We start from the raw sequence: 50063 nt of genomic DNA on the forward strand, positions 1-50063 counted from the left end.
ACCAAACCAAAAGGCTCGGCCAGTCCGGGGTATAAATCAATTTGGCACTGGCTTATCAAGCACCCTGTTGAGTTCTCAAAGAACAACCACACACCATTCAGGCGTCCCACATCGTGGGAGCCCGCTTGGGGCAACTCCTCTACCCTACTCGGCTCACCTCGCGTTGTCAACCTCGTATTCGAGATGATCAACGTTCGGTGCTCCAGATCCACGATGACGCACGCCATATCATGGCGGTCGTTTCTGTCGTGGGAGCCGCAGACCGGCCGGTCGCCGCTCTGCGGCTATCCGCCCGGCTCCTGCCGGCTTCAGCACTCTACCCGGTCGGTCTCGCGATCGCAACCCCGTGTCGGAGTGTCTTCGCACCGCCCGTTCCTCAGTCTCGCTCGGCGTCTCCGCCACGAGCCTGGTGCCCGTTGTCAGCCGGTTTGCCCGGCCTCCCGCGTGCAGAGAGAAAGTTACGCGGACTGCCCCGGGAAGGCAAATCAGCGTCCGTCACTGCGCGGCTGTCGCCGGCGGAGGTGGTCCCGCATTCGTGATGGCGGCACAGGGTCCGCACGGGGCTCCGCCGTGCCAGAGTGTTCGTCATGGACGACCTCACCCGCCCCCGGCCGGCGGTGCTCGCCGAGGACGCGCTGCTCGGGCTGCTGCTGCCGTTCTGGCAGCTGGTCATCGGCGCCTTCGTGCTCTTCGTCCTCGTGGTGTCGGTGGCACGGCTGGCCCGACGGGGGCGGTCCCGGATGACGACGGCCCTCCTCGTCACGGCTGCGGCGATCGCCGGTTTCGCCGTGGTGGGCGTGCTGCTGCAGGGCTGAGGGCCTACAGGCGCCGATTCGCCAGGCTCGGCAACTCGGCACGGATGGTCCGCAGCCGGTCGAGATCGAGGTCGGCGACGGCGACACCCGGGCCGTCGGGCAACTGGGTGAGCACCGTGCCCCACGGGTCGACCACCATGCTGCGCCCGAAGCAGGTCCGGCCCGGGTCGTGGTCGCCGGTCTGCCCCGCCGCGGCGACGAAGCACTGGTTCTCGATCGCCCGCGCGCGCAGCAGCACCTCCCAGTGGTCCCGCCCGGTGTGCAGCATGAAAGCCGCCGGCACCACCAGCAACTGGGCGCCGCCGTCCGTGGCGAGCTGCCGGTACAGCTCCGGGAAGCGGAGGTCGTAGCAGATCGACAGTCCGACACGGAGCCCCTCGACCTCGACCACCACCGGCTGGTCGCCGGGGGCGACGGTGGCGGACTCCAGGTAGGAGACCCGGCCGGGGATCTCCACGTCGTACAAATGGATCTTGCGATAGGTGGCCGCGAGCGCTCCGGAGCGGTCGAGGACCAGGGTGGTGTTCCAGGTGCGGGCCGGGTCCGGCCCGCGCTCGTGGATCGACCCGGCGATCACCCAGATGCCCAGCCGGCGCGCGACGCCGGCGAAGAACTGCCCCACCTCGCCGTCCACCGGCTCCGGCTCGGGCAGGCCGGCGGCGGGGCCGAGGTAGTCGACGTACTCCGGCAGGAGGGCGACGTCCGCGCCGGCCGCGGCGGCGCGCTCCAGCAGGGCCTCGGCGGCCGCCAGGTTGGCCTCACGGTCGTCCCGGGCGTTGAGCTGGCAGACGGCGACGCGCATGGGGATCAGCGTACGACCGGACCGGGCCACGGCGCGACAGCGGCAACCGTCGAACACTCCGCCCCGGTCTCGCCTCACCGGCTGCCGACAATCACCGCCCCCTGGAAACGCCGACCGCGCCCGACCTCGACGGACGGGCGCGGTGGCGGTGGTTCAGGCCGACTTCTCCTCGCGGTCCCGCCGGGCGCGGCGGCCGGTGAACTCGCGGGGCACGATCGTCGGGTTCACGTTCTCCAGGACCACCTCGCGGGTGATCAGCACCCGCGCGGCGTCGGGGTTGCTCGGCACCTCGTACATCACGGAGAGCAGGACCTCTTCCATGATCGCGCGCAGGCCGCGGGCGCCGGTGCCGCGCAGCATCGCCTGGTCGGCGATCGCCTCCAGCGCCGGCTCCTCGAACTCCAGCTCGACGCCGTCGAGCTCGAAGAGGCGCTGGTACTGCCGGACGAGGGCGTTGCGCGGCTCGGTGAGGATGCGCACCAGCGCGGTGCGGTCCAGGCTGCGCACGTTGGTGATCACCGGGAGCCGGCCGATGAACTCGGGGATCAGCCCGAACTTCAGCATGTCCTCCGGCATGACCTGGCTGAAGATGTCGTCGGTCGACCGCTCGCTGACCGACCGGAGCCGGGCGCCGAAGCCCGTGCCGCCGTGGCCCGTGCGGGCCTCGATGATCTGGTCGAGCCCGGCGAAGGCGCCGCCGCAGATGAACAGCACGTTGGTGGTGTCGATCTGGATGAACTCCTGGTGCGGGTGCTTGCGCCCGCCCTGCGGCGGCACGTTGGCCACCGTGCCTTCCAGCATCTTGAGCAGCGCCTGCTGGACACCCTCGCCGGAGACGTCCCGCGTGATCGACGGATTCTCCGACTTGCGGGCGATCTTGTCGACCTCGTCGATGTAGATGATGCCGGTCTCGGCGCGCTTGATGTCGTAGTCCGCCGCCTGGATCAGCTTGAGGAGGATGTTCTCCACGTCCTCGCCCACGTAGCCGGCCTCGGTGAGCGCGGTGGCGTCGGCGATGGCGAACGGCACGTTCAGCATCCGCGCCAGCGTCTGCGCCAGGTGGGTCTTACCGCACCCCGTCGGGCCGAGCAGCAGGATGTTGGACTTGGCCAGCTCGACGGCGTCGCTGCCGGAACCCGGCGCGCCGGCCGCATCGGCCTGGATCCGCTTGTAGTGGTTGTAGACCGCGACGGCGAGCGCCTTCTTGGCCTGGTCCTGCCCGACCACGTAGTTGTCGAGGAACTGGCAGATCTCCATCGGCTTGGGAAGCTCTTCCCACTTCACCTCGCCGGACTCGGCCAACTCCTCCTCGATGATCTCGTTGCAGAGATCGATGCACTCGTCGCAGATGTAGACCCCTGGGCCCGCGATGAGCTTCTTGACCTGCTTCTGCGACTTGCCGCAGAAGGAGCATTTCAGTAGGTCGCCGCCGTCACCGATCCGTGCCACCTACGTTCTCCCTGCACTCATCGGCCGGAGACCCGGCCCTGACCTGCGGACGGTGCGCCGCCCGCCTCGTTCACCCAGCCGGAGGACCGGCGGAGCGGTACAGACCCGACGTTACCCGCTGGCGGAGTTTTCTCCGACCCCCAAAACGGGTGTGTCAGACGGTCGGCCGGGAGCGGACTCCCGGCCGACCTCGACGTGGAACTGCTCAGCTGGCGGCGTTGGCCGCCAGCAGGCCCTTCTTGCGGCTGGTGAGGATGGTGTCCACCAGCCCGTACTCCCGGGACTCCTCGGCCGTCATGATCTTGTCACGGTCGATGTCCTTGCGGACCTTCTCCATCGGCTGGTTGCAGTGCCGGGAGAGCATCTCCTCGAGCTGGGTCCGCATCCGCAGGATCTCCCGGGCCTGGATCTCGATGTCCGAGCCCTGCCCGTAGCCGCCCTCGGTGGCCGGCTGGTGGATGATGATCCGCGAGTTCGGCAGCGCCATGCGCTTGCCCGGGGTGCCGGCGGCCAGCAGCACGGCCGCGGCGCTCGCGGCCTGGCCGAGGCAGACCGTCTGGATGTCCGGCCGGACGTACTGCATGGTGTCGTAGATCGCCGTCATGGCGGTGAACGAACCACCCGGCGAGTTGATGTACATGATGATGTCGCGGTCCGGGTCGGTGCCCTCGAGCGTCAGCAGCTGCGCCATCACGTCGTTGGCCGACGCGTCGTCGACCTGGACGCCGAGGAAGATGATCCGGTCCTCGAAGAGCTTGTTGTACGGGTTCGACTCCTTCACCCCGTACGACGTGCGCTCGACGAACGACGGCAGGACGTAGCGGTTGTGCACGGCCGCGAACTGCGGCGGCAGGCTCAGGTCGGTCATCGTCAGCTCCTCAGCTCAGGGTCCCGGCGCCTTCCGGAACCTGCGTGGCTCCGGTGATCACCTTGTCGATGAAGCCGTAGTCCGTGGCCTCCTGGGCGGTGAACCAGCGGTCGCGGTCGGAATCCGCCTCGATCTGCGCCTGGCTCTGCCCGGTGTGGAAGGCGACCCGCTCCTGGAACATCCGCTTGGTGTAGAGCATCTGCTCCGCCTGGATGGCGATGTCCGACGCCGTGCCGCCCATGCCGCCGGACGGCTGGTGCATCATGATCCGCGCGTGCGGCAGGGCGTAACGCTTGCCCTTGGTGCCGGCGCAGAGCAGCAGCTGGCCCATCGAGGCCGCCATGCCCATCGCCACGGTCGACACGTCGTTGTCGATGAACTGCATGGTGTCGTAGATCGCCATGCCCGAGTAGACCGAGCCACCCGGCGAGTTGATCCAAAGGTTGATGTCGCGGTCCGGGTCCTCCGCGGCGAGCAGCAGGAGCTGCGCGCAGATGCGGTTGGCGACCTGGTCGGTCACCTCGCTGCCCAGGAAGATGATCCGCTCCTTGAGCAACCGGTTGTAGACCGAGTCATCGAGGTTGCCAATGTTGTCGCCACCGCGGGCCTCGATAGCCCGGAGCGGCATCGCTTGCATGTGCATGTCGGTCATGGCAGCCCTTCGCTCTCCGTACCGTCCTACCCGACACTAACCGCTCAGCCGGGTGGCAGAGTCCCGGTCCGGGCAGTGTTCGCTAACAGCGCAGCCCTCGAGACGTACCCCGGAAAAGGGATCGGGCCGCCGCCCACCGCAAGCGGCGGACGGCGGCCTCACCCGACGATCAGTGCTCGTGGTTGTGCTCGGCCTCGCTCTCGGCGCGGAGGGCGTCGAGCGTCACCTCGTTGCCGGCCGAGTCCTTGATCTTGATGCGCTCCATGACCGAGGCCAGGGCCTTGCCACGCCGCACGTCCCCGAAGACGGCGCCGGCCGCGCCGGAGCGGACCAGCTGGTCGTAGTACTGCTGCGGGGCCATCCCGGCGCGCTGGGCCCGGTGCACGATCTCGTGGCCGAACTCGTCGTCGCTGACCTGGACCTCCTCGGCGTCGGCGAGGGTGTCCAGCAGCAGCTGGATCTTGACGCCCTCGGTCGCCGCCTCGGTCAGCTCGGCGTCGATCTGCTCCTCGGTCTTCTCCTCGGCCGCCAGGTATTCCTCCAGGGAGGCCCCGATGCGCTCGAGCTGGTCGACCATCGCCTGCTTGCGGCTCTCGACCTCCTCGCGGACGACCCCCTCCGGCGCCGGCACCTCGGCGGCGGCGACGAGCTGCTCCAGGGCCTTGTCGCGGGCGGCGTAGATCTGCTCGACCCGCTTGCCCCGGGTGACCCGCTCGCGCACGTCCCCGCGCAGCTCCTCGATGCTGTCGAACTCGCTCGCCATCTGGGCGAACTCGTCGTTGAGCTCCGGCAGCTCCTTCTCCTTGACCGTGCGGACGGTCACCGCCACCTCGGCGTCACGGCCGGCGAAGTCGCCGCCGACGAGCTGGGTGGTGAAGGAGGTGCTCTCGCCGGCGGACAGGCCGACGACGGCCTCGTCCAGGCCCGGGAGGAGCTGCTTGCTGCCGACCTCGTGGGAGATGTTGCTCGCCTGGCCGCCCGGCACGTCCTCGCCGTCGACGGTCGCGTTCAGGTCGATCTGGACGTAGTCGCCCTCCTGGGCGGCCCGCTCGACGGTCTTCAGGGTGGCGAAGCGCTCGCGCAGGTTCTTCACCTGCTCGTCGATCTCGCTCTCGTCGATCTGCAGCTCGTCGACGGTCACCTCGATGGTGGCCGGGTCCGGCAGGGTGATCTCCGGGCGGACGTCGACCTCGGCGGTGAAGTTCAGCGAGTCACCGTCGTTGAACTCGGTGATTTCGACCTCGGGGCGGCCGAGCGTCTTCAGGTCGTGCTCGCGGACGGCGGCGAGGATGTTCTGCGGGATGGCCTCCTGGACCGCCTCGTTGAGGACGGTGCCCCGGCCGACCCGCTGGTCGATCACGGCCGCCGGAACCTTGCCCTTGCGGAAGCCGGGAACCTGGACCTGCTGCCCGATCTCCCGGTACGCCTTCTTGAGGCTCGGCTCGAGCTCGACGAACGGCACCTCGATGGCGAGCCGCACGCGCGTCGGGCTCAGAGTCTCGACGGTGCTCTTCACAGGCGTACTCCTTGACGGATCTCGGTTTTAGTCTGGGCGTGATAAGCCCATCGAGTGTAGGCGAGCCGGCCGGGCGCACCGGCAGCGGCCGGGACCGCGCGGAGGGCGACCCCGGCGACCGGCCGCGGACGACAGTCGGGGTGGCGGGATTTGAACCCACGGCCCCTCGCTCCCAAAGCGAGTGCGCTACCAAGCTGCGCCACACCCCGTGGCGACGAGCAGTCTATGCGGTCGCGGCCCGCGCGACGTGCCGGGGCGTCACCCAACGCGCCGAACGGGGACCAACCGGACACCAGGAGCGCCGGCCACCCCTGCACCGGACGACGGCACGCGCCGCGCCGGGATACGGCTGAGCGGACGGGGTGGACCATTGGGTACGCTGTCGGCGCGCCCCGCAGCGTCGGGGCGTACGCGGGCGTAGCTCAATGGCAGAGCTTCAGTCTTCCAAACTGACGGTGCGGGTTCGATTCCCGTCGCCCGCTCCACACCCTCCGGCCCAGGTCAGAGGCAATCTGCCCCGATTCTGGGCCGGTCGACTACCCCTGATTTGATCTTGCGGGCCATCCGCGGGCCACTACTCGCCGAGCAGGATCCGCCTCGACCTTGATTGCGCCGCCACTGCTTACGCTCAGGTCACAACGGTGACGGGTCGCCCCTCAGGCGGCTGTACAGGTAACCGTTGCACCACCGGCCGTCCCTCCCCCCAGCAGCCCCTGCACCTGCCCGCTCCCCACGACCCCCGGTTGGTGGCGCTGTGCGCGGCCCTCCACGCGGATCCGGCCGACAACCGCACCCTCGCCGCATTCGGCAAGCAGGTCGGTGCGAGCGATCGCACCCTGTCCCGGCTCTTCACCGCCGACCTCGGCATGAGCTTCCCGCAGTGGCGTACGCAACTGCGCCTGCACCACGCCCTGCTCCTGCTGGCCGACGACATGCCGGTGACCACGGTGGCGCACCGGTGCGGGTGGTCGTCGGCCAGCGCGTTCATCGACGCGTTCCGCCGCACCTTCGGGCACACCCCGGGGGCGCACCGGGGGTGAGCCGGGCAGTCAGCTCGGACCGACCATCGGGGTGTGACCAGGCGCGCCCCGGCTGCCGGCGCCAGGTTCGGCAACTCCTCGCCGGCCGGGCCGCACTCGGCACGCGCCTCGGTCCGCTCCGCCAGGGGCCTCGGGGCGAGATCGGCGCCGGTGCGGCTGCTGCGTACCATGCGGGGCCGGGCATCCCCTCGTCCCGCGGAGGTATCGGCAGATGGCAGGCCAGCACGAGGGGTACGCCCTCGGCGTCGACCTCGGCACGTCGCACACCGTCGCCGTGCTGCGCCGGCCGGACGGGCACACCCGCCCGCTGCTGGTGGACGGCCAGCCGATCATCCCCTCCGGCGTGTACGCGGACGCGGACGGGCTGCTGCACGCCGGCCGGGACGCCCAGCGGCTGGCCCGCACCGATCCGGGCCGGTACGAGCCCAACCCGAAGCGGCGCATCGACGAGCCGGCGGTGTCGCTGGGCGACCGCCGGTATCCGCCGGCCGAACTGCTGGCCGCGACGCTGCACGCGGTGGCCCGGGCGGCCGTCGAGGCGGTCGGCTTCCTGCCCCCGGCGGTGCTCACCTGCCCGGCGACCTGGGACGCGGCCCGGCGGCAGGTGCTCGCCGACGCCCTGGCCGTGGCCGGGTGGCCGTCCGCGGCCGAGCACACCCTCTCCGGCCCCACCCCACCGGGCACCCGGGTGCTACGGGAGCCGGTCGCCGCCGCCCGCTACTACACCCAGGTGCTGCGCCGGCCGGTGCCGGTCGGCGGGGCGATCGCCGTGTTCGACTTCGGCGCCGGCACCCTGGACGTCGCCGTGCTCCGCAACGAGGGCGCCGACCCGTGGGGCGACTCGGGGTTCAGCGTGGTCGCCGCGGGCGGCGCCGACGACCTCGGCGGCCTCGACGTCGACGCGGCCCTGCTGGGCCGGCTCGGCGAGCTGGTCGCGGGCGACCATCCGGCGAAGTGGCAGCGGCTGGTCCACCCGCAGTCGGCGACGCAGCGGCGGGAGCAGCACGAACTCTGGGAGAACGCCCGGGGCGCGAAGGAGATGCTGTCCCGCGCGACGGCCGCGCCGGTGGCCGTGCCGGGGGTGGAGGCGGTCGTCACCCTCACCCGCGCCGACCTGGAGCGGGTGGCCGCGCCGCTGCTGGGCCGGGCGGTGGCGGTGACCCGGGAGGTGATCGGCGCGGCCGGCCTCGACCCGCAGCAGCTCGCCGGCCTGTTCCTGGTCGGCGGCGCCACCCGGATGCCGATGGTGGCCCGGCTCCTGCACGCCGAGCTGGGCATCGCCCCGACCGTGCTGGAGCAGCCGGAGCTGCCGGTCGCCGAGGGGGCGCTCACCGACCTGCCCCTGCCCCGACGCCCCCGCGGTGCCGCCGCCTTCGCCGCGCCCGCGCAGGCCGGATCCGCCGCGCCGCCGCAGCCAGGACCAGCGCCGGCGCAGCAGCCAGGACCGGTCGCGCCGACGCCGGCCGGGCCGACCGCACCGCCGCAGGACGCAGCCGCCGCGCCGGCGTCGGCCGGGCCCACGGGACCGACGCATGCCGGGTCCGGCGTACCGGCGCAGCAGGCCGCCGTCCCGGCGCTGCCCCAGCCCGCCGGGCCCGTGGGTCCCACGCCGACCGTTGTCGCCGGGCCGGAAGGCGTCACGCCGGCTCTCCCCGCCGGACTGGCGCCCACCCTGGTCGCGGGTGCGTCGACCACGCCGACCGTGTCCGCCGCACCGGCCCCGACCACGCCGTACGGACCGCCGGGCGCCGCCCCGCCCGGGAGCCCGGTGCCGGGCGCGCCGCCGGCCGCCGCACCCGCCGGTCACGGCCAGCACGGCGGCCACGACGCACACGGCCAGCACGGCGGTCATGGCGGTCACGGTCAGCACGGCGGTCATGGCGGTCAGCCGTTGGGCGTGCCCGGGCCACCTCAGGCGGGCGGATGGGCGCCCGGCGTACCCCCGGCGAGCCCGTCCGCCGGGTCGGGCGCGTCGCCGGCGGCGTGGCCGGGCGTACCCGTCTCCGGCACGCCGGTGTCGCCGCCGCCCGGCGCCGGCCCGACCGCGCCCGCGTTCCCCCGCCGCCGAGCGCTGTGGATCACGGTCGGGGCCGTCGTCGCCCTCGCCGGCGTGGTGACCGCGGCGGTGCTCTACCTGGCCCGGGACCACTACCCCGCCCTGGAGTTCCGGTCCCCCGTCGAGAGGGTGGCGCGGGTGGCCGCCGGGGCCGAGCGGCCGTCGGCGATGTTCACCGCGGTGCTCGGCGACCGGGCGTATCTCGCGTACCCCCTCGACGACGGGCGGCTGGAGGTGGTGGCGGTCGACGCCGACACCGGCGGAGAGAAGTGGCGAAAGCCGACCGAGGCGTCCGCCGAGCAGTGGGAGCGGATCGTCGCGCTGCCCGGCGCGGTGGTGGCCTTCGCCGACGCGATCGGCGACGACACCCCCCGGGACCTGGTGCTGCTCGACGGCACCTCCGGCGACCAGCGGTGGAGCCGGCCGATCCTGGGCGACGACGAGGTCTTCTTCGGCGAGGGCGTCGCGGTGCTGGTCGACCGGACCGGTAAGCAGCTGGTCGGGCTGCGCCTGAGCGACGGCGGGGAGACGTGGGTGCAACCCAGCCCGCAGGACGAGTACGGCGGTGCCCGCACCAGCGTCCACCCGGTCACCACGGACAAGGCGCTGGGCGGCCCGGCCTTCGTCGACGGCTCGCCGCGCGACCCCTGGCGCGGCGAGGTCCGCCGGCTCGTGCAGGTGGGCGCGGACCGTTCCGTCCGGGTGGTCGACATGGGCAGCGGCCGCATCGTCCACAGCCGCGCCAACGTGGCCGACCAGGACGACCTGGTGGTGGCGCACGAGGGCCGCCTCTACGTCGCCCGCGACGAGGCCGGCTACCAGTTGCTCGCGTACGACCTGACGACCGGCGCCCAGCCGAAGGTGCTGCACACCGCCCCGGACGAGGGCAAGCGGCCGGAGGCGCTGGTGCCCTGCGGCGAGCACCGGGCCTGCCTGCTGGAGACCACGGGCGGTGAGGACGAGAGCACCGAGGTGGTGGCGGCGACCGAGGAGAAGGTGGCCCACTGGCCGGCGCCGGAGGCGACCCGGCTGGTGCCGCTCGGCGAGCATCTGCTGGTCCGGCGGACCTCCTCGGAGTCGGTCAGCACCCTGTTCGACCCGGACGGTCGCGCGGTGCTGCGGGACCGGCCGGGGGTGGCGGTCCGGCTCGACGCGGGCAACCTGCTGGTCTTCGCCGACCCGCCGAGCTCCGTCGAGGACGACCGCAGCGTCGCCGGGGTGGCGGCCGGCTCGGGCGAGGTGACCGAGATGGGCCAGTTGAAGGACGTACGCAGCGAGACGTGCTCGTGGAACACCAGCGTGATCGTCTGCGGCGCCAAGGAGGACTTCGTGATCTACCGGTTCGCCGACCGTTAGCCGAATCCCGACAATCATTCAGATCGATCTATATAACCGATAGCCTCCTCTCAACGGCCAGGCCGCCCCGCGTCCGGCCACGAGCCGGCGCGGGGCCGACAGGAGGAGGACCGGCATGACACTTCCCCGTACCCGGCGGTGGCGGGCCCGCTCGGTGGGCGTACTCGCCCTCGCCGCCGCGCTCGTCGCCACCGTGGGCACCCCCGCCACCGCGGCCTCCGGCGGCGAGATCCGGCACGCCGACGACGCGAACGCCGTGACCGACGGCTACGTCGTGGTGCTCCGGGACGACAGCGTCGGCCGGCACGGCGGCGACCGGCAGGTTGCGGTCAGGAACGTCGCGGACCGGCTGGCCGACCGCTACGGCGCCGCCCTCGGCCACGTCTACGGCCACGCGCTCACCGGCTTCGAGGCGCGTCTGCCGGAGCGCGCGGCCCGTCGGCTCGCCGCCGACCCGGCCGTGGCGTACGTGGAGCGGGACCGGGTGGTCACCCTCGTCGGGCCGGGCGTCCAGCTCGACCCGCCGTCCTGGGGCCTGGACCGGATCGACCAGCGCAGCCTCCCGCTCGACGGCCGGTACGCCTACCCGAACACCGCGCACAACGTGCACGCGTACGTCATCGACACGGGCCTGCGGCGCACCCACACCGACTTCGGCGGGCGGGCCGGCGTGGGGGTGGACCTCGTCGACGGCGGTCCGGCGGACGACTGCAACGGCCACGGCACGCACCTGGCCGGCACCGTGGGCGGCACGCGGCACGGGGTGGCGAAGGAGATCCAGCTGCGCCCGGTGCGGGTGCTGAACTGCGCCGGCAGCGGCACCTTCTCCCAGGTCATCGCCGGGGTGGACTGGGTCACCGCGAACGCGGTCCGGCCGGCGGTGGCGCTGCTGGCGCTCGGCGGCGGGGCCAGTACGGCCCTCGACTCGGCCGTGAACCGGTCGATCTCGTCCGGCGTCACCTACGTCGTCACGGCCGGCAGCTCGAACGCCAACGCCTGCAACTACTCTCCCGCCCGGGTGCCGGCGGCGCTCACCGTGGCCGGCACCACCATCACCGACGGCCGGATGCCGAGCGGCAACTACGGCAGTTGCCTCGACCTGTACGCCCCCGGCGCCAACATCACCTCCACCTGGCACAGCACCGACACGGCGGTGGCCACCCTCAGCGGCGGGTCGATGGCCGCCGCACACGTCGCCGGGTGCGCCGCGCTCGCCCTCTCGGCCAATCCCACCTGGACTCCCGCCCAGGTGGCGGCCTACCTGACCGGCAGGGCGACCACCGGGGTCGTCAGCGGCGTGGTCGCCGGCACGCCGAACCGCCTGCTCTACTGCGGCGCCTGACCCGGGAAAGACGAGGCCACCGGCACCGGCGCCGGGCGGGCGCCGGGCATCCCGGCGCCCGCCCGCGCGGCCCGCCGATCCGGCGGGCCCGCGCGGGCGGATCGTCCGCCCCGAACGGTCGACACAGGCGGTCGGGCCGGGGTCGATGCGGTGCCGGCACGAGGACGTCGCACCTCCGGCATGGCGGCGGGCCGTCCGCCGGGCACCGGGTACGCCTCGCCGGCGGCGCGGCGACGGCCACGCAATATCGATGCTTGTCGCTGGAGGCGTCTGCGACTACCGTCGATTCCAGTGACGATCGACTATGTGGTCATCGGCGCGGGCATCGCGGGCGCCAGCGCCGGACACCACCTCGCCGCGTACGGCAGCGTGCTGCTGGCCGAGATGGAACACGTCCCCGGCCAGCACTCCACCGGCCGCTCGGCGGCCCTGTTCTCCGAGTACTACGGCGGGCCGGTGGTGCGCGGGCTGACCCGGGCCAGCCGAGGCTTCCTCACCGCCCCGCCGCCGGGGTTCGCCGACCATCCGCTGCTCACCCCGCGCGGCGTGCTCAGCCTCTGCCCGCCGGGCGCCGAGGACGAGTTCGACGCGGCGCTGCGCGACGGGGCCGACGTGGACCCGCCGGCCCGCGAGATCGACCCGGCCGAGGTGACCGCGTACTGCCCGGTGGTGCGGCCGGGGTGGTGCCGGCGGGCGATGGTGAAGCCGGCCGCCCGGGACCTCGACGTCGCCGCGCTGCACCAGGGATACCTGCGGGGCATCCGCGCGGCCGGCGGCCGGGTGGTGTGCGGCGCCCGGGTCCGCCGGCTGCGGCGGGCGGACGGGGCGTGGCGGGTCACCACCGACGCCGGCGAGTTCACCGCGCGGGTCGTCGTCAACGCGGCGGGCGCCTGGGCCGACGAGGTCGCCGCGGCGGCCGGCGTACGACCGGTGGGGCTGACCCCGCTGCGACGTACCGCCTTCCTCGTGGACGCGCCGGCCGGCGTCCCGGCGACGGACTGGCCGATGGTCAACGACGTGACCGGCACCTTCTACTTCAAGCCGGAGTCGGGGCGCCTGCTCGTCTCCCCGTCCGACGCCACCCCGGTGACGCCTGGGGACGCCCGCCCCGACGACCTCGACGTGGCGATCGGCGCCGAGCGGGTGCAGGAGGCCACCACGCTGAGCTTCCGCCGGGTCCACCGGGCCTGGGCCGGTCTGCGGACCGCCGCCCCGGACGACGTGCCGGTGATCGGCCCGGCACCCGAGGCGCCGGACTTCCTCTGGCTGGCGGGGCTGAGCGGCTACGGCGTCCAGACGGCGCCCGCGGCGGGCGCACTGCTCGCCGCGCTGGCGGCCGGCGCCCCACCACCCGTCGACCCGGCCCCGCTCTCACCCGCCCGCTTCCCCTGACCCCGAGGGCCCGGGGTGGGTGGGTCAGTGGGGGCGTTGGCCCACCAGCGAGCGACGGGGCAGCATCGTCCACGCCGAGATGCCCGCCGACACCAGTGCCGCCAGCAGCATCACCTGGAAGACCGCCGGATAGCCGGCCGCGCTGGCGACCAGGCCGGCCAGCGGCGCCCCGGCCACCAGGCCCAGGTCCCAGAACGACGTGAACGCGCCGAGCGCCGCCCCCTGGTGCGCCGGGTCGGTCCGGTTGATCACGAGCAGGGCCAGCGCCGGGAAGAGCAGCGAGAGCCCGGCGCCGATCACCAGCCCACCGACGACCGCGACCACGAGATTCGGCGCAACCGCGACCAGGAGCAGCCCCACCGCCTCCACCAGCGCCGACGCGACCGCCACCCGGCCGGCGCCGAGCCGGTCGGGCAGCCCGCCCACGAACAGCCGGACCCCGACATAGGTGAAGCCGAACGCGTTGAACGCGGCGATCCCGTTCTCGATGCCCCGGTCGGCCAGGTGCAGGGCGACGAACGCGGCCAGTGCGGCGTACCCGAACCCGGCCAGGGAGAGCGCGACGCCCGGGGCGACCGCGCTGCGCGGCAGGATGCCGGCCGGGCCCTTCGGTTCCGGCTGCCGCGGCCGGGGGCGGACGGCCACGAGCGCGGCCCCGGCCAGCGCCGCCAGGATCGCGAACAGCCACACGGCGGGATAGCCGCCCGAGGTGCGCAGCAGCACCGCGCCGAGCAGCGCGCCGAGCGTGATGCCCAGCCACATGTGGATGCCGTACAGGCCGACGACGCGGCCCCGCCGCTCGGCCGGCGCGAGCGCCACCAGCCAGGCGGCGCCGGCAGTGTAGACGGCCGCCTCCCCCACGCCGTGCAGGACCCGGACGCCGACCAGCACGCCGACGTTGCCGGCCACCAGGTAGGCCGCGGCGGCGGCCGCGCACACGGCCGCCCCGGCCAGCATCACCGTCCGGTACCCGTGCCGGTCGCCGAGCCGGCCGGCGATGGGCCGGGCGATCACGGCGGAGACCGCGATCGCGGCGATCACCACGCCCACCTCGACCCGGTTGCCGTCGAGTTCGTCGAGGACGTAGAAGGGCAGCACGGCCAGCGACGCGCCGACGCCGAGCAGGCAGAGAAAGATGGCGCCGAACAGCGGCACGATGGGCCGGTAGAACGCAAGTTTCCCGCCGGTCGTGGTCATGCGGTGACGCTCCTAGGCCGGTACGACGTGGAAGAAGTGGGTCGGCAGGTGCACGGCCAGGCCCTCGTGGATCTCGGCGCAGACGGCCGGGCCGTCGGTGGCGAAGGTGCCCGGCGGCGGGGTCGCCACGCGGATCGCGGAGCGCCCGGCGTCGAGCAGGCGCGCCGCCATCGCGAAGTCGCCCACCACCGCCTCGCCCGGCGCCACCATCCGGGTACGGCTGATCAGGACGCCGTTGCGGTGCAGGTCCGCCAGCAGCGCGTCGCGCCCGAGCAGGTGGGTGTAGTAGTCCCTCGGGTTGACGATCATCGCGTGCGGGGTGGCGCCGGTCTGCTCGATCTCGTCGCAGGCGGCGAGCAGGCCCGTCAGCCAGTCGTGCCGGTACGGCAGCCGCCCGATCTCGGGATGCCGCAGCAGGCCGTGCTCGCCGATGGTCAGCGCCTGGTTCTCCGCCGTGGCGAGGCGGACCAGCAGCCGGTAGTCGACGAAGACGGCCAGCCCCTCCGGGTCGTCGGCGAGTTCCTCGGGGATGCGTACCCAGGCGCGGATCGGGTGCACGGCGGCCTCGGCGGCGCCGAACCGGAAGGCCGCCTCGCGGCGCAGGCCGGACTCGTGCACCGCGGCGGCCTCCCCGACGTCGGGCCGGCCCTCGCACCAGAACCGCACCGGGTCCATCCCCACCGACCGCTTGCGGAACAGGTTGCGGACGGTCACCCGGGGGCGTTCCTTGGTCGGCTGGAAGGCGTCCGTGATGGTGTAGTCGAAACGCACCTCGGCACCAACCGGATCGGCGGCGTACGCGCGGGCGAACACCTCGCCGGGCGACAGGGTCGACGACGCGGTCACGGGCGGCGCGGCGGTGGTGGTCATGAATCCTCCCCGATGGCGATGGCGTGCCGGATCAGCCGCTGGTAGAAGGGCTGGTGGTGGTCGTGGTACGAGCGCAGGGTGTCGTCGTTGTCGACGGTCACCGCGAAGGACTTGGCGACCGGCGAGAAGCCGGAGGTGCGCTCGACGTCGAGGTGCCACTTGCGGGTGCGCCGCCACTCGGCGCGCTCCCCCGGCGCCCAGTTCAGCGCCTCCGGCCGGAACGGCAGCCCCACGGCGGCGCACCAGGCCGCCACCGTGTCCGCGGGCCGGCGCAGCAGGTCCTCGGCCCGGATCACCACCGGCGGCCGGCGCGCGGTCCGGCGGACCAGGTCGAACAGCTCCCACTGGTGCTCGAAGCCGATCTCCGGGCAGGTCACCGTCGGCTTGATGGCGTAGTGCGAGCTGATCGTGCGGGCCGGTTCCCGGACGATGAAGGTGTGCGTGACGTCGGCGATCGCCTCGGGATCGTCGAACAGGTGCCGGTACCGGTACTCGAGGGTGTCCTTGACGAAGACCGTCCGGTCCCGGCCCAGCCCGGTCAGGTGCGCGACGACGTCGGCCGGGTCGGTCACGGTGACGGTGCCACCGTCGGCGGTGGGCAGGTCGACGTGCCCCTCGTCGACGAGGGTGACCAGCGGCTCGTGCACGACCGTCACGTCGCCGCGGGCGATCATCATGCGCAGGAACGCGGTGGAGAGCGCCCGCGGATGCGCCCACATGGCGATCACCGGCATGCCGGCCCCCCGTACCGCGTGGCCCGCCGGACCGGCGCGCCGCCGGGGTGGTGGACGGGCCTCACTGGGACCACCAGGTCGGTTTGCGGTCCCAGCGGTGGTCGCGCAGCCGGTCCAGCTGCCCGGCGTCCAGTGGCGCGCCGTCGCTGACGGCCAGGTTGGCGCGGACGTGCTCGACCCGGCGCATGCCGGGGATCACCGTGCTCACCGCCGGGTGGTGCAGGATGAACCGCAGCGCCAGCTCCGGCATGGTCGTCCCCGGCGGCACGTCGGCGGCCAGCCGCTCGGCGCGCTCCACGCTGGGCAGCAGGTTCTCCGGGCCGAAGTACGTGCTGCGCCAGTCCTCCTCCGGCCACGTGCTGTCGGCGGTCAGCGTGCCGGTCAGCGTCCCCTCGTCGAACGGCACCCGGGCGATGATCCCGATGTCGTCGCGCTGCGCGCGGGGGAACAGCTCGTCCTCGGGCGCCTGGTCGAAGATGTTGTAGATGACCTGGACGACGTCGATCAGCCCGGTGTCGAGGGCGGCGTGGCAGTTCGTCGGTTCCCACCGGTTGACGCTGATCCCGACGCCGTCGACCAGGCCCTCGCGCTTGAGGTCCGCGACGGTCTCCTGCCAGCGGCCGTCGGCCGCCCAGCGGTCCTCCCAGACGTGGAACTGGAGCAGGTCGATCCGGTCCACCCCGAGGTTGTCCAGGCTGTGCCGGGTGTACTCGCGGATGTGGTCGGCCGGGAAGACGTCGTCCAGGGTGTCCTGCGGGCCGGGCGGCCACTCCCGGTTCTTCGGCGGGATCTTGGTGGCCAGGTAGAGCCGGCGGTCCGGGTGTCGGCGCACGAGGGCGCCGAGCAGCCGTTCGCTGACCCCCCGCCCGTAGACCCAGGCGGTGTCGAAGAAGTTGCAGCCCCGTTCCACCGCCTCGTCCAGGCAGGCCGGCGCGGTGTCGTAGTCCCAGCCGGTGAAGCCGCCCGGTCCCCCGCCGATGCCCCACATCCCGTACCCGACCTCGCTGACCTGCCAGCCGAGCCGACCCATCCTGCGGTATCGCATCCCACTCCCTCGTCCGTGCCGATCGCCGCGCCGCGCGCGGCTGGTCACCCTGGTCCGGCCGGCAGCAGCAGCCGGTCGGTCGCCCGTCGCTCGTGCTCGCCCAGCCACGCCCGGTAGGCGCCGACGGACGGCCCGAGCCGGTGGTCGGTGAAGCCCCGGCGCCGTTCCAGCTCGGCGCAGCCGTCGCGGCGGAACAGCCGGGGGTTGTCGGTGAGCAGCGTCGCGAAGACCGCCCGCAGCCGCTCCTCGTCGGCGCCGGCCCCGGCCGGGAACAGCGCGAGCAGCACGGCGGCGGCCCGGTCGCCGTCGGTCGCCGCCTCGCGCAGCGCCGCCACGAAGCGCACGCAGCTCACCCGGGGCAGGGCGTCCGCGCCGGCCAGCGGCAGGTCGGTGAAGTCGACGCTCACCGGGTGCAGGACGTGCATCGTGCCGCCCCACAGCCGCGGGTCGACGACGGTGGCGACGATCCGCCGGGCGGCCCAGTCCACCGGCGTCCAGTCGGAGCGGACCGGCGCGTCGGGGCGCATCCGCAGCCGGTGGCAGGCGGCCAGCAGCAGGTGGGTCAGCGCCCGGGGGTTGGGCTGCCCGTCGTCGGCGGCGGGCATCACCTCCCCGAGACGCAGCACGGTGACGGTCGCGCCGCGCCGCCGGGCCTCGGCGAGATACCGCTCCGCCACCCACTTCGACCGGCTGTAGCCACTGGTGGGCGGGACGACGAGGGCCGGGTCGCACCCTTCCGGCAACGGGTCGGGGCGGCGGGCGGCCTCGGTGTCGAGGACGCCGAGGGTGGAGACGTGGTGCAGCGGCTTCGGCCGGCCGGTCAGCGCCAGCCGGAGCAGCTCGGCGGTGCCGAGGACGTTCGCCTGGCGGTGGGCCCGGTAGTCGAACAGGAAGTTGACCAGCGCCCCGGCGTGCAGCACGAGGTCGCAGTCGTGGGCCAGCCGGCCCCAGGTCTCCGGGTCCAGGCCGAGGGCGGGGCGGGCCAGGTCCGCGGCGTACCCGTGCAGGCGCAGGCCGTGGCCGGGCCGCCACAGGCCCCGCTCGGCCAACGCCCGCACGACGCGGGCGGTGGCCTCGGCGTCGTCGGCGGCCCGCGCGAGGCACAGCACCCGGACGTCGGTGGTGGCGAGCAGTTCGTGGACCAGCCGCGCGCCGACGAACCCGGTGGCGCCCGTGACCAGGACGGTGCGCGGCGACCGGCGCCGGGCGACGGGGCGCACCGGCAGGTCGGCCGGTACGGCCGCGTCGCGTTCCACCAGCTCGGCCTCGGTCTCGGCGGGGTCGGCCGCGCGCAGGCGCGCCGCGACCACCCGGGCGAGCCGGGCGGCGGTGGGGTGGGCGAAGAGGTCCTGGACGCCGACCCGGACGTGGTGGTCGGCGCCGAGCGCGGTCACCACGTCGAGCGCCTGGAGCGAGTCGCCGCCGGCGTCGAGGAAGTCGGTGTCCGGGTCGAGGTCCGGCCGGCCGAGAACGGTCCGGAACACGGCCAGCACCCGGTCCGGCAGCGTACGCGCCTCGGCGCGCGCGGCGGCCGCCCGCGCCCGCTCGGCGAGCGTGCGGTCGAGCCAGGTCTCCAGGGCCCGCCGGTCGACCTTGCCGTTGCCGGTCAGCGGCAGCGCGTCCCGCACCACGACGTGCCGGGGCACGTGGGGCCGGGGCAGCAGCCGGCGCAGGTGCGCCCGCAGCGCCGGCTCGGTCACCTCCGGGTCGGCGGCGACGAAGAGGGCCAGCGACTTCCCCCGGCCCTCCCGGGCGAGGAGGACCTTCGCCTGCCGCACCCCGGTGTGCCGGGTGGCGGCGGTCTCGATCTCGCCGGCCTCGATCCGGACGCCGTTCACCTTGAGCTGGAAGTCGCGCCGGCCGACGAAGTGCAGTCGGCCGTCGGCGGCGAGACGGCCCAGGTCCCCGGTGCGGTAGAGCCGGGTGCCGGGGATGCCGGGCAGCGGGTTGGGGACGAACACCTCGGCGGTGCGGGCCGGGTCGCCGAGGTATCCCTCGCCGAGGCAGACCCCGCCGATGACGATCTCGCCGGTCGCGCCGGGCGGCAGGGGGCGCAGCTCGGCGTCCACCACCGCCGCGTAGCAGTTGTCGATGGGCCGGCCGATGGGGATGACGTCGCCGTCGGAGCGGGTGACGGTGTGGAAGACCATGCCGATGGAGGCCTCGGTCGGGCCGTACCCGTTGGTGGCCGACACTCCCGGCACCAGGTCGGCCAGGCGGTGCACCGTCCACGGGTCGATCTCCTCGCCGCCGACGATCACGTGCCGCAGCGTGGCGACGGCACGGCGGGCCGCCGGGTCCCGGTCCAGGACCGACACCAGCGCGCCGAGCACGCTCGGCACGAAGTCGGTCATCGTGACGGCCTCGTCGGCGATGGTGCGGACGGTCCGTTCGACGTCGAGGAAGCCGCCCTCGACGGGCACCACCACCCGGCCGCCGGTGGTCAGCGGCCAGAACATCTGCCACACCGACGAGTCGAAGGTGTGCCGGCTGTTCTGCAGCACCACCTCCGCGCCGGTCGCCGCGAAGTAGCGGGTCATGAAGCGGAACCGGTTGGCGATGCCGTCGTGCCGGTTGACCGCGCACTTCGGGGCGCCGGTGGTGCCGGAGGTGAAGATGCCGTAGATCAGGTCGCCCGGGCCGACGGGCACCCCGGGCCGGCGGCGGGTCGGGGTGATGTCGTCGAGGCCCACCGGCAGGCAGGGAACGTCCCCGGTGCCGGGACGCGGGTCGCCGCGCCGGACCACCACGAGCCGGGGCCGGATCACCGCCAGGGACGCGCGCAGCCGGTCCGCCGGCCAGCCAGGGTCGACGGGCACGAAGGCCGCGCCGAGCTTCATCAGGGCCAGGTCGACGACGGGGAGTTCGAGGCCGTCGGCGAGGAGCACGGGCACCACGTCGCCCCGCCCGATCCCCCGGGCCGCGAGGACGGCGGCGACGCCGTTGGCCAGGTCGTCCAGTTCGCGGTAGGTCAGCGAGCGCCCCCGGAACGACACCGCCCGGCGCTGCGGATGCAGGTCGACGCGGTGTTCGATCATGCGCGGCACCGCCACGAAGGGCCCGTCGTCGTGCCGGCGGCCGGCCCGCTCCACCAGCGCCCGGAAGGCGGGCCCGAGGGCCGGCGCCGTCGACGTGGGCGACGCCGGGTCGGCGAGCAGGGCGGCGAGCAGTTCGGCGTACATCTCCGCCACGGCGGCGGCATCGGCCGACCACGGATCGTCGGCGGCGCAGCGGAGCACGACCGCGACCGCCGTGTCGGTGACGTCGGCGGTGAGCAGCACGGGCGGCGCGCCGGCGGACGGCGCCGGCGAGCCTTCGTCGAGGAGGACGAGGACGTGGTCGACGCCCTCGTGGTCGAGCGCGGCGGCGCACGCGCGGACCGTGGCGCGCGCCCGGTCGCCGGGCATCCGGTGCAGGTCCGCCGGCCAGACCGGCAGGTCCAGCATCTCCGCGCCGGCCCGGACCCGCACCGGTGTCTGGCGGCCCAGGCGGTCGAGCAGTTCCACGGCGGCCAGGGCGGCCGTGGACACCCGGTCGCGGCTGCCGTCGGCCGCGCCGCCCACGTCGGCCGCGGGGTGCGGCCCGGTGACCGCCGGGCGGGTGGCGGTGTACCGGTACGTCGACCCGTCCGAGACGGGAACCGGTGCCGCGGACCCGCTGTCGCCCGACCTCATCACGCCTCCTGTCCCGAGCCCGTGCGGCCGTCGGTCGCAGCCGCGGACGGAGCTGTGCCGGCCCGCCGCACGCCGACAATGATCGGCGTCGGTCGATGTACGGCCGCTGGTCATGGACACTAGAGGGCTGATCGACGGTAGGGAATATGCAACTTTCTGCTACATCGATGTCCATCACTCGCCTGCGCCGGCGCCGGTCGCCGCGCCCCGGGACCGGCGACCGACCGGGGAAACCGGCCCGCGACCAGCCGTTCCTCCGGATCCCGCCCGCCGGACAGGCCGATTTCCGCGACAGCCGCCGCCCGGGCGGCCGGGGCCGGGACGGGGCCGCGCGGCACGCTCTCGTCACCCGATCACGCAGGGCGGATCACGTCCGGTAGTCGACGTCGCGAGGGCGGACACGCGCGGGGACCCGGCCGGACGGGCCGGCCGGGTCCCGCACACCGTTCCCGCGACTAGCCGCCGAGGCTCGCCGCCGCCGAGGCGATCGCCGGGGCGAAGGTGCTCACCTGGGTGTAGACGCCGGGGTAGTTGGGCCGGGCGCAGCCGTTGCCCCAGCTCGTGATCCCGACCTGGATCCAGGCGTTGTTCGCGTCCCGCCGGAACATCGGGCCGCCCGAGTCGCCCTGGCAGGTGTCGACCCCGCCGCTGGCGTAGCCCGCGCAGATCTCCTCGCTCGGGATGATCTGGCCGCCGTAGTAGGAGTTGCAGGTGGCGTCGCTGACGAACGGCACGGTCGCCTTGCGCAGGTAGCGCTGCTGCGCGCCGCCCTCCCAAGTGGCGCCCCACCCGGCGACCGTGAAGGTGCCGTTGTCGTACGCGGTGCTGGTGGCGATCTTGAGCGTGGACAGCGTGGTCACCGGGGTGGCGAGCCGGATCAGGGCCCAGTCCTTGCCGCTGCCGTTGTAGCCGGGCGCCCGGTAGACGTAGTCGGACCGCACCTGGATCCGGCTCGACGACTGGAGGTCCACCACGCCGAGGGTGGCGGTGATGCTGGTGTTCGCACCGGTCCCGCCGACGCAGTGCGCGGCGGTCAGCACCAGCCGGGGGCTGTAGAGAGAGCCGCCGCAGCCCATCGAGAGCCGGACCATGAAGGGGAACTCGCCCTGCGCGGCGAGGGTGCCGCCGACGACGTACGGAGTCACGTCCGACGCGGGCCTGGCACCGGCCGGAACGGCCAGGACGAACGAGCCGGCGGTGACCGCCACCAACGCGGCGGCCAACCGGCCGATGAGTCTGCGCCAACGGACCATGGGAGCCTCCCGAGCTTCGCGGCGCGCGGGGGTCGACGCGCCGGCATCCGATGGCGGGATCCTATGGATATATATCGATGAACGGCAATGTTCGGACCCATCCCGCGTCGGTCATACCGCCGCGCACCGGACGGCGACCTCCTCCCGGGAGACCGCCCGTTTTGCGTCGGGACCACCCGGGTACCGCAGCCCCATGGACACGAACACGAAGGCACACCTGGTCGGCGGCCCCCGGGACGGCAGCACCATCGACGCGGGCGGCGACGCCCTCGTGGAGGTGGAGATCGACGGCATGATGCACCGCTACATCCGCACCACCAGGCAGCACGGCGAGGACGGCACGATCTACAACTACGACGGGATGGTCGCGCCGGACGGCGGGCAGCCCGGCGTCGAGGACCCGGCCGCCCGGGTGACCTCCCCCAAGGCGGACGCGGAGGGCCACGGCGGCAAGCACTGACCGCCGGGTCAGGCCGGCCCGGGCGCGGATGAACCGCGACCCGCCGGGTAAGCAGCGGCCGACCTGGTGGAGTGGAGAACGACCGGGGTCGCGACACGCGACCGGGCGCGCGGGCGGGCGGCGGACGCCGACCCGCCCGGGCGTGCGGTCAGTCCCGGGGTGATGCGGTCGGTCCCGGCGATGCCCGCGGTCCGGTCAGTTCCCGGTGATCCAGTCCCAGGCCGACACGACCCACTCGGTCTGCTGCAGGTAGGCGATGCCGAGGCCGGCCAGGAAGACCGCCGTGACCAGGTGCGCCCCGCGCGCGCTACGGCGCACCCGGCCCAGCTGCCGCTCCAGCACCACGCGGCCGAGCAGCCGGGCCAACGCGAAGAGACCGGCCGCCACCAGCAGGCTCAGCACGAAGATCAGCAGCGGCCCGGCCAGGTCGCCACCGCCCGAGATCGCCCAGATCCCCCAGCAGACGAACGCGAAGAGCGCCCCGGCGGCGCTCCACTCGCCGCCGCGCTTGAGCTGCGCGACGTGCCAGCTCAGCGGGCGCCGCAGCGCCGACCCGTCGGGCCAGCCCGTGCCGGTCGGCTCCTGCCCGACCACGGGGAACGGTTCGGTGCGCGGAGCCCGGGGCTGCCCGACCGAGGCCACCCCCCGCCGGTACGCGTCGCGCTGCGGCGGCACCCCGACACCAGGCTGCGGCGGCACCTCGACGGTCCGCTCGGCCCACGGCTGTGTCTGGTCGGCCATCTCGTCCCTCCCCTGGACCGACGGCGACCACCGGCCACCGTCCGGCTTCGAGGGTAGCCAGCCGGCAAATCGGTCGCCGAGCCCGCACCGATCGGCTAGACACAGCGGCGTGACGAACCCCCCACTCGCGGTCGGGACCGCCCGAGCCGATGACTTCGACGAGCTGGCCCGGCTGCTCGGCCACCTCTTCCACGCCCCGTCCGACCCCGAGACGCACGAGATCGAGCGGGCACTCTTCGAACCCGGGCGCACGCTGCTGGTCCGGGACGGCGGCGACGCGGTGGCGACCGCACGGGCGTTCACCCGGGAACTCACTGTGCCGGGCGCGCGGGTGCCGGCCGCCCACGTCAGCGGGGTGGGCGTCGCACCCACCCACCGACGCCGGGGACTGCTCACCCAGCTCATGGCGCGACAGCTGCGGCAGGTGCGCGACGAGGGCCGGGAACCGGTGGCGGTGCTGTGGGCCAGCGAGGGCGGGATCTACCCGCGCTTCGGCTACGGCCTGGCCGCCCAGCGGCTCTCCGTCCAGTGCGCCACCGTCGCGCTGCGGATGCCGGACCCGACGCCCGCGGAAGGCCGGCTGCGCCTGGCCGCGCCTGCCGACTGCCGGGCCGAGCTGGCCCGGGTGTACGACCGGGTGCGCCCCGAGCGTCCCGGCTGGTCCAGCCGCGACGAGGCGTGGTGGCGGTACGTGCTCAGCGACCAGGCCGACCGGCGGGGCGGCGCCACCGAGCGCCGGGCGGTGCTGCACGAGGGGCCGGACGGCGTGGACGGGTACGGGCTCTTCCGTACGCGCGCGAACTGGGAGAGCACCGGGCCGAACGGGGTCACCACGGTCGACGAGGTGGTGGCCGCCACCCCGGCGGCGTACGCGGCGATGTGGCGGATGCTGCTCTCGCTCGACCTGGCCGGGCAGCTCTCCTTCGGGGCGGGCGCGGCGGACGAGCCGCTGCTGCGGCTGGTCAACGAGCCGCGCCGGCTGGGCGCGCAACTGGTCGACGCGCTCTGGCTGCGGGTGGTGGACGTGCCCGCCGCGCTCGCCGCCCGCCGGTACGCGACCGGGGTGGACGTGGTGATCGAGGTCACCGACGAGCTGCTCCCGGAGAACGCCGGCCGCTGGCACCTGAGCGGCGGGCCGGAGCGGGCCGCGTGCGCGCCGACGGACCGCCCGGCCGAGCTGGCCTGCGACGTGCGCTGCCTCGGCGAGCTGTACCTGGGTGGCGCCGGGCTGGGCGCGCTCGCCGCCGCCGGCCGGGTACGCGAGCTGCGCCCCGGCGCGTTGGCCGCCGCGGGCCCGGCCTTCGGCTGGCACCGGGCCCCCGCCGGCATGGACGTGTTCTGACCGCTCGGCTGCCCGGCGTCGGCGTCGTGCCGAACCGTCGTCCCGGCCCACGGAACACCGGCGGGCCGGCGCCGGGCGGGCCGGCCGGTGGAGACGCCGGGAGGCGGCCGACGGCGGGCGGGTGGGCCGGGTGGAGATGCCGGGAGGCGGGCGGGTCCGCGCCAGCGTGGCGGTCCGGCGACGACAGGCGGGCGGGCCGGCGGCGGTGGTCCTCGGGCGGTACGGTCGGCTGATGGGGGACGTGGAGCGACGGCGCCGCCGGCTACGGCACTCGGGCGGCGACCCGGGCGCGCCCGAGGGGCCGCGGGCCACGACCCCGGGCGTGCACGACGGCGGCGCCGAGCCCGCGCGCGGTCGACGGGGCGGCCCGGGCGACGAGGGGGAGCGCGGCCTGCGCGGCCTGGTCGGCTCCGGCTCGTCCCAGGTGAGCGTGACGGCGGCGATGCGGGCCCGCGACGCCGCCCAGCCGACCGACGAGGACCTGGCCGCGGCCGAGGAACGCGTGGTGGTCATCCGCCGGAACTGGACGCCCCGCGAGGACCTCCCCCGCCGCTGACGCCGGACCGCAACCGACGCCGACCCGCGCCGCCCGCTGATCCTGGTACGGAGGTGACCCCACGGGGCCGCTCCGCACCAGGATCCGGGACCGGTGCCGCCAGGTGCGCCGGGCAGGAAGACGGCGCGGGGTGGGAGGCGGCGGGTCAGGGAAGGGCGGGCAGTTGGCGGGTGCGCTCGTAGTCGGCCATCTGGCCGATCCGGCGGGCGTGCCGCTCGTTGCCGGAGAACGGAGTGGTCAGGAACGCCTCGACGATGGCCGTCGCCTCGTCCAGGGTGTGCTGGCGCGCGCCGACCGCGACGATGTTCGCGTCGTTGTGCTCGCGGGCGAGCTGGGCGGTCTCGATGCTCCAGGCGAGGGCCGCGCGGACCCCGCTCACCTTGTTCGCGGCGATCTGCTCGCCGTTGCCGGAGCCGCCGATGACCACCCCGAGGCTGCCGGCGTCCGCCACCACCCGGTCACCCGTGTGCAGGCAGAAGGCCGGGTAGTCGTCGTCCGGGTCGTAGGCGTGCGGGCCGACGTCGACGACGTCGTACCCCTCCTTGGTCAGGTGGTTGACCAGGTGCACCTTCAGCTCGAAACCGGCGTGGTCGGATCCCAGGTAGACGCGCATACCGCGCAGTCTGTCAGGGCGCGCGCCCGGGACGCCGCGCGGGCGGCGTCCCGGGGCGGATTCGTCACAACTCAGCGGGACAGCTCGGCGACCACCAGGCCGCCGCGCGCCTTCGGGGTGAACCAGGTGCTCTTGCGCGGCATCTTCTCCCGCGCCAGGTTGACGGCCACGAAGTCGTCCACGGTCACCGGGGCGATCAGGACGGCCAGCTCGGCCCGACCCGCGTCGACCTCTCCGGTCAGCCAGCTCGCCGGGTAGTCGCCGCCGACGTAGGTGATCCGCTTGTCGCCCGGGTCGAGCCCGAGGGCGTCGCGCAGCAGCAGCCGCTCGACCAGCGCGTGGTCCAGGTTCTCCAGCCGGCCGCCGCCCACCTGCGGCAGGGTGACGGCGTACCCCCGGTCGGGGAGGCGGAGGTGGACGGTGCCGCCGGCCGCCGGGACCTCGACCGGTCCGTCGATCGGGGTGACCTCCGCGCCGGCGGCGCGGAGCCGGTCGAGCAGCTCGCCGGCGGTGGTGGTCAGCTCGCTGACCAGCCGGTTGTAGGGCTGGATCGCCACCGACGCCGGCGTCGTGATCACCGACAGGAAGCGCGGCAGCCCGCCGGTCTGCGCGGCCAGGCTGCGGTGGTTGCCGTCGGCCACGACCAGCTCCCCGCCGCCCGCGAGCGCGGTCAGCTCGTCCTGCTGCGGGCCGGGGCCGAGCAGCCAGATGGCGTGGGTGCGCCCGGCCTGGTCGGTGTCGGTCGCCGCGGGCGCCCCGGCCGCGTCGGTCGCCGCCGCGAGCGCGGCGTGCAGCTCGTCGCCGCGCCCGGTCTGCAGCAGCAGTACGGGCGAGAGGAGGTGACCCAGCGCTTCGGCCAGGGCCACCCGCTCCCGCACCTTGGCGATGAAGACGTCCTCGTTGCGGATGACCAGACCGGGCTCGTCGGCCCGGGTGGAGATCTGGTCGGTGTCGGTCATGGCCCAGAGCCCGTACGCCGTCTCCTCCCCCGGCGCGCTGATCCGGTAGAGGACCACGACCTGCTCGGCCGGGGTGTAGCTGCCGTCGGCCTTGGCCTCGGCGAGGCGGGTCACCGCGTCCGGCAGGGCGTCGAGGAAGGACTTCCCCAGGCTCTCCGGCGCCCGGTGCGGCATCTCGATGCCGAGGGCACTGTGCGGGTTCGCCTCGATGATCGCGGTGATCTCCGCGTCGTCGGCGAACTCGTCGTAGTTCTGCGCGCCGGTGCCGCCAGTGGTGATCCAGGCCCGGGCGATCGGATGCACGACCGTCATGTGCGACCACGCTACCGGCGACGCGACCGCCGGTGCGGCGGGACCCGCGCGGCGTCCACCAGATGAAAGAGCGGCCGTGCCGGGCCGTCGCTTCGGGTGGTGCGGCCGGCCACGCCGCCGACCGGCCGTGTCCCCGCCCGCCGGTGGCTACTTCGCCGGCAGGCGGTGGCTACTTCGCCGGCAGGCGGTGCCGGCCGGCCGACGCGGGAGCGCCCGCCGGTCGCCGACCCGACCCGCCCGGCGCGGCGGGCACGATCGTCCGCGGCCCGGCCGCCGACGCCGGCCGGTGCTCGGCCGGCGCGTTGCGTCGCTGCTCGGCCGGCGGGCCGATCCGGTGGTCGGCCGGCGCGTTGCGTCGCTGCTCGGCCGCCGACGTCGGCCGCTGGTCGGCGGGCCCGTTCCGCCGGTGCTCGGCCGGCGGGGTGAGCCGGGAGGTGGCCGGCACGCGGGCGACGCCGACCACGATCGGCGGGGCGAGCAGGTCCACCATGTGTGCGGGAAGGTCGGGGCGGACCGCCGGCCAGCGGGAGTCGTCGACCGACCAGTACGCCGCCTCCGGGGCCTCGGTCACCTCCTCCCCGGTCAGCAGATCTTCACCGGAAGCACGGTGCTTGGCCATCGGGATTGCCTCCACGAGCTGCGGGGTGCGGCCCTGCGGGTCGCTGCGGCGGACACCGAAGAGAACGAGTCCGCCGGCCCCCCGGTGACGCCGGGGACCGCGCCCCGCCGGCCGCGGCTCCGCCGAGCCGCAACGCGCACGGCGGCACCCGGCCGCAACGCGCACGGCATCGGCACCCGCCGCAACGCGCGCGGCGGCACCAGGCGCGCGACCGGCGGCATCCGGGCCCGCGAGCCGTGCGCCCGTCCGGCCGGCGCACGGCTCGCGACCGCCGTGGAGGTCAGTCGAAGATGGGGCCGAGCTCGCGGGAGCGCTTGAGCTCGTAGAAGCCCGGGGTGCCGGCGACCAGCAGGACGCCGTCCCAGAGCCGACCCGCCGCCTCGCCCTTCGGACGCGGGGTGACCACCGGGCCGAAGAAGGCGATCGTGCCGCCGTCCGGGCCCGGCGCGTGGATCACCGGCGTGCCGACGTCGGTGCCGACAGGGCGCATGCCGGCCTCGTGGCTGGCCCGCAGCGCCTCGTCGTAACCGGCGCTCTCGGCGGCCTCGGCCAGCGCCGGGTCGAGCCCGGCGTCGGCCAGCGCGGCCGCGAACAGCTCCGGCGAGAGCTTCTCCTGCCCGAGGTGGATCCGGGTGCCCAGCGCGGTGTAGAGCTTCCGGACGGCCTCCTGGCCGTACCGCTGCTCCGCCGCGATGCAGACCCGCACCGGGCCCCAGCCCGTGCGCATCAGCTCCTGGTACTTCTCGGGCACCTCCCGGCCCTCGTTCAGCACCGACAGGCTCATCACGTGGAAGCGGACGTCCACGTCCCGGACCTGCTCGACCTCCAGCAGCCAGCGGGAGGTGATCCACGCCCACGGGCAGATGGGGTCGAACCACATGTCTACAGCGACACGCTCGCTCACGGTGGGTCCCTTCACGACAGGTGGCGCCGCCTCCGGCGCCTTCCCTGATCTTCACCCCGCCGGCCATCGACCGGCACCGGAATGAGAGCGTGACCTCGCCCACCGCGGGGTGTTCGTGCATGGAAGACTCGAATCCGGCCGTCACGAGCGGTCGGTGACGGCGCCAACGAGGCGTACGGCGAGACGGGATGGAGACGAACAGTGCCGGGAGTGCGCAACCTGACGCAGGTCGAGGCCACCGAGCGGGCCCGCCTGCTCGACGTGACCGGGTACGACATCAGTCTTGACCTCTCGACCGCCGTCCAGGCGGCCGAGGGTCGCACCTTCCGATCCACCACCGAGATCCGGTTCCGGTGCACCGAGCCGGGGTCGAGCACCTTCATCGAGGTGGCCGCCGACTCGGTGCGGTCGGCGACGCTGAACGGCGCCCCGGTCGACCTCGGCGGGTGGTCGGCGGAGAAGGGTCTGACGCTGTCCGGGCTGGGCAGCGAGAACACGCTGGTGGTCGACGCGGACTTCGCGTACTCGAACAGCGGGCAGGGCCTGCACCGCACGGTCGACCCGGTCGACGGCGAGACCTACCTCTACAGCCAGTTCGAGACGGCGGACGCGCAGCGGGTCTTCGCCTGCTTCGACCAGCCCGACCTGAAGAGCGTCTACACCTGGCACGCCACGGTCCCGGACCACTGGAAGGTGGTCTCGAACATGCCGGTGGAGCGCGAGGAGCCGGCGGGCGAGGGCCTCAAGACGATGCACTTCGCCACCTCCGTGCGGATGAGCACCTACATCACCGCGCTCTGCGCCGGGCCGTACCACGAGGTGCGGGACAGCCACGACGGCATCGACCTGGGTGCCTACTGCCGCGCCTCCATGGCGCAGTACATGGACTCGGACGACCTCTTCCTGATCACCAAGCAGGGCTTCGACTTCTTCCACGAGCAGTTCGGCGTCCGCTACCCGCTGCCCAAGTACGACCAGCTCTGGGTGCCCGACTTCAACGCCGGCGCGATGGAGAACTTCGGCTGCGTCACGCACGCCGAGGCGCACTACATCTTCCGCTCGCAGGTGACCGACTTCGAGTACGAGCAGCGGGCCAACACGATCCTGCACGAGCTGGCCCACATGTGGTTCGGCGACCTGGTCACCATGCGCTGGTGGAACGACCTGTGGCTGAACGAGTCGTTCGCCGAGTGGGCCAGCCACTGGTGCAACACCCACGCGACCCGGTTCCGCGAGGCGTGGACGACCTTCCTCTCCATCCGCAAGAACTGGGGCTACCGGCAGGACCAGCTCTCCTCCACCCACCCGGTCTACTGCGAGATGCCGGACCTGGAGGCCGTCGAGGTCAACTTCGACGGGATCACCTACGCCAAGGGCGCCAGCGTGCTCAAGCAGCTGGTCGCGTACGTGGGCGAGGAGCCGTTCCTGGCCGGCCTGCGGGCGTACTTCGGCAAGCACGCGTGGGGCAACGCCACCTTCGACGACCTGCTCACCGAGCTGGAGGCCGCCTCCGGCCGGGAGCTGCGCAAGTTCGCCGCGCAGTGGTTGGAGACCGCGCAGGTCAACACGCTGCGGCCGGAGGTGACCATCGGGGCGGACGGCGCCTACGAGAACGTCGTGGTGCGCCAGGAGGCGCCGGCCGGGCACCCGACGCTGCGCACGCACCGGATCGGGGTCGGTCTCTACGACCTGACCGACGGCCGGCTGGTCCGCCGCGAGCGCCTCGAGGTCGACGTGACCGGCGAGCGGACGGAGCTGGCCGAGCTGCGCGGCGTGCGCGCCGCCGACGTGCTGCTGCTCAACGACGACGACCTCACCTACACCAAGCTGCGGCTGGACGAGCGGTCGATGGCCACCGTGGTGCAGCACATCGCCGGGCTCGAGTCGTCGCTGGCCCGCGCGCTCTGCTGGACGGCCGCCTGGGACATGACCCGGGACGCCGAGCTGGCCGCCCGCGACTACGTGGCGCTGGTGCTGGCCGGGCTGCCCGCCGAGACCGACATCAACCTGGTCACGGCGACGCTGCGGCAGGCCACCACGACGCTCACCGTCTACGCCGATCCGGCCTGGGCGCCGACCGGCTGGGCGGAGCTGGCCCGCACCGCCCGCACCGCGCTGGCCGCCGCCGAGCCGGGCAGCGGCTTCCAGCTCGCCTGGGCCCGGGCGTACGCCTCGGCGGCCCGCTCCGCCGAGGACCTGGCGACCCTGCGCGGCTGGCTGGCCGGCAGCGGCGTCCCCGCCGGGCTGACCGTCGACACCGAGCTGCGCTGGACGGTGCTGGACGCGCTGGTCGCCAACGGCGCGGCCGGTCCCGCCGAGATCGAGGCCGAGCTGGCCACCGACCGGACGGCCAGCGGCGACCGGGAGGCGGCGCACGCGCACGCGCTGGTGCCGACGGCGGAGAACAAGGCCGCCGTCTGGGCGGAGCTGACCGGGCCGGAGGCACTGCCGAACTGGCGGCACCGGGCGCTGCTGCAGGGCTTCACCCACGCGGCGCAGGTCGAGCTGACCGCGCCGTACCGGGAGAAGTACTTCGCCGCGGTGGGTCAGGTGTGGGCCAGCCGGGACAGCGAGCCGGCGCAGGAGTTCGCGCAGCTGGCGTACCCGACGTACCTGGTGGAGGAGGAGACCGTGGCGGCGACCGACGCGTGGCTGGCCGCCGACGGGCACCCGGCCCCGCTGCGCCGGCTGGTCGCCGAGGGCCGCGACGGCGTCGTCCGGGCCCTCAAGGCCCGCGCCAGGGACGCCCGGAGCGCCTGAGCAGGTCCGACAGGCCGGGGCCGGCGTGGGGAGACCCGCGCCGGCCCCGGCCTGCGTCGTGCGGGTCCCACCCGAGGCCGCCGGTCGCGGTGTCCGGGGAGGCGGTGGGCGTAACGGCACCGTGCCGGGTCACGCCGCGACGGCAACGTCACCGGGCCCGCGCGGCGGCCAACGCCACCGCCCGACCCCGACCGCCCGGGCCCGCACGGCGGCCAGCGCCACCGCCCGACCCGACCGCCCGGGTCCGCTCACGACGAAGCCCGGTCCGCACTGGCGGACCGGGCTTCGGTGTGAACGGCGCGCTCAGCCCTTGCCGGCGTGGCTGGCGAGCTGGTCGAGGCCGTTGATGATGCCGCCGGCCAGGTCGCCGCCGCCGAAGGCCGCCACCATGGACAGGGCGGCGAGCCGGGCGTACGTGTCCGGGATGCGCTTGCGGGCGTGCCGGCCGGTGACGATCTCCAGCTGGCGCTGGTTGGGCGACACCGCGATCAGCACCGACCGGTCCGGCTCGGCGAGCTGGCGGTGCAGCCGCTCGGCGTGCTCCCGGATCGGCTCGTCGAGGCCGCCGACGAACACCGAGAAGACCAGGCCGGTGCCCTGGTCGGCCAGGCGCAGGGCCTCGTCGATGCGCAGCAGCTGGCGGGTCGTGAACGGCCCGTCCAGCACCTCGGGCGGATTCCCCGTCCCGACCTGCTTCTCACCAACGGTCACTTGCGCCTCCGGTTCCACCGGCCGGCGCCTCGATGCCGGCCTGCTCCTGCTTGCGGCTGGTCAGCGCCGGCGCCTGCGCGCCCGCTGCCAGGGCGGTGCCGGCCGAGTCGGCCAGCTGCTCCGGACGGCCCAGGAACCAGACCGGAGTGAAGTCGAAGGGCCGGCCCGGCCGGTAGCGCTTGTCGCCGCCACGGCCGCCACCACGGCTACCGGCGTACGCCAGGCCGGCGATCACCAGCACAGCGGCGGCCGGGATGCCGACGAAGACCAGCAACGTCTCGGTTACAGACAATCCCAACGCCCCCAGGCGGAAGAAGAGACCTCGAACATCCGGGTCGGGTGGACGATCATGATGCCGACCGCCCGACTCCGCTGCCATTCACGTTAGCGGAGCCGACGGCCCGCCAGATTGCGGGGTGGCGTTCCCATCCGCCACTGGAGCTCTCCAGTTGCGCAGCGGTGGCGACCAACCTCGCGTCGTCGCCGTACCGGCCGGTGAGCAGGACGCCCACGGGCAACCCCTCGGCGGTGACGCCGACCGGCAGCGAAACCGACGGATCGCCGGTGACGTTGAAGACGGCGCAGTACGGCGAGAACCGGCGTTGCCGGTCGAAATCCTCCGCCGGGTCGCCGCCCTCCGCGAACCAGCCCACCGGGGCCTGGGGCGCGGCGAGCGTCGGGCAGAGCAGCAGGTCACACCCGGCGGTGCGCCGGACGCCGAGGCGCACCTGCGCCTGGAGCTCGCCGAGCGTGGCGGTGAGGGTGCCGGCGGAGACCTCCGCGCCCCGGGCGCGCAGGTGACGGGTCAGCGGCAGCAGGTGGCCCTCCCGCTCGGGCGGCACGGGCGCGAGCGCCAGCACGTACCAGACGATCTCGAACAGCGGCCACACCGCGGGCCCGAGCGGCGCGGGGACGTCGACCACCTCGTGGCCGGCGGCGGTGAGCAGCGCGGCGGCCCGGTCCACGGCGGCAACGCAGTCGGGGTGGACCGGTTCGTCGGCGAGCATCGGGGTGGTGAACCGGCCCACCCGCAGCCGACCGGGCTCCGCCGCCCGGGCCGCGGCGAGGAAGCCGCCGGCCGGCGGGGCGGGCGCCAGGTAGGGCTCGCCGGGCACCGGCTGGGCCAGCACGTCGAGCAGGGCCGCCACGTCGGCGACCGTCCGCCCGACCGGCCCGTTGGTCGGCAGGCCGTAGGCGCCGAACCCGACGGGGCCGCCGGGGACCAGGCCCCGGCTCGGCTTGTAGCCGACCAGCCCGCACAGCGACGCCGGGATGCGCAGCGAGCCGCCGCCGTCGGAGCCCTGGGCGACGGGCACCAGCCCGGCCGCGACGGCCGCCGCCGCCCCTCCGCTGGAGCCCCCGGCGGTGTACGCCAGGTCCCACGGGTTGCGGGCCGGCGGGGCGACCAGCCCCTCGGAGTAGAGCGAGCAGCCCAGCTCGGAGGTGGTGGTCTTGCCCAGGCTGACCAGCCCGGCCGCGCGCATGAACCGGACCACGTCGGCGTCGACGGGCGGCACGAAGTCGGCGAACGCGGCCGAGCCGAAGGTGGTGCGCACCCCGGCGGTGAGGGTGAGGTCCTTGATCGCCGTCGGCACGCCGTGCAGCGGGCCGCGTTCCCCGGCGGGCGCGGCGTCGGCGGCGCGGGCCGCCGCGCGGGCCAGCTCCGGGGTGAGCGTGACGAACGCGCCGACCGTGTCACCGAGCGCGTCGACCCGGGTGAGGTGGTGCTCGACCAGCTCGACGCTGGACAGCTCGCCGCGGGCGATCGCGGCGGCCTGCTCCAGCGCGGTCAGGTCGTGCGGCTCGGCCATCCCGTCATCCTGCCTGGTCCGGCCGCCGCTTTGCCGGACGACACGACCGGCCGGCCCGGCGAGGGGCCCACGTCCCCCGGCACGACGGAACCGGCCGGTCCCTCGCCGAACGCGGCCGTGCGACGTACGGCACTCCTGCCCCGTCCCGTTACCGGCCGAGGAAGCGCAGGGCGTTGCCGCCGAGCAGCTTGGCGCGCTGGTCGTCGGTGAGGAAGTCCGCCTCGCGTACCACCCGCCCGACCGGCCGCTCCCCCAGCGGGTACGGGTAGTCGCTGCCGAGCAGCACCCGGTCGGCGCCCATCGTGTCGACCAGCAGCCGCAGCGCCGGCCCGGAGAAGACCACCGAGTCCACGTGGAACCGGTCGACGTAGGAGCTGGGCGGGGCGGCGGAGGATCCGCGTACCAGGTCGCCCCGGCGGTGCCAGGCGTTGTCGGCGCGGCCCAGCCAGAACGGGAAGCTGCCACCGCCGTGGGCGAAGCAGATCCGCAGCGTGTCGGGCACCTTGTCGAAGACGCCGCCGAGGATCAGCGCCAGCACCGACAGGTGCGTCTCGGCGGGCATGCCGGTGAGCCAGCGGGCCATCCAGCGGTCCAGCCGGGGGCCGCCCGGCATGTCCCACGGGTGCACGAAGACCGGCGCGCCGACCTCGGCGCAGTGGGTCAGGAACTGCACGATCCCGGCGTCGTCGAGGTCGCGGTCGCCGACGTGGTTGCCGATCTCCACGCCCGCGTGCCCGGCCGCGAGGCAGCGGTCCAGCTCGGCGCAGGCGGCGTCCGCGTCCTGCAACGGCACCTGGCAGAACGGCACCAGCCGGTCGCCGCCGGCGGCCGTGACCTCCAGGGTGAGGTCGTTGAAGATCCGCGCGACCTTCGCGGCCTGGTCGGCGGGGCGGTCATAGCCGAAGAAGACCGGGGTGGGCGAGACGACCTGCACGTCGACGCCGTCCGCCGCCATGTCGCCGAGCCGCGTCGGCGCGTCCCAGCACTCCGCGCCGACCGGCCGGAACTCCGTCTCCCCCACCATGATCATGGCGGCGCGCTCGGAGTCGACCCGCAGCCAGGGCCAGCCGGACCCGCCGCACGCCGCGGCCAGGTCCGGCCACCCCCTCGGTACGACGTGCGTGTGCACGTCGACCACCGGGAACCGCGCCTGCCCCGGCAGGCCCTCGGCGGGAACCCCCATCAGCCCTTGCCCGGGTGCAGCGCGCCGCAGTTGTCGCAGGTGCGCGCCTTCTCGTCGGCGTAGAACGCCTGGAAGACCGGGGGCAGGTCGGCGGCGATGTCGCGGACCTGCAACTCGACCTCGTGCACCTTGTGGCTGCACTCCGGGCAGTACCACTGGAACCTCTCCAGCGTGCCCTCCTCGCGGACCCGCTCGATGACCATCCCGATCGAGCCGGCCTCCGGCCGCTGCGGCGAGTGCGGCGTGTTGCGCGGCAGCATCCACATCTGACCCTCACGGATGTGCACCGTCCGCGGCCCCTCCGGGGTCATCAGGTTGACGTGCATGTTGCCCTTGACCTGGTAGAAGAACTCCTCGTACGGGTCGACGTGGAAGTCGGTGCGCTGGTTGGGCCCGCCCACCACCATGACGATGAAGTCGTCGCTGCCCGGCAGCATCTCCTTGTTGCCCACCGGCGGCTTGAGCAGGTGCTGGTTCTCGGCGATCCAGCCCGGAAAGCTGAACGGCTCGGCGATCTCACTCACGACTGACCTCCTGCGGGAAGAAGGGCCACGGCCTGAATCTCGATGAGCAGGTGCGGGTGCGGCAACTGGTGCACGGCAACCGTCGTGCGGGTCGGGCCGGTCGCGTCGAAGAACTCCGCCCAGACCTCGTTGTAGCCACCGAAGTCGTTCATGTTGACCAGATAGGTGGTGACCTGCACGAGGTCGGACAGGTCCGCGCCGACCGAGCCCAGCAGGTCCCGGATGTTCTCGATCACCGCCCGGGTCTGCACCCGGATGTCGAGGTTGGTGGTGCCGAACTCGTCCACCTCGACGCCGGCGAAGGTGTTGTCCGGCCGCCGCGACGACGTACCGGAGACGAAGACGAACCCGCCCGCCACCTTGACGTGCGGAAACGCCCCCCGCGGCACGGCCTTCCCGGCCACCACGCGCGCCTCGCCGCTCATGACGCACCAACCGGAACCGACGCGAGAGCAACGACCACGACGGGGTTCCGGGCAGCCCGCCCGGTGCAGGGGTCAAGCCTGACCGCCCGGAGCCGGGTGGGCTGCCCGGAACCCCCGACGCCGATCACGACGAAGCCCGCAGCGACGCGGTGCCGAGCTTCTCCACCACGGCCCGGACGTGCGCCCCCGGACGCAGCGGCACGGCGGCGGTGGCCGCGCCGGCCAGGAACACCCAGCCCTCGCGCAGGCGCACCCCGTGCCGACCCGCGAGGCGGATCCCCTCGTCCAACGCCCGGCGCGGGTCACCGAGGATCGCCGCGGTCGAGCCGACCTGGGCCACCCGCCCGTCGACCTCCAGCAGCACGCCCAGGTTGTCCAGCCCGTCCGGCACCGGGCACCACGGCCCGACCACGAACGCGGCGGCCGACGCGTTGTCGGCGACCACGTCCGGCAGCGAGAAGGTGAAGTTCGCGTACCGGGAGTCGATCAGCTCGATCGCCGGGGCGACCGCCCGGACCGCGTCGGTGAAGTCGCCGACCGGCTCGCCGGGCTCGGGGAGCCGGTCCAGCAGGAACGCCACCTCCGGCTCGGCCCGGGGATGGATGTAGTCGCCGACCTCGACCGTGCCGCCGTCCGGCACCCGCATCGTGTCGGTGAGCCGACCCCAGATCACCTCGTCCACGCCGACCTGGGCCATCTTCGCCTTGCTGGTCAGGCCCATCTTCAGCCCGACCAGCCGCTCGCCCCGGTCCAGCCGGCGCTGCAACAGCGCGGTCTGCACCGCGTACGCGGCGTCGACGTCCAGGCCGGCCTCGGCCGCCAGTTGCGGGATCGCGGTGGCGGTGTCGGCCGCCGCGCCCAACCGTTCGGCGATCCCCGCCGTGTCCGGGCCGATCACCGTGCCACCTCCGTTCGCGACTGCGGGGCTCGCAAAACCGGCTCACTCCTCGCGCTCACATCGATTCCTCCTTGCCGGCGAGGTCCAGTGCCACGTCCACGATCATGTCCTCCTGCCCGCCGACCATCCGGCGCCGGCCCAGCTCGACCAGGATCGACCGGACGTCCACGCCGTACTTGTCCGAGGCCCGCTCGGCGTGCCGCAGGAAGCTGGAGTAGACCCCGGCGTACCCCAGCGAGAGCGTCTCCCGGTCGACCTGCACGGGCCGGTCCTGCAGCGGCCGGACGACGTCGTCGGCGGCGTCCATCAGCGCGAAGACGTCGCAGCCGTGCTTCCAGCCGTGCAGCTCGGCGACGGCGACGAAGACCTCCAGCGGCGCGTTGCCGGCGCCGGCGCCCTGCCCGGCCAGTGAGGCGTCCACCCGCACCGTCCGGCCGTGCGGCGCGCCGAGCGGGCCGTCGCCGAGGATCCGCCCGTGCTCGACCGCGACCACGCTGTTGGCCACCCCGAGCGACAGGTTGTGGTGGGCGTGGATGCCGATCTGCGTCGCCGGCTCCAGCACCTGCCGGTACGCGTCGACCCGCTCGGCCACGTCGGACATCAGCAGCCGGCCACCGGAGTCGGTGACGTAGACGCAGTGCGCCCCGTACGACTCCATCAGTTTGGCCTGGGCGGCGAGCCCGGCCGGATCGTTCATGTGCGACATCATCAGGAAGCCGGAGACGTCCATGCCGTTCTCGCGGGCCCAGGAGATGTGCTGGGCGGAGATGTCCGCCTCGGTGCAGTGGGTGGCGATCCGCACGCTGGTCACCCCGAGCGCCTTCGCCGCCCTCAGGTCGGCGATGGTGCCGATACCGGGCAGCAGCAGGGTGGTCAGCTTCGCGGTCGTCAGCACCTCGGCCGCCGCCGAGATCCACTCGGCGTCGCTGGCCGCGCCGTGGCCGTAGTTGACGCTGGAGCCGGCGAGCCCGTCGCCGTGCGCCACCTCGATGGCGGCCACCCCGGCCGCGTCGAGCGCGGCGGCGATGGTGCGCACCTGGTCGACGGTGTAGCGGTGGGCGATGGCGTGCATGCCGTCGCGCAGCGTCACGTCCTGGATGTACAGGTCGGTCATGCGGTCACCTCCACGGCGGCGTCGCGGTCGGTCACCGCCGCGCGCAGGGCCACCAGCCGCTCCGCGGTGCGCAGCGCGGCCGAGGTCATGATGTCCAGGTTCCCGGCGTACGCCGGCAGGTAGTGCCCGGCGCCGGAGACCTCCAGGAAGACGGAGACCTGCAACCCGGTCAGGTGCCGACCCAGCGACGGCACGTACGTGTCGACCCGGTCGAACTGCACGTCCTGCTTGAGCCGGTAGCCGGGGACGTACTCCTGGACGGTCGCCACCATCCGCGCCACCGAGGCGGCGATCGCGGCCCGGTCGGCGTCGACGTCCGGGCAGAGGCAGTAGACCGTGTCTCGCATCAGCAGCGGCGGGTCGGCCGGGTTGAGCACGATGATCGCCTTGCCGCGCTCGGCGCCGCCGACCACCTCGATCGCCCGGGCGGTGGTCTCGGTGAACTCGTCGATGTTCGCCCGGGTGCCCGGCCCCGCCGACTTCGAGGCGATCGAGGCGACGATCTCCCCGTACGCGACCGGGGTGACCCGGCCGACGGCGGCGACGATCGGCACGGTGGCCTGCCCGCCGCAGGTCACCATGTTGACGTTGCGCTCGTGCAGGTGCTCGTCGAGGTTGACCGGGGGCACGACGTACGGGCCGACGGCGGCGGGGGTCAGGTCGACCACGGTGCGCCCGTGCCCCCGCAGCACCGCGTCGTTGTGCCGGTGCGCGCCGGCCGAGGTGGCGTCGAAGACCAGCTCGACGTCGGCGAACTCGGGCATCGCGACCAGCCCGTCGACGCCCTCGGCGGTGGTCGCCACGCCGAGTCGCCGGGCCCGGGCCAGGCCGTCGGAGGCCGGGTCGATGCCGGCCATCGCCACCATCCGCAGGCTGTCACTCAGCCGAAGCACCTTGATCATCAGATCGGTGCCGATGTTGCCCGACCCGATCACCGCCACCCCGACAGTCATGCCGCCTCCTCCGACGACGAGAAACACGTCCGGACCGAGCCGAGGCCGGAGACCCGCGCCTCGTACGCCGCGCCCGGGGTCACCGGCACCATCGGGCCGAGCGCCCCGGAGAGCACCACGTCGCCCGCGCGCAGCGGATCGCCGGAGCGGGCCAGCGTCTGCGCCAGCCACTCCAGCGCGTGCAGCGGGTTGCCCAGGCAGGCCGCGCCCGCGCCGACCGACACCGGCTCCCCGGCGTGTTCGAGGACCATCCCGCACAGCCGCAGGTCCACGTCGGCGAGGCGGCGCGGCGTGGTGCCCAGCACGAACAGGCCGCTGGAGGCGTTGTCGGCGACGGTGTCCACGATGGAGATGTCCCAGCCGGCGACCCGCGAGTCGACGATCTCGATCGCCGGCAGCACGTGGTCGACCGCCCGGACCAGGTCCGCGGTGGTGACCCGCTCGTCGGGCAGGTCCGCGCCGAGTACGAAGGCGACCTCCGCCTCCACCCGGGGCTGGAGCAGCCGGTCGATCGCCACCTCGGCCCCGTCCGGCACCGCCATCGCGTCGGTCAGCACGCCGAAGTCCGGCTGGTAGACGCCGAGGCCCTCCTGCACCGCCCGCGAGGTCAGCCCGATCTTCGCGCCGACCCGGCGGTGGCCCCGCTGCAACCACTGCCGCACCTGGAGCTGCTGGACGAGGTACGCCGAGGTGACGTCCCCCTCGGGCAGCAGCCGCCCGCGCAGCGGCGGGCAGGGTTTGCCGTTCTCCCGCGCCTCGACAAGTTCCCGGGCCGCGGCTTCGTAATCCGTCATGTCAGGTCCACGCAGACGTTGGTGAGTTCGGAGTAGAAGTCGAGCGAGTGCACGCCGCCCTCGCGCCCGATCCCGGACGCCTTCACCCCGCCGAACGGGGTGCGCAGGTCGCGCAGGAACCAGGTGTTCACCCAGACGATGCCGGCGTCGAGCCGCGCCCCGGCCCGGTGCGCCCGCCCGACGTCCCGCGTCCAGACCGTCGCCGCCAGGCCGTACTCGGTGCCGTTGGCCAGCGCGTACGCCTCGTCCTCGTCGTCGAACGGGGCGACGTGCACCACCGGGCCGAAGATCTCCTCGGTGTTGGTGCGGGCGTCCGGGCCCAGCCCGGTCAGCACCGTCGGCTGCACGTACGCGCCGCCGTCGCGGGCGTCGCCGAAGGCCGGCGTGCCACCCCCGGCCAGCACCTCGGCGCCCTCGGCGCGGGCGAGGTCGTAGTGGCCGAGCACCTTGGCGCGGTGCTGGTGCGAGATCAACGGCATGTTGACGGTGGCCTCGTCGGCCGGCCAGCCGTACGGCAGCTCCCCGGCCCGCTTCGCGAGCCGGGCGGTGAACTCCTCGAACACCGGCCGCTGCACGTAGATCCGCTCGGTGCAGAGGCAGACCTGCCCGCCGTTGGTGAAGCTGGAGCGGACGGATCCGGCCACGGCCGCGTCGAGGTCGGCGTCGGCGAAGACCAGCCCGGCGTTCTTGCCGCCCAGCTCGAAGGAGACGGCCTTCACGCCGTCGGCGGCGGCCCGCATTATCGCGCCGCCGGTGGCCGACTCGCCGGTGAAGGTGATGGCGTCGACCCCCGGGTGGCGGGTGAGGAACTCGCCGGCCGAGTCCGGGCCGAAGCCGTGCACCAGGTTGAACACCCCGTCCGGCACGCCGGCGGCGGCCATCACCTCGGCGAGCAGGGTCGCCGACGCGGGAGTCTCCTCGCTGGGCTTCACCACCACCGCGTTGCCGCAGGCCAGGGCCGGGGCGACCTTCCAGGTGAGCAGCAGCAGCGGCAGGTTCCACGGCACGATCACCGCGACCACGCCGACCGGCTTGCGGACCGCGTAGTTCAGCGCCCGGCCGCCGGTCGGGGTGACCGTGGTGAAGGACTCGGTCGGCGCGGTCGCCACGATCTCGGCGAAGGCGCGGAAGTTCGCCGCGCCGCGCGGGATGTCCAGGGTGCGGGCCTGCGAGATGGCCTTGCCGGTGTCGGCGACCTCGGCGGTGACCAGGTCGTCGAAGCGGCGCTCCAGCTCGTCGGCGACCCGGCGGAGCACCTCGGCGCGTTCCCGCTCCCCCATCCGGCCCCACGGCCCGCGCAGCGCCGCCCGCGCGGCGGCGACGGCGTCGTCCACGCAAGCCCGGTCGGCCTCCACGACCTCGAAGACCGGCTCGCCGGTGACCGGGCTGCGCTTGGTGAACCGGCGCCCGGCGTCGACGAACTCGCCGCCGACGAAGTTGCGCAGCAGACCCGGACCGTCGGGCGCCCGCCCGGTCATCAGCCGGGGATCCCAGGTGACGGTCATCGACGCCTCCCTCGGTTGATCGCCACGCCGACCGCGCCGGCCAGCAGCGCCGCCGCGCCGGCGGCCACCGCACCCAGCACCCGGTGCTGACGGCGGACGCGCCGCACCACCTCGGCGTACGGGGTGGTCGAGAAGGACACCAGCTCGTACCGGGAAACGTACCGGCCCGGCAGCGCCCGTTCCAGCGCGTGTTCGACCTTCCGGCCGGCCTGGAACAGCGGGGAGGCCACCTTGTCCCGCATCTCCACGAAGTTGGCCAGCGCCATCCGCGCGATGGCCTCGGCGTTGGCCTGCCGCCGCTGCTGGAACAGCGGCAGCGCCGCGGACCAGTCGTCGGCGCACTCGTCCAGGCAGCGGTCCAGCTCGACGACGTCCTCGAAGGCGCAGTTGGCGCCCTGGCCGTAGAACGGGACGATGGCGTGCGCCGCGTCGCCGAGCAGGCCGACCCGCCCGTCCGCCTGCCACGGCGTGCAGCGCACGGTGCCGAGCACGCCCACCGGGTTGTGCTGGTAGTCGTCGACGAGGTTCGGGGCGAGCGGCGGCAGGTCGGGGTAGTGCTCGGCGAAGTGCCGTTCGATCGCCGCGGGGCTGCCCAGCGAGGCGAAGCTGGCGGTGCCGTGGGTGGGCCAGAAGAGCGTGCAGGTGAACGAGCGGTCCGGGTTCGGCAGGGCGATCATCATCGAGGTGCCGCGCGGCCAGATGTGCAGGGCGTCCGGGTCGAGGGCGAAGTCCCCGCCCAGCGGCGGGATCGTCAGCTCCTTGTAGCCGTAGTCGAGGAAGTCCAGGCTCTCGGTCAGCAGCCCGTACGCCAGCAACTGCCCGCGCACCGCCGAGCCGGCGCCGTCGGCGCCGAGCACGACCGACGCGCTGGCCGCGACCTTGCCCGCCGGGGTCTCGAAGGTCATCTCGCCGGTGGCCGGGTCGAGCCCGACCAGCCGGTGGTCGAAGGCGGTCCGCACCCCGGGCAGGGCGGTGGCCGCGTCCAGCAGGGCGTTGTTCAGCGCACCCCGGCTGATCGAGTTGATCGCCCGGTCGCCGGAGGCGCTGTACGACTGGAACTGCGGCTCCCCGACGACCGGGTGGACCATCCGGCCGCGCATGGGCAGCGCGTCGGCGAGCACCTGCCCGTCGAGGCCGATGCGGCGCAGCGCGTCGAGACCCCGCTCGGAGAGCGCCAGGTTGATCGAGCGTCCCCGCTCGACGGTGCCGGTACGCGGGTCGGGCCGCCGCTCGTAGAGCGCCACCGGGTAGCCGCGGCGGGCCAGGAAGCAGGCCAGCAGGCAGCCGGCCAGGCCGGCGCCGACCACCGCGATCTCGTCCCGCTCCTCGGTCACCGAGCCTGCCTCCGTTCGCGACTGCGGGGCTCGCAACCCCGGCTCACTCCTCGCGCTCACCGGTTGACCTCCACCGTGGTGGCCAGCGCGTCGGCGACCCGCCAGCAGTCGTGGTACGTGGAGTAGAGCGGCACCGGGGCGAACCGGATGATGTCCGGTTCCCGGGCGTCGGCGATGACGCCGTGCTCGTGCCGCAGCCGCTTGGCCAGCCCGGCGGCGCTGCCCGCGCCGATCCGCACCGAGAGCTGGCAGCCCCGCCGCTCGGGCTCGCGCGGGGTGACCACGGTCAGCGGGCGGTCCGCGGTCACCTCGTCGAGCAGCCCCGCCAGGTAGCCGGTGAGCCGGATGCTGCGCTCGCGCAGCGCCGGCATGCCGACGGAGTCGAACAGCTCCAGTGAGGTCCGCACCGGGCCCATCGCGAAGATCGGCGGGTTGGAGACCTGCCACGCCTCCACGGTGGTCGGCGGGCGGGAGACCGGGGTCATCTCGAACCGGGTCGCCGCGTCGGTGCTCCACCAGCCCTCGAAGCGCGGCAGCCCGGGGTCACCCAGGTGCCGCTCGTGCACGAACACGCCGGCCAGCGCGCCCGGCCCGGAGTTGAGGTACTTGTAGGAGCACCAGGCGGCGAAGTCGACGTCCCAGTCGTGCAGGGCCAGCGGGACGTTGCCGGCGGCGTGCGCCAGGTCCCAGCCGACCACGGCCCCCGCCGCGCGGCCGGCGGCGGTGATCGCCGGGATGTCCATCAGCTCGCCGGTGAGGTAGTTGACCCCACCGAGCAGCACCAGCGCCACCCGGTCGCCCTCGGCGGCCAGGTAGTCGGTCACGTCCTCGGTGCGCAGGGTGTCCTCGCCGGCGCGGGGGCGCAACCGGACGACGGTGGCGTCCGGGTCCAGGCCGTGGAAGCGGGCCTGGCTGCGCACGGCGTAGCTGTCCGAGGGGAAGGCGCTGTCCTCGATGACGATCCGGGTCCGCGCCCCGGCCGGCCGGTAGAAGCTGACCATCAGCAGGTGCAGGTTCACCGTCAGCGAGTTCATCACCACGACCTCCGCCGGGGCGGCGCCGACCAGTCGCGCGGCGGGCGCCGTCAGCAGCTCGTGGTACGGCAGCCAGGGGCGCTCCGCCTCCAGGTGGCCCTCGACCCCCAGGCGGCTCCACGCGTCCAGGTCGGCGAGCAGCTCGCCACGGGTGGCCCGCGGTTGCAGGCCGAGGGAGTTGCCGGCCAGGTACGCGGCCTCGGGGTAGCGGCCGCCGTCGGCCGCCGGCACGTGGAACAGGTGGCGGTGCCCGGGGTCGGCGGCGTCGCGGCGGTGCGCCTCGGCCTCGCCGGCGGCGAACCCGGAAGAGTCTGGTGCGGGGGTGTTCATGGGGTGTCTCGCTCTCCGGTCACATCGCGGTCCGGGCCGACCACAGCTCGGGGAAGACCACCCGGGCCATGCTGCGCTGCAACCACGCCAGTCCGGCGGAGCCGCCGCTGCCGACCTTGGCGCCCATTGTGCGCTGCACCGCCTTGACGTGGTGCTGTCGCCAGTCGCCGAACTGCTCGGCGACCTCGGTCAGCGCCTCGCCCAGCAGCCGGAGGTGGTTGTCCGGCCCGGCGTGGGCGTAGATCCGCACCCAGGCCGCCTCGACGGCGGCGTGCGGCTCGTGCTCGACGGCGACGTCCCGGTCCAGCAGGTCGGCCGGGAGGTCGTGGCCGTGCCGGGCGAGCAGCGCGAGCACGTCGTCCCAGACGCTCGGCGCGGCCAGGGTGGCCCGCAGCTCGGCGTACACCTCGGCCTGGCGCCGGAACGGCCGGATCAGCGCCTCGTCCCGGAGCCCGAGCAGGAACTCCAGGTGCCGGTACATCGCCGACTGGAAGCCGGAGCCCTCGCCCAGCAGGTTGCGGAACCGGTTGAAGTCGGCCGGGGTCATCCAGCGCAGCCCCTTCCAGGCGGCGTTCAGCGCCTCCAGGTGCAGGGCGGCACGGCGCAGCGGGGCCAGCGCGTCCCACACCCGGTCGACGCGCAGCAGCCGCTGGGTCTCGCGCAGCTCGTGGCAGGTCAGCCCGAAGTACAGCTCCATGATCTGGCTGACCATCAGGAAGGACATCTCGCCCGGGTCGTCGCTCAGCGGTCGCTGCAGCCGGTGCAGCGTGCTGGCCTGCACGTACGCGTCGTACGGCACCCGCTCGGCGAACTCCAGGGTCGGCTCCCCGCCGTTGCGGGCCGCTCGGGCGGCGCGCTGCCCCGGGGTGACCGGGCGTACCGCCGCCCGGGTGGGCGCCCGCAGGTCCGTCTGCTCCACCGCTCCTCCTCTGCTCGCTGGGGTGCGCCGGCCTGACCGGGCCGGGTGACCGACATGATCTCGCGGTCGAACGGGCAGATGGAATGCCGGATCAACGGCTCTACCGCCCTCCGACCTGCGGCGCGGAAGGTGCGAGCGCGATTCGGCTTGGAGAAAGTAAGGTCGCCTCATGGACGACATGGACTGGGCGCTGCTGCGGGAGCTGCAGGCCGATGCGCGCCTCTCCTTCAGCGAGCTGTCCCGGCGGGTGCACCTGTCGCCGCCGGCCGTGGCCGAGCGGGTGCGCCGGCTCGAGGAGGCCGGGATCATCGCCGGCTACCACGCCCACGTCGACCTGACCCGGGCCGGCCGCACGGTGGTCGCGTTCATCCGGATGTCCTGCTACGGCTCGCGGTGCATCCTGCACGACCCCGAGGTGGCGGGGTGGCCGGAGATCCTGGAGATCCACCGCATCACGGGCGACGCGTGCAGCATGCTGAAGGTGGCGGCCGGGTCGATCGGGGAGTTCGAGGCCGTCATCGACCGGCTCGCCCCGTACGGCCAGCCGTCCAGCACGATGGTCCTGTCCACCCCGCTGGACTGGCACCCCGTCACCCCGCTCTCCTCCCCCCGCCACCGCTGACCGCGATCCGGGTTTGCCCCGGGGCCAGCGGGAAAGCAGGCGCTGTTGCCCGGGGAGGGATTCCGGTGATCGTCACCGGAAGGGGGGATCATGCCGGTGTTCACAGCGTTCACACGTGCCCTGACCAGCGCCCTGTCCGTGTTGGGCCTGGTCGGGGCGTTCGTCCTGATCATGATCGCGCCCGCGCCCGCGCGGGCGGGCGAGAACACCTTCGTCGAGGTGGTGCCCAACAGCGCCCAGGCCGGCACCCGGGTCAGGATCCGGGCCAGTTGCGACAACGCCAACAACCGCCAGGCCACCGTACGCTCCGACGCCTTCGGGGGACCGGTGGTACTGCGACCCGACAACGGTTTCCTGACCGCCCAGGCCACGATCCCCGGCAACAAGCAGCCCGGGGACTTTCCGGTCGACCTGCGCTGCGACAACGGCAACACCGCGACGACCACGCTCACGGTGCTGAACATGGAACAGCCCACGAAGGGGCCGGCGACCGGGGGCGGCGGCACCGCCGGCGGCACGGGCACCGGCTCGGTGCTGCTGGTGGGCGGCCTCGCCGCGGTGGCCCTGGCCGTGGGCTTCGGATTCCTCGGCAACCGTCGTCGGACCGGGACCGGTTCCTGACCCGCCGTCGCCATGGCCCGCTCCCAGAGGCGTACCAGGCGATCCGACCCGGGCCGGGTCCGGGCGACCACCCGGCGGGCGCTGCGGGCGTCCCGCCGGGCCGCGGCCGCCACCGCCCGCCGGCTGCGGCGGGTGGCCGGGGAGACGGTGTCGGCCAGCGTCGCCACCACCGACCCGGCGGTCGAGCCGCTGCCCACCCGACCTCGGCACCGCTGGGCTGCCGCCGGTCGCCGGCTGGCGCCCGGCCGGAACCCCGGACTCCCGGTCCTGGTGATCGGGACGCTGATGGTGCTGATCATCGCGATGCTCGCCGTGGAGCGGGTCGCCGGCGTGAGCGTGCTGCCGGACCGGTTCATCGCGGGGCTGCGGCCACCGCCGAAGAAGTTCCCCGTGCTGCCCGCCAGCCCGCCCGTCGACATCACCATCGACCCGATCGACGTCCGGGCGCCCGTACACGACGTCGGCATCGCCCCGGACGGCAGCATCGGCGTGCCGGACGCCGCCCGCGCCCAGGAGGCCGGCTGGTACGACCAGGGCCCGACCCCGGGGCAGTACGGCCCGGCCGTCATCGTCGGGCACGTCGACACCTCGACCGGGCCGGCGGTCTTCCACAAGCTGCGTGACCTGCGGGAGGGCGACCCCATCGAGGTCACCCGCGCCGACCGCTCGGTGGCGGTCTTCGAGGTGGACACGGTCGAGCGCTTCGGCAAGGAGCGGCTGCCCGTCGACGAGGTCTTCGGCGACTTCAGCCGCCCCCGGCTACGCCTGATCACCTGCGGCGGGCGTTGGGTCGGCGGGGAGACCGGCTACGCCGACAACGTGGTGGTCTTCGCGTCCCTCGTCCGATCCCGCACCACCTGACCGGGGCGGCCTCGCGGGTCAGGCGGCCTCGGGCTCACGCAGGTCGAGCCAGTCGGCCCAGCGGGGGTCGGGCGCCCGGTGGCCGAGGACCCGCCAGGCGGTGCCCTTCGGGGCGGCCGGCAGCGCGTGCAGCCGCCAGCCCAGCTCGGCCGGGGTCTTGTCGCCTTTGGTGTGGTTGCACCGGGCGCAGGCCGCGACGACGTTCTCCCAGGCGTGCCGGCCGCCACGGCTGCGCGGGAAGACGTGGTCGATGGTCTCGGCGGGGCCCCGGCAGTAGGCGCAGCGCCAGCCGTCCCGGGCGAAGATCGCCCGCCGGGAGAGCCCGACGTGGGTGCGGTAGGGCACCCGCACGAAGCGGGTGAGCCGGACGACCGACGGCACCGGCAGCGCGTTGCGGGCGCTGTGCAGGACGCCGTCGCCGTCGGCGACGCAGACCGCCTTGGCGGAGAGCACGAGGATGGCGGCACGACGCACGGACACGACACACAGCGGCTCGTAGGTGGCGTTGAGGACCAGCGCACCGGAGCCCACCGTGGGTCGTATGTCAGGCATCGCGATCACCCTCCCGGTTCAGCGGCCCCGCTCTCACCACCGCCGACCGGGAAACGGGCACAGCGACCCACCGCGGCCGACGCCGGCCGGATCACCGACGTCCGTGCGCCCATCGTCCCTGATCGGCCCCCGGATTGCACGTACTAATGTCGGAAGCCGCTTAGGCATCACCCGGAAACCGGTAGATCCACCCCCTGAGCAGGGCCGGACTCCTCCAAACCCTTCGAGGTTCACGCCCGTTCTCACACTCGGTCGCGCCGGATCCGCGCCCAATGATCATGAATATGCATTGAGATCCGTAAATTTGATCAAGGTCGTTCAAGATCACTGGAGTACCTGACGTGAAGCGGGAAGCACCGCTCGCCGCACGGTCGCCCGCGCAGGGCCGCACTCCTGCACCAACTGAGACTCGGATCGCCCGGTTGGGCTGCCAGTCGCCGCGCTCGATCCGGGCGGCAAGGATGCCAGCCAGTCTCCGATACGGCGACAGCCGCGCCCCGTGATCGATGCGGGCCTCCGGCTCTCCGTCGATCGCGTAGCGCACCGGCCCTCCGCCATCACGTCACCTTCGTCCCACCCCCCGCGGAACGGGTCCGCCCTCCAGGGCCAGTGGAGCGCTCCGATGGGGTGCTGCGGCACGCCGCGCCGGCCGACGCTCCCGTCAACTCGACAGACCCGCCCGGCATGACACGGGAGCACCCGCCGGTGCGGGCGCTCCCGTGGCGTCACGTTTGCGTCGTTATCGGTACTGCAGATCCGTCTGCATTTCCGTGACGCGGCCGGCGATCTGCAGATTGCCGTCGGAATCCAGGATGGCAATGATCTTCTTCTGGCTTCCGTGGTGGGTGGTGAAGAAAATCTTGTCGGCCTCCTGGCTGGTGCTGTGGTTGGTGTTCACCGACAGCTCGATGCTGACCGGGGAGCTGATCAACACGTCCTGCTTGGGCGAGTTCGGGTAGCACTGATTCTGCCGCAGCTTGATTCGCCCGTGGGTGTCACCCTCGTCCCAGTCCGTGGCCACGCCCAAGTCCACATCCGGCATCGGAGTCTCCCTTCCCTGACTCGCGAGAATTTCCCGCGTTCGGGGGACAAGCCTATGGCGTATATAGACGACTGCGAGTGTCGGCTATATTGCCGAGCCGATTAATAGTTTGGTTACCGTCAGGTAAAGGTGATGTGTCCAGGACCAAGCAGGGGCTCAGACAAGGTGGCGGCATGACCGTCGTGAGTGGTTGCGGGTGGACGTGCTCTCCGTGCCCGGGCCCCCTAATCAACGGCCACCCTCGTAACAGACAAACGCCCCCGAAACCGCCCTCCCAGACCGTGACCGCTGCTTCACCCTCGCCATCGCGGATCCTGAGCCCAACGCGGCCGTCACCGATAGGGCACTCACCGATAATCCTTGCGACGGGGTGGACCTCAAGCAATTCCTGCGCGGAATACCGTGGGCACCAAAGTGGGTGTTAAACGAGGATCAGGTGCTCAAGCTTGTCGAGGTGGCGCCCGGACGTTCCGCGCGACTATCCGGCTAGTGCCTCGTCTTTGAACGTTGACCGGGTAACCCGTCGATTCTGAAATTGTCGTACCCGTGGTGTTGGCTTCGGTTTGTGCCTCGTCGTCGGGATCCTGCTGCGCTGCCGGTGGTGCATCGAACCGCTCGTGTCGCGCTGCGGGTGACCCCCGCGCAGCGGCGACGGTGTTTCGGGCTGCTGCGCTCGGCCGGTGACGTGTGGGCGTGCGTTCTGGAAGTCAACGCGTGGCGGCGCCGCCGCCGGGATGCGCCGCTGGCGGGCTATCAGGACTTGTATCGGGAGTTGTCGGCCTCCGGCCCGGGCACGTTCGCCGAGCTGGACTCGACTGGCGCGCGGTCGGTGTTACGGCGGTTCTCGGATGCGTGGTTTGCGGCGGCGAAACGCCGCAAGGCAGGCGACCTGTCGGCGCGGTTCCCGCGCCGGCGGCGGGGGTTGATGCCGGTGCGCTGGTACTACGGCACGTTCACCCTCGACGGCCACCGCGTGCGCATCCCCACGACAAGAGGCACCCCGGCGTTGTGGATGCGCCTGGCCCGGGAGATCCCGTATCCGGTGGAGCAGGTCCGCTCGATCACCCTGCTGTGCGAGGGTGGCCGGCTGTTCCTCGACGTCACCGCCGAAGTCCCGATAGCGGTGTACCCGCCTGGTGAGGGACCGGATCCCGGCCGGGTGGCGGGCGTGGATATGGGAATCATCCACCCGTACGCCGTCGCCGGGCCCGGCGGGGAGGGGCTGTTGGTGTCGGGGCGGGCGATCCGCGCCGAGCATCGCATGCACCTGGCCGACACCAAAGCCCGCCGACGTGCCGTCGCCCGACGGGCACCGAAGCCGGGTCAGCGGGGGTCACGCCGGTGGCGCCAGTATCGGGCCCGGACGCGCAGGGTGGAGGCCCGTCATCGGCGGCGGGTGCGGCAGGCCCAGCACGAGGCCGCCCGCACGGTGGTGTCGTGGGGCGGTCGGTCAGCGGGTCGGGGTGCTGCACGTCGGTGACCCGCGCGGCGTCTTGGATCTGC

45 protein-coding genes, 2 tRNA genes and 1 pseudogene are annotated in these 50063 nt (G+C 73.8%); 14 read left to right on the forward strand and 34 right to left on the reverse strand.

Annotated features, from left to right (window positions below; translation table 11 throughout):
* Positions 1-587: 587 nt before the first annotated feature.
* The gene (locus ABZ793_RS29385) at positions 588-815 is read left to right on the forward strand and encodes a hypothetical protein (RefSeq protein WP_350708377.1); all 228 of its coding nucleotides are present in this window, start codon (positions 588-590) and stop codon (positions 813-815) included.
* Positions 816-819: 4 nt separating this feature from the next.
* Here ABZ793_RS29385 and ABZ793_RS29390 read toward each other — a convergent pair whose 3' ends face one another.
* The 6 genes from ABZ793_RS29390 to ABZ793_RS29415 form a co-directional block, all read right to left on the reverse strand.
* Positions 820-1617 carry a carbon-nitrogen hydrolase family protein gene (locus tag ABZ793_RS29390; protein ID WP_357462847.1) on the reverse strand — a complete coding sequence of 266 codons (798 nt, stop codon included), beginning with the start codon at positions 1615-1617 and terminating at the stop codon, positions 820-822.
* A 153-nt stretch (positions 1618-1770) separates the two neighbouring features.
* Positions 1771-3066, reverse strand: coding sequence for an ATP-dependent Clp protease ATP-binding subunit ClpX (clpX, locus tag ABZ793_RS29395; protein ID WP_350708380.1), 1296 nt, complete (start codon positions 3064-3066; stop codon positions 1771-1773).
* A 205-nt stretch (positions 3067-3271) separates the two neighbouring features.
* Entirely contained in the window at positions 3272-3934 is a 663-nt protein-coding gene (locus ABZ793_RS29400; protein ID WP_357462851.1) for an ATP-dependent Clp protease proteolytic subunit, read from the reverse strand.
* Between the two features lie 10 nt (positions 3935-3944).
* A complete protein-coding gene (locus tag ABZ793_RS29405) occupies positions 3945-4586 on the reverse strand; it encodes an ATP-dependent Clp protease proteolytic subunit (RefSeq protein WP_350685012.1) in 642 nt (213 codons plus the stop codon).
* Positions 4587-4755: 169 nt separating this feature from the next.
* Positions 4756-6102 (reverse strand): trigger factor, encoded by a 1347-nt coding sequence (gene tig, locus ABZ793_RS29410; protein ID WP_357462854.1) that lies wholly within the window; start codon positions 6100-6102, stop codon positions 4756-4758.
* A 135-nt stretch (positions 6103-6237) separates the two neighbouring features.
* Positions 6238-6311 (reverse strand) — tRNA-Pro (locus tag ABZ793_RS29415).
* 202 nt (positions 6312-6513) lie between these two features.
* Here ABZ793_RS29415 and ABZ793_RS29420 point away from each other — a divergent pair.
* The 5 genes from ABZ793_RS29420 (at position 6514) to ABZ793_RS29440 (ending at position 13288) form a co-directional block, all read left to right on the forward strand.
* A tRNA-Gly gene (locus ABZ793_RS29420) sits at positions 6514-6587 on the forward strand.
* 261 nt (positions 6588-6848) lie between these two features.
* A complete protein-coding gene (locus tag ABZ793_RS29425; RefSeq protein WP_357462857.1) occupies positions 6849-7142 on the forward strand; it encodes an AraC family transcriptional regulator in 294 nt (97 codons plus the stop codon).
* 211 nt (positions 7143-7353) lie between these two features.
* Positions 7354-10554 (forward strand): Hsp70 family protein, encoded by a 3201-nt coding sequence (locus ABZ793_RS29430; protein WP_357462860.1) that lies wholly within the window; start codon positions 7354-7356, stop codon positions 10552-10554.
* A 115-nt stretch (positions 10555-10669) separates the two neighbouring features.
* A complete protein-coding gene (locus tag ABZ793_RS29435) occupies positions 10670-11896 on the forward strand; it encodes a S8 family peptidase (protein WP_357462863.1) in 1227 nt (408 codons plus the stop codon).
* 291 nt (positions 11897-12187) lie between these two features.
* Positions 12188-13288 carry an FAD-dependent oxidoreductase gene (locus ABZ793_RS29440; protein WP_357462866.1) on the forward strand — a complete coding sequence of 367 codons (1101 nt, stop codon included), beginning with the start codon at positions 12188-12190 and terminating at the stop codon, positions 13286-13288.
* Between the two features lie 24 nt (positions 13289-13312).
* Here ABZ793_RS29440 and ABZ793_RS29445 read toward each other — a convergent pair whose 3' ends face one another.
* The 6 genes from ABZ793_RS29445 to ABZ793_RS29470 all read right to left on the reverse strand — a co-directional run bounded on the left by ABZ793_RS29445 (position 13313) and on the right by ABZ793_RS29470 (position 22061).
* On the reverse strand, positions 13313-14485 hold the full coding sequence (locus tag ABZ793_RS29445; protein ID WP_357462869.1) for an MFS transporter: 1173 nt from the start codon (positions 14483-14485) through the stop codon (positions 13313-13315).
* A 12-nt stretch (positions 14486-14497) separates the two neighbouring features.
* Entirely contained in the window at positions 14498-15355 is an 858-nt protein-coding gene (locus ABZ793_RS29450) for a family 3 encapsulin nanocompartment shell protein (protein WP_357462872.1), read from the reverse strand.
* Positions 15352-16089 carry a hypothetical protein gene (locus tag ABZ793_RS29455; protein WP_357462875.1) on the reverse strand — a complete coding sequence of 246 codons (738 nt, stop codon included), beginning with the start codon at positions 16087-16089 and terminating at the stop codon, positions 15352-15354. Before ABZ793_RS29455 ends, ABZ793_RS29450 begins: the two co-directional genes overlap by 4 nt.
* A 61-nt stretch (positions 16090-16150) precedes the next feature.
* Entirely contained in the window at positions 16151-17134 is a 984-nt protein-coding gene (locus ABZ793_RS29460; RefSeq protein WP_357462878.1) for an aldo/keto reductase, read from the reverse strand.
* A 44-nt stretch (positions 17135-17178) separates the two neighbouring features.
* Positions 17179-20808: a non-ribosomal peptide synthetase gene (locus ABZ793_RS29465; protein WP_357462881.1), complete on the reverse strand. Its 3630-nt coding sequence runs from the start codon at positions 20806-20808 to the stop codon at positions 17179-17181.
* A gap of 455 nt (positions 20809-21263) precedes the next feature.
* Positions 21264-22061 carry a serine protease gene (locus ABZ793_RS29470; RefSeq protein WP_357462884.1) on the reverse strand — a complete coding sequence of 266 codons (798 nt, stop codon included), beginning with the start codon at positions 22059-22061 and terminating at the stop codon, positions 21264-21266.
* A gap of 193 nt (positions 22062-22254) precedes the next feature.
* Between ABZ793_RS29470 and ABZ793_RS29475 the strand changes: the two genes are divergently transcribed.
* The gene (locus ABZ793_RS29475; protein WP_357462887.1) at positions 22255-22521 is read left to right on the forward strand and encodes a hypothetical protein; all 267 of its coding nucleotides are present in this window, start codon (positions 22255-22257) and stop codon (positions 22519-22521) included.
* 195 nt (positions 22522-22716) lie between these two features.
* Here ABZ793_RS29475 and ABZ793_RS29480 read toward each other — a convergent pair whose 3' ends face one another.
* Positions 22717-23262 (reverse strand): hypothetical protein, encoded by a 546-nt coding sequence (locus tag ABZ793_RS29480; RefSeq protein WP_357462890.1) that lies wholly within the window; start codon positions 23260-23262, stop codon positions 22717-22719.
* A 109-nt stretch (positions 23263-23371) separates the two neighbouring features.
* Between ABZ793_RS29480 and ABZ793_RS29485 the strand changes: the two genes are divergently transcribed.
* Both ABZ793_RS29485 and ABZ793_RS29490 read left to right on the forward strand, forming a co-directional pair.
* Positions 23372-24604, forward strand: coding sequence for a GNAT family N-acetyltransferase (locus tag ABZ793_RS29485; RefSeq protein WP_357462893.1), 1233 nt, complete (start codon positions 23372-23374; stop codon positions 24602-24604).
* 232 nt (positions 24605-24836) lie between these two features.
* Positions 24837-25160, forward strand: a complete 324-nt coding sequence (locus ABZ793_RS29490; protein WP_357462954.1) for a hypothetical protein — start codon at positions 24837-24839, stop codon at positions 25158-25160.
* Between the two features lie 145 nt (positions 25161-25305).
* Here ABZ793_RS29490 and ABZ793_RS29495 read toward each other — a convergent pair whose 3' ends face one another.
* From ABZ793_RS29495 to ABZ793_RS29510, 4 genes are all read right to left on the reverse strand, one after another.
* On the reverse strand, positions 25306-25773 hold the full coding sequence (locus ABZ793_RS29495; protein WP_357462896.1) for a ribose-5-phosphate isomerase: 468 nt from the start codon (positions 25771-25773) through the stop codon (positions 25306-25308).
* 71 nt (positions 25774-25844) lie between these two features.
* The gene (locus tag ABZ793_RS29500; RefSeq protein ID WP_357462899.1) at positions 25845-27044 is read right to left on the reverse strand and encodes a DUF1015 family protein; all 1200 of its coding nucleotides are present in this window, start codon (positions 27042-27044) and stop codon (positions 25845-25847) included.
* A gap of 169 nt (positions 27045-27213) precedes the next feature.
* Complete coding sequence (locus ABZ793_RS29505) at positions 27214-27663, reverse strand: hypothetical protein (protein ID WP_357462902.1); 450 nt, start codon at positions 27661-27663, stop codon at positions 27214-27216.
* Between the two features lie 280 nt (positions 27664-27943).
* Positions 27944-28567, reverse strand: a complete 624-nt coding sequence (locus tag ABZ793_RS29510; protein WP_357462905.1) for a DsbA family protein — start codon at positions 28565-28567, stop codon at positions 27944-27946.
* A gap of 210 nt (positions 28568-28777) precedes the next feature.
* Between ABZ793_RS29510 and pepN the strand changes: the two genes are divergently transcribed.
* The gene (gene pepN, locus ABZ793_RS29515; RefSeq protein ID WP_357462908.1) at positions 28778-31327 is read left to right on the forward strand and encodes an aminopeptidase N; all 2550 of its coding nucleotides are present in this window, start codon (positions 28778-28780) and stop codon (positions 31325-31327) included.
* 303 nt (positions 31328-31630) lie between these two features.
* Here pepN and ABZ793_RS29520 read toward each other — a convergent pair whose 3' ends face one another.
* The 14 genes from ABZ793_RS29520 to ABZ793_RS29585 form a co-directional block, all read right to left on the reverse strand.
* On the reverse strand, positions 31631-32038 hold the full coding sequence (locus ABZ793_RS29520; RefSeq protein WP_350708464.1) for a DUF5130 family protein: 408 nt from the start codon (positions 32036-32038) through the stop codon (positions 31631-31633).
* Positions 32025-32312 carry a hypothetical protein gene (locus tag ABZ793_RS29525; protein WP_357462957.1) on the reverse strand — a complete coding sequence of 96 codons (288 nt, stop codon included), beginning with the start codon at positions 32310-32312 and terminating at the stop codon, positions 32025-32027. The genes ABZ793_RS29520 and ABZ793_RS29525 overlap by 14 nt, the downstream gene beginning before the upstream one ends.
* 73 nt (positions 32313-32385) lie before the next feature.
* Positions 32386-33849 carry an amidase gene (locus ABZ793_RS29530; protein ID WP_357462911.1) on the reverse strand — a complete coding sequence of 488 codons (1464 nt, stop codon included), beginning with the start codon at positions 33847-33849 and terminating at the stop codon, positions 32386-32388.
* Positions 33850-33997: 148 nt separating this feature from the next.
* Entirely contained in the window at positions 33998-35032 is a 1035-nt protein-coding gene (locus ABZ793_RS29535) for an amidohydrolase family protein (protein ID WP_357462914.1), read from the reverse strand.
* On the reverse strand, positions 35032-35556 hold the full coding sequence (locus ABZ793_RS29540) for a 3-hydroxyanthranilate 3,4-dioxygenase (protein WP_350708470.1): 525 nt from the start codon (positions 35554-35556) through the stop codon (positions 35032-35034). Before ABZ793_RS29540 ends, ABZ793_RS29535 begins: the two co-directional genes overlap by 1 nt.
* The gene (locus ABZ793_RS29545; RefSeq protein WP_357462917.1) at positions 35553-35981 is read right to left on the reverse strand and encodes a RidA family protein; all 429 of its coding nucleotides are present in this window, start codon (positions 35979-35981) and stop codon (positions 35553-35555) included. The genes ABZ793_RS29540 and ABZ793_RS29545 overlap by 4 nt, the downstream gene beginning before the upstream one ends.
* A 124-nt stretch (positions 35982-36105) precedes the next feature.
* On the reverse strand, positions 36106-36879 hold the full coding sequence (locus tag ABZ793_RS29550; protein WP_357462919.1) for a fumarylacetoacetate hydrolase family protein: 774 nt from the start codon (positions 36877-36879) through the stop codon (positions 36106-36108).
* Positions 36880-36934: 55 nt separating this feature from the next.
* Entirely contained in the window at positions 36935-37993 is a 1059-nt protein-coding gene (gene dmpG / locus ABZ793_RS29555) for a 4-hydroxy-2-oxovalerate aldolase (protein ID WP_357462922.1), read from the reverse strand.
* Positions 37990-38946 (reverse strand): acetaldehyde dehydrogenase (acetylating), encoded by a 957-nt coding sequence (locus ABZ793_RS29560; RefSeq protein WP_357462925.1) that lies wholly within the window; start codon positions 38944-38946, stop codon positions 37990-37992. The genes dmpG and ABZ793_RS29560 overlap by 4 nt, the downstream gene beginning before the upstream one ends.
* Positions 38943-39740: a fumarylacetoacetate hydrolase family protein gene (locus ABZ793_RS29565; protein WP_357462928.1), complete on the reverse strand. Its 798-nt coding sequence runs from the start codon at positions 39738-39740 to the stop codon at positions 38943-38945. Before ABZ793_RS29565 ends, ABZ793_RS29560 begins: the two co-directional genes overlap by 4 nt.
* Positions 39737-41218, reverse strand: coding sequence for a 2-hydroxymuconic semialdehyde dehydrogenase (locus ABZ793_RS29570; RefSeq protein WP_357462960.1), 1482 nt, complete (start codon positions 41216-41218; stop codon positions 39737-39739). Before ABZ793_RS29570 ends, ABZ793_RS29565 begins: the two co-directional genes overlap by 4 nt.
* Before the next feature lie 23 nt (positions 41219-41241).
* Positions 41242-42579, reverse strand: a complete 1338-nt coding sequence (locus ABZ793_RS29575) for an NAD(P)/FAD-dependent oxidoreductase (protein WP_357462930.1) — start codon at positions 42577-42579, stop codon at positions 41242-41244.
* A 56-nt stretch (positions 42580-42635) separates the two neighbouring features.
* A complete protein-coding gene (gene kynU / locus ABZ793_RS29580) occupies positions 42636-43943 on the reverse strand; it encodes a kynureninase (RefSeq protein ID WP_357462933.1) in 1308 nt (435 codons plus the stop codon).
* A 19-nt stretch (positions 43944-43962) separates the two neighbouring features.
* The gene (locus tag ABZ793_RS29585; protein ID WP_357462936.1) at positions 43963-44862 is read right to left on the reverse strand and encodes a tryptophan 2,3-dioxygenase family protein; all 900 of its coding nucleotides are present in this window, start codon (positions 44860-44862) and stop codon (positions 43963-43965) included.
* 169 nt (positions 44863-45031) lie between these two features.
* On the opposite strand from ABZ793_RS29585, the gene ABZ793_RS29590 reads away from it, so the two are divergent.
* The 3 genes from ABZ793_RS29590 to ABZ793_RS29600 all read left to right on the forward strand — a co-directional run bounded on the left by ABZ793_RS29590 (position 45032) and on the right by ABZ793_RS29600 (position 46966).
* Positions 45032-45484, forward strand: a complete 453-nt coding sequence (locus ABZ793_RS29590) for an Lrp/AsnC family transcriptional regulator (RefSeq protein ID WP_357462939.1) — start codon at positions 45032-45034, stop codon at positions 45482-45484.
* Positions 45485-45622: 138 nt separating this feature from the next.
* Positions 45623-46105, forward strand: coding sequence for a hypothetical protein (locus ABZ793_RS29595; RefSeq protein ID WP_357462963.1), 483 nt, complete (start codon positions 45623-45625; stop codon positions 46103-46105).
* Positions 46106-46117: 12 nt separating this feature from the next.
* Positions 46118-46966, forward strand: coding sequence for a class F sortase (locus tag ABZ793_RS29600; RefSeq protein ID WP_357462942.1), 849 nt, complete (start codon positions 46118-46120; stop codon positions 46964-46966).
* 18 nt (positions 46967-46984) lie between these two features.
* Here ABZ793_RS29600 and ABZ793_RS29605 read toward each other — a convergent pair whose 3' ends face one another.
* From ABZ793_RS29605 to ABZ793_RS29615, 3 genes and pseudogenes are all read right to left on the reverse strand, one after another.
* Complete coding sequence (locus ABZ793_RS29605; protein ID WP_357462945.1) at positions 46985-47518, reverse strand: HNH endonuclease; 534 nt, start codon at positions 47516-47518, stop codon at positions 46985-46987.
* Between the two features lie 354 nt (positions 47519-47872).
* A pseudogene (locus ABZ793_RS29610) lies at positions 47873-48050 on the reverse strand (GntR family transcriptional regulator); the annotation flags it as partial.
* Between the two features lie 207 nt (positions 48051-48257).
* Positions 48258-48560, reverse strand: coding sequence for a DUF6342 family protein (locus ABZ793_RS29615; RefSeq protein WP_357462948.1), 303 nt, complete (start codon positions 48558-48560; stop codon positions 48258-48260).
* 601 nt (positions 48561-49161) lie between these two features.
* Here ABZ793_RS29615 and ABZ793_RS29620 point away from each other — a divergent pair.
* The gene (locus tag ABZ793_RS29620; protein ID WP_357462951.1) at positions 49162-50040 is read left to right on the forward strand and encodes a hypothetical protein; all 879 of its coding nucleotides are present in this window, start codon (positions 49162-49164) and stop codon (positions 50038-50040) included.
* Positions 50041-50063 lie beyond the last annotated feature (23 nt).

Origin of the sequence: Micromonospora sp. NPDC047465 (assembly GCF_040643125.1) — a bacterium.
In the GTDB taxonomy this organism is placed as follows: domain Bacteria; phylum Actinomycetota; class Actinomycetes; order Mycobacteriales; family Micromonosporaceae; genus Micromonospora.

Bases quoted from the DNA above. Each gene is read 5' to 3' on its own strand.
- ABZ793_RS29385 (WP_350708377.1), top strand. From the start codon at position 588: ATGGACGACCTCACCCGCCCCCGGCCGGCGGTGCTCGCCGAGGACGCG.
- ABZ793_RS29390 (WP_357462847.1), bottom strand. From the start codon at position 1,617: ATGCGCGTCGCCGTCTGCCAGCTCAACGCCCGGGACGACCGTGAGGCC.
- ABZ793_RS29400 (WP_357462851.1), bottom strand. From the start codon at position 3,934: ATGACCGACCTGAGCCTGCCGCCGCAGTTCGCGGCCGTGCACAACCGC.
- ABZ793_RS29405 (WP_350685012.1), bottom strand. From the start codon at position 4,586: ATGACCGACATGCACATGCAAGCGATGCCGCTCCGGGCTATCGAGGCC.
- ABZ793_RS29430 (WP_357462860.1), top strand. From the start codon at position 7,354: ATGGCAGGCCAGCACGAGGGGTACGCCCTCGGCGTCGACCTCGGCACG.
- ABZ793_RS29435 (WP_357462863.1), top strand. From the start codon at position 10,670: ATGACACTTCCCCGTACCCGGCGGTGGCGGGCCCGCTCGGTGGGCGTA.
- ABZ793_RS29445 (WP_357462869.1), bottom strand. From the start codon at position 14,485: ATGACCACGACCGGCGGGAAACTTGCGTTCTACCGGCCCATCGTGCCG.
- ABZ793_RS29450 (WP_357462872.1), bottom strand. From the start codon at position 15,355: ATGACCACCACCGCCGCGCCGCCCGTGACCGCGTCGTCGACCCTGTCG.
- ABZ793_RS29455 (WP_357462875.1), bottom strand. From the start codon at position 16,089: ATGCCGGTGATCGCCATGTGGGCGCATCCGCGGGCGCTCTCCACCGCG.
- ABZ793_RS29460 (WP_357462878.1), bottom strand. From the start codon at position 17,134: ATGCGATACCGCAGGATGGGTCGGCTCGGCTGGCAGGTCAGCGAGGTC.
- ABZ793_RS29465 (WP_357462881.1), bottom strand. From the start codon at position 20,808: ATGAGGTCGGGCGACAGCGGGTCCGCGGCACCGGTTCCCGTCTCGGAC.
- ABZ793_RS29470 (WP_357462884.1), bottom strand. From the start codon at position 22,061: ATGGTCCGTTGGCGCAGACTCATCGGCCGGTTGGCCGCCGCGTTGGTG.
- ABZ793_RS29475 (WP_357462887.1), top strand. From the start codon at position 22,255: ATGGACACGAACACGAAGGCACACCTGGTCGGCGGCCCCCGGGACGGC.
- ABZ793_RS29480 (WP_357462890.1), bottom strand. From the start codon at position 23,262: ATGGCCGACCAGACACAGCCGTGGGCCGAGCGGACCGTCGAGGTGCCG.
- ABZ793_RS29490 (WP_357462954.1), top strand. From the start codon at position 24,837: ATGGGGGACGTGGAGCGACGGCGCCGCCGGCTACGGCACTCGGGCGGC.
- ABZ793_RS29495 (WP_357462896.1), bottom strand. From the start codon at position 25,773: ATGCGCGTCTACCTGGGATCCGACCACGCCGGTTTCGAGCTGAAGGTG.
- ABZ793_RS29500 (WP_357462899.1), bottom strand. From the start codon at position 27,044: ATGACGGTCGTGCATCCGATCGCCCGGGCCTGGATCACCACTGGCGGC.
- ABZ793_RS29505 (WP_357462902.1), bottom strand. From the start codon at position 27,663: ATGGCCAAGCACCGTGCTTCCGGTGAAGATCTGCTGACCGGGGAGGAG.
- ABZ793_RS29530 (WP_357462911.1), bottom strand. From the start codon at position 33,849: ATGGCCGAGCCGCACGACCTGACCGCGCTGGAGCAGGCCGCCGCGATC.
- ABZ793_RS29535 (WP_357462914.1), bottom strand. From the start codon at position 35,032: ATGGGGGTTCCCGCCGAGGGCCTGCCGGGGCAGGCGCGGTTCCCGGTG.
- ABZ793_RS29545 (WP_357462917.1), bottom strand. From the start codon at position 35,981: ATGAGCGGCGAGGCGCGCGTGGTGGCCGGGAAGGCCGTGCCGCGGGGG.
- dmpG (WP_357462922.1), bottom strand. From the start codon at position 37,993: ATGACCGACCTGTACATCCAGGACGTGACGCTGCGCGACGGCATGCAC.
- ABZ793_RS29560 (WP_357462925.1), bottom strand. From the start codon at position 38,946: ATGACTGTCGGGGTGGCGGTGATCGGGTCGGGCAACATCGGCACCGAT.
- ABZ793_RS29565 (WP_357462928.1), bottom strand. From the start codon at position 39,740: ATGACGGATTACGAAGCCGCGGCCCGGGAACTTGTCGAGGCGCGGGAG.
- ABZ793_RS29570 (WP_357462960.1), bottom strand. From the start codon at position 41,218: ATGACCGGGCGGGCGCCCGACGGTCCGGGTCTGCTGCGCAACTTCGTC.
- kynU (WP_357462933.1), bottom strand. From the start codon at position 43,943: ATGAACACCCCCGCACCAGACTCTTCCGGGTTCGCCGCCGGCGAGGCC.
- ABZ793_RS29590 (WP_357462939.1), top strand. From the start codon at position 45,032: ATGGACGACATGGACTGGGCGCTGCTGCGGGAGCTGCAGGCCGATGCG.
- ABZ793_RS29600 (WP_357462942.1), top strand. From the start codon at position 46,118: ATGGCCCGCTCCCAGAGGCGTACCAGGCGATCCGACCCGGGCCGGGTC.
- ABZ793_RS29605 (WP_357462945.1), bottom strand. From the start codon at position 47,518: ATGCCTGACATACGACCCACGGTGGGCTCCGGTGCGCTGGTCCTCAAC.
- ABZ793_RS29615 (WP_357462948.1), bottom strand. From the start codon at position 48,560: ATGCCGGATGTGGACTTGGGCGTGGCCACGGACTGGGACGAGGGTGAC.